The organism is Streptomyces sp. CB01881, from assembly GCF_002953255.1.
Taxonomy (GTDB): Bacteria; Actinomycetota; Actinomycetes; order Streptomycetales; family Streptomycetaceae; genus Kitasatospora.
Window position 1 is genome coordinate 5,904,813 of record NZ_CP026498.1, and the last position, 57,671, is coordinate 5,962,483.

General features: G+C 73.3%; 45 protein-coding genes, 3 tRNA genes and 1 pseudogene (1 of these 49 only partly in view). 14 read left to right on the forward strand and 35 right to left on the reverse strand.

Annotated features, from left to right (window positions below; all coding sequences use genetic code 11):
- From galE to C2142_RS15535, 4 genes and pseudogenes are all read right to left on the reverse strand, one after another.
- Nucleotides 1-745: pseudogene (galE, locus tag C2142_RS15520) on the reverse strand (UDP-glucose 4-epimerase GalE); the annotation flags it as partial.
- 225 nt (nucleotides 746-970) lie between these two features.
- Nucleotides 971-1,639, reverse strand: coding sequence for a response regulator transcription factor (locus tag C2142_RS15525; protein WP_148643190.1), 669 nt, complete (start codon nucleotides 1,637-1,639; stop codon nucleotides 971-973).
- 181 nt (nucleotides 1,640-1,820) lie between these two features.
- Nucleotides 1,821-1,893: transfer RNA gene (locus C2142_RS15530), tRNA-Thr, on the reverse strand.
- Nucleotides 1,894-2,012: 119 nt separating this feature from the next.
- Nucleotides 2,013-2,423, reverse strand: coding sequence for a helix-turn-helix domain-containing protein (locus C2142_RS15535; protein WP_148643191.1), 411 nt, complete (start codon nucleotides 2,421-2,423; stop codon nucleotides 2,013-2,015).
- A gap of 177 nt (nucleotides 2,424-2,600) precedes the next feature.
- Here C2142_RS15535 and C2142_RS15540 point away from each other — a divergent pair, with 177 nt between their 5' ends.
- A complete protein-coding gene (locus tag C2142_RS15540; protein ID WP_148643192.1) occupies nucleotides 2,601-3,197 on the forward strand; it encodes a flavodoxin family protein in 597 nt (198 codons plus the stop codon).
- Between the two features lie 47 nt (nucleotides 3,198-3,244).
- On the opposite strand, the gene C2142_RS15545 is transcribed toward C2142_RS15540, so the two are convergent.
- From C2142_RS15545 to rsmI, 12 genes are all read right to left on the reverse strand, one after another.
- A complete protein-coding gene (locus tag C2142_RS15545; RefSeq protein WP_148643193.1) occupies nucleotides 3,245-4,591 on the reverse strand; it encodes an MFS transporter in 1,347 nt (448 codons plus the stop codon).
- 174 nt (nucleotides 4,592-4,765) lie between these two features.
- Nucleotides 4,766-6,241: a type VII secretion-associated serine protease mycosin gene (gene mycP / locus C2142_RS15550; protein ID WP_148643194.1), complete on the reverse strand. Its 1,476-nt coding sequence runs from the start codon at nucleotides 6,239-6,241 to the stop codon at nucleotides 4,766-4,768.
- A 101-nt stretch (nucleotides 6,242-6,342) separates the two neighbouring features.
- Nucleotides 6,343-7,923 (reverse strand): WXG100 family type VII secretion target, encoded by a 1,581-nt coding sequence (locus tag C2142_RS15555; RefSeq protein ID WP_148643195.1) that lies wholly within the window; start codon nucleotides 7,921-7,923, stop codon nucleotides 6,343-6,345.
- Between the two features lie 70 nt (nucleotides 7,924-7,993).
- Nucleotides 7,994-8,557: a hypothetical protein gene (locus C2142_RS15560; RefSeq protein WP_148643196.1), complete on the reverse strand. Its 564-nt coding sequence runs from the start codon at nucleotides 8,555-8,557 to the stop codon at nucleotides 7,994-7,996.
- A gap of 295 nt (nucleotides 8,558-8,852) precedes the next feature.
- The gene (locus C2142_RS15565; RefSeq protein ID WP_148643197.1) at nucleotides 8,853-10,667 is read right to left on the reverse strand and encodes an ABC-F family ATP-binding cassette domain-containing protein; all 1,815 of its coding nucleotides are present in this window, start codon (nucleotides 10,665-10,667) and stop codon (nucleotides 8,853-8,855) included.
- 215 nt (nucleotides 10,668-10,882) lie between these two features.
- Nucleotides 10,883-11,812 carry a 4-(cytidine 5'-diphospho)-2-C-methyl-D-erythritol kinase gene (locus tag C2142_RS15570; RefSeq protein ID WP_148643198.1) on the reverse strand — a complete coding sequence of 310 codons (930 nt, stop codon included), beginning with the start codon at nucleotides 11,810-11,812 and terminating at the stop codon, nucleotides 10,883-10,885.
- Nucleotides 11,809-12,693, reverse strand: a complete 885-nt coding sequence (gene rsmA / locus C2142_RS15575) for a 16S rRNA (adenine(1518)-N(6)/adenine(1519)-N(6))-dimethyltransferase RsmA (protein WP_148643199.1) — start codon at nucleotides 12,691-12,693, stop codon at nucleotides 11,809-11,811. Before rsmA ends, C2142_RS15570 begins: the two co-directional genes overlap by 4 nt.
- Nucleotides 12,694-12,721: 28 nt before the next feature.
- Nucleotides 12,722-13,321 (reverse strand): Uma2 family endonuclease, encoded by a 600-nt coding sequence (locus C2142_RS15580; RefSeq protein WP_148643200.1) that lies wholly within the window; start codon nucleotides 13,319-13,321, stop codon nucleotides 12,722-12,724.
- A gap of 85 nt (nucleotides 13,322-13,406) precedes the next feature.
- Entirely contained in the window at nucleotides 13,407-14,285 is an 879-nt protein-coding gene (locus tag C2142_RS15585) for a TatD family hydrolase (RefSeq protein ID WP_148643201.1), read from the reverse strand.
- A complete protein-coding gene (metG, locus tag C2142_RS15590; protein ID WP_148643202.1) occupies nucleotides 14,285-15,925 on the reverse strand; it encodes a methionine--tRNA ligase in 1,641 nt (546 codons plus the stop codon). The genes C2142_RS15585 and metG overlap by 1 nt, the downstream gene beginning before the upstream one ends.
- Nucleotides 15,926-16,062: 137 nt before the next feature.
- On the reverse strand, nucleotides 16,063-16,500 hold the full coding sequence (locus C2142_RS15595; RefSeq protein ID WP_241002602.1) for a hypothetical protein: 438 nt from the start codon (nucleotides 16,498-16,500) through the stop codon (nucleotides 16,063-16,065).
- A gap of 236 nt (nucleotides 16,501-16,736) precedes the next feature.
- Nucleotides 16,737-17,594: a 16S rRNA (cytidine(1402)-2'-O)-methyltransferase gene (rsmI, locus tag C2142_RS15600; RefSeq protein WP_148643203.1), complete on the reverse strand. Its 858-nt coding sequence runs from the start codon at nucleotides 17,592-17,594 to the stop codon at nucleotides 16,737-16,739.
- Nucleotides 17,595-17,856: 262 nt separating this feature from the next.
- Between rsmI and C2142_RS15605 the strand changes: the two genes are divergently transcribed.
- Entirely contained in the window at nucleotides 17,857-19,527 is a 1,671-nt protein-coding gene (locus C2142_RS15605; protein WP_241003204.1) for a phospholipid carrier-dependent glycosyltransferase, read from the forward strand.
- A 164-nt stretch (nucleotides 19,528-19,691) separates the two neighbouring features.
- Nucleotides 19,692-21,458 carry a penicillin-binding transpeptidase domain-containing protein gene (locus tag C2142_RS15610; protein WP_148643205.1) on the forward strand — a complete coding sequence of 589 codons (1,767 nt, stop codon included), beginning with the start codon at nucleotides 19,692-19,694 and terminating at the stop codon, nucleotides 21,456-21,458.
- Between the two features lie 80 nt (nucleotides 21,459-21,538).
- On the opposite strand, the gene C2142_RS15615 is transcribed toward C2142_RS15610, so the two are convergent.
- The 5 genes from C2142_RS15615 to C2142_RS15635 form a co-directional block, all read right to left on the reverse strand.
- On the reverse strand, nucleotides 21,539-22,786 hold the full coding sequence (locus tag C2142_RS15615) for a glycosyltransferase 87 family protein (protein ID WP_148643206.1): 1,248 nt from the start codon (nucleotides 22,784-22,786) through the stop codon (nucleotides 21,539-21,541).
- 289 nt (nucleotides 22,787-23,075) lie between these two features.
- Nucleotides 23,076-24,575 carry an amino acid permease gene (locus tag C2142_RS15620; RefSeq protein ID WP_241002603.1) on the reverse strand — a complete coding sequence of 500 codons (1,500 nt, stop codon included), beginning with the start codon at nucleotides 24,573-24,575 and terminating at the stop codon, nucleotides 23,076-23,078.
- A 249-nt stretch (nucleotides 24,576-24,824) separates the two neighbouring features.
- Nucleotides 24,825-26,345, reverse strand: a complete 1,521-nt coding sequence (locus tag C2142_RS15625; RefSeq protein ID WP_148643207.1) for a penicillin-binding transpeptidase domain-containing protein — start codon at nucleotides 26,343-26,345, stop codon at nucleotides 24,825-24,827.
- The gene (locus C2142_RS15630) at nucleotides 26,345-27,694 is read right to left on the reverse strand and encodes an FtsW/RodA/SpoVE family cell cycle protein (protein ID WP_241002604.1); all 1,350 of its coding nucleotides are present in this window, start codon (nucleotides 27,692-27,694) and stop codon (nucleotides 26,345-26,347) included. The genes C2142_RS15625 and C2142_RS15630 overlap by 1 nt, the downstream gene beginning before the upstream one ends.
- A 127-nt stretch (nucleotides 27,695-27,821) precedes the next feature.
- Entirely contained in the window at nucleotides 27,822-28,334 is a 513-nt protein-coding gene (locus tag C2142_RS15635; protein ID WP_148643208.1) for a DUF1269 domain-containing protein, read from the reverse strand.
- Between the two features lie 319 nt (nucleotides 28,335-28,653).
- Between C2142_RS15635 and C2142_RS15640 the strand changes: the two genes are divergently transcribed.
- Together C2142_RS15640 and C2142_RS15645 are read left to right on the forward strand one after the other, a co-directional pair.
- Nucleotides 28,654-29,973 carry a VWA domain-containing protein gene (locus tag C2142_RS15640; RefSeq protein WP_241002605.1) on the forward strand — a complete coding sequence of 440 codons (1,320 nt, stop codon included), beginning with the start codon at nucleotides 28,654-28,656 and terminating at the stop codon, nucleotides 29,971-29,973.
- A 2-nt stretch (nucleotides 29,974-29,975) separates the two neighbouring features.
- On the forward strand, nucleotides 29,976-30,851 hold the full coding sequence (locus C2142_RS15645; protein ID WP_148643210.1) for a peptidase: 876 nt from the start codon (nucleotides 29,976-29,978) through the stop codon (nucleotides 30,849-30,851).
- A 258-nt stretch (nucleotides 30,852-31,109) separates the two neighbouring features.
- On the opposite strand, the gene C2142_RS15650 is transcribed toward C2142_RS15645, so the two are convergent.
- The 8 genes from C2142_RS15650 to C2142_RS15685 all read right to left on the reverse strand — a co-directional run bounded on the left by C2142_RS15650 (nucleotide 31,110) and on the right by C2142_RS15685 (nucleotide 37,429).
- Nucleotides 31,110-31,183: transfer RNA gene (locus C2142_RS15650), tRNA-Ala, on the reverse strand.
- An 82-nt stretch (nucleotides 31,184-31,265) separates the two neighbouring features.
- On the reverse strand, nucleotides 31,266-32,312 hold the full coding sequence (gene glpR, locus C2142_RS15655; RefSeq protein WP_148643211.1) for a gephyrin-like molybdotransferase receptor GlpR: 1,047 nt from the start codon (nucleotides 32,310-32,312) through the stop codon (nucleotides 31,266-31,268).
- Nucleotides 32,313-32,462: 150 nt separating this feature from the next.
- Nucleotides 32,463-33,089, reverse strand: a complete 627-nt coding sequence (locus C2142_RS15660; protein WP_148643212.1) for a GNAT family protein — start codon at nucleotides 33,087-33,089, stop codon at nucleotides 32,463-32,465.
- On the reverse strand, nucleotides 33,086-33,604 hold the full coding sequence (locus tag C2142_RS15665; RefSeq protein WP_148643213.1) for a MogA/MoaB family molybdenum cofactor biosynthesis protein: 519 nt from the start codon (nucleotides 33,602-33,604) through the stop codon (nucleotides 33,086-33,088). Before C2142_RS15665 ends, C2142_RS15660 begins: the two co-directional genes overlap by 4 nt.
- Nucleotides 33,601-34,101 carry a cyclic pyranopterin monophosphate synthase MoaC gene (moaC, locus tag C2142_RS15670; RefSeq protein WP_148643214.1) on the reverse strand — a complete coding sequence of 167 codons (501 nt, stop codon included), beginning with the start codon at nucleotides 34,099-34,101 and terminating at the stop codon, nucleotides 33,601-33,603. Before moaC ends, C2142_RS15665 begins: the two co-directional genes overlap by 4 nt.
- A gap of 107 nt (nucleotides 34,102-34,208) precedes the next feature.
- On the reverse strand, nucleotides 34,209-35,561 hold the full coding sequence (gene glp, locus C2142_RS15675; protein WP_148643215.1) for a gephyrin-like molybdotransferase Glp: 1,353 nt from the start codon (nucleotides 35,559-35,561) through the stop codon (nucleotides 34,209-34,211).
- 25 nt (nucleotides 35,562-35,586) lie between these two features.
- Nucleotides 35,587-36,507: a UTP--glucose-1-phosphate uridylyltransferase GalU gene (gene galU, locus C2142_RS15680; protein ID WP_148643216.1), complete on the reverse strand. Its 921-nt coding sequence runs from the start codon at nucleotides 36,505-36,507 to the stop codon at nucleotides 35,587-35,589.
- Between the two features lie 13 nt (nucleotides 36,508-36,520).
- Nucleotides 36,521-37,429, reverse strand: coding sequence for a GGDEF domain-containing protein (locus tag C2142_RS15685; RefSeq protein ID WP_148643217.1), 909 nt, complete (start codon nucleotides 37,427-37,429; stop codon nucleotides 36,521-36,523).
- A gap of 75 nt (nucleotides 37,430-37,504) precedes the next feature.
- Here C2142_RS15685 and C2142_RS15690 point away from each other — a divergent pair, with 75 nt between their 5' ends.
- Nucleotides 37,505-38,098, forward strand: a complete 594-nt coding sequence (locus C2142_RS15690; RefSeq protein WP_148644811.1) for a 5-formyltetrahydrofolate cyclo-ligase — start codon at nucleotides 37,505-37,507, stop codon at nucleotides 38,096-38,098.
- Between the two features lie 58 nt (nucleotides 38,099-38,156).
- On the opposite strand, the gene C2142_RS15695 is transcribed toward C2142_RS15690, so the two are convergent.
- Nucleotides 38,157-40,877: a penicillin acylase family protein gene (locus C2142_RS15695; protein WP_148643218.1), complete on the reverse strand. Its 2,721-nt coding sequence runs from the start codon at nucleotides 40,875-40,877 to the stop codon at nucleotides 38,157-38,159.
- 322 nt (nucleotides 40,878-41,199) lie between these two features.
- On the opposite strand from C2142_RS15695, the gene C2142_RS15700 reads away from it, so the two are divergent.
- The 4 genes from C2142_RS15700 (at nucleotide 41,200) to mscL (ending at nucleotide 45,947) form a co-directional block, all read left to right on the forward strand.
- Nucleotides 41,200-42,690 (forward strand): potassium/proton antiporter, encoded by a 1,491-nt coding sequence (locus C2142_RS15700; protein WP_148643219.1) that lies wholly within the window; start codon nucleotides 41,200-41,202, stop codon nucleotides 42,688-42,690.
- Nucleotides 42,691-43,096: 406 nt separating this feature from the next.
- Nucleotides 43,097-44,401 (forward strand): MFS transporter, encoded by a 1,305-nt coding sequence (locus C2142_RS15705; protein WP_174315706.1) that lies wholly within the window; start codon nucleotides 43,097-43,099, stop codon nucleotides 44,399-44,401.
- Between the two features lie 147 nt (nucleotides 44,402-44,548).
- Nucleotides 44,549-44,854 carry an FmdB family zinc ribbon protein gene (locus C2142_RS15710; protein ID WP_148643221.1) on the forward strand — a complete coding sequence of 102 codons (306 nt, stop codon included), beginning with the start codon at nucleotides 44,549-44,551 and terminating at the stop codon, nucleotides 44,852-44,854.
- A gap of 673 nt (nucleotides 44,855-45,527) precedes the next feature.
- Nucleotides 45,528-45,947 (forward strand): large conductance mechanosensitive channel protein MscL, encoded by a 420-nt coding sequence (mscL, locus tag C2142_RS15715; RefSeq protein WP_148643222.1) that lies wholly within the window; start codon nucleotides 45,528-45,530, stop codon nucleotides 45,945-45,947.
- Between the two features lie 61 nt (nucleotides 45,948-46,008).
- Here mscL and C2142_RS15720 read toward each other — a convergent pair whose 3' ends face one another.
- Nucleotides 46,009-46,245: a hypothetical protein gene (locus C2142_RS15720; RefSeq protein ID WP_148643223.1), complete on the reverse strand. Its 237-nt coding sequence runs from the start codon at nucleotides 46,243-46,245 to the stop codon at nucleotides 46,009-46,011.
- 181 nt (nucleotides 46,246-46,426) lie between these two features.
- On the reverse strand, nucleotides 46,427-47,398 hold the full coding sequence (locus C2142_RS15725) for a sigma-70 family RNA polymerase sigma factor (RefSeq protein WP_148643224.1): 972 nt from the start codon (nucleotides 47,396-47,398) through the stop codon (nucleotides 46,427-46,429).
- A 491-nt stretch (nucleotides 47,399-47,889) separates the two neighbouring features.
- Between C2142_RS15725 and C2142_RS15730 the strand changes: the two genes are divergently transcribed.
- Nucleotides 47,890-48,699 (forward strand): phosphatase PAP2 family protein, encoded by an 810-nt coding sequence (locus C2142_RS15730; protein WP_162002480.1) that lies wholly within the window; start codon nucleotides 47,890-47,892, stop codon nucleotides 48,697-48,699.
- A gap of 62 nt (nucleotides 48,700-48,761) precedes the next feature.
- Here C2142_RS15730 and C2142_RS41580 read toward each other — a convergent pair whose 3' ends face one another.
- Nucleotides 48,762-51,269 (reverse strand): ABC transporter permease, encoded by a 2,508-nt coding sequence (locus C2142_RS41580; RefSeq protein ID WP_162002481.1) that lies wholly within the window; start codon nucleotides 51,267-51,269, stop codon nucleotides 48,762-48,764.
- 222 nt (nucleotides 51,270-51,491) lie between these two features.
- Nucleotides 51,492-51,564 (reverse strand) — tRNA-Arg (locus tag C2142_RS15740).
- Nucleotides 51,565-51,770: 206 nt separating this feature from the next.
- Between C2142_RS15740 and C2142_RS15745 the strand changes: the two genes are divergently transcribed.
- Both C2142_RS15745 and C2142_RS15750 read left to right on the forward strand, forming a co-directional pair.
- Nucleotides 51,771-53,312: a glycosyltransferase family 39 protein gene (locus C2142_RS15745; protein WP_148643227.1), complete on the forward strand. Its 1,542-nt coding sequence runs from the start codon at nucleotides 51,771-51,773 to the stop codon at nucleotides 53,310-53,312.
- Between the two features lie 152 nt (nucleotides 53,313-53,464).
- Entirely contained in the window at nucleotides 53,465-54,355 is an 891-nt protein-coding gene (locus tag C2142_RS15750; RefSeq protein WP_241002606.1) for a YhjD/YihY/BrkB family envelope integrity protein, read from the forward strand.
- Nucleotides 54,356-54,534: 179 nt separating this feature from the next.
- Here the strand turns inward: C2142_RS15750 and C2142_RS15755 are convergent, their stop codons facing one another.
- On the reverse strand, nucleotides 54,535-56,976 hold the full coding sequence (locus C2142_RS15755; RefSeq protein ID WP_153882783.1) for a D-alanyl-D-alanine carboxypeptidase: 2,442 nt from the start codon (nucleotides 56,974-56,976) through the stop codon (nucleotides 54,535-54,537).
- Nucleotides 56,977-57,274: 298 nt separating this feature from the next.
- Between C2142_RS15755 and C2142_RS15760 the strand changes: the two genes are divergently transcribed.
- Nucleotides 57,275-57,671: the 5' portion of a GPP34 family phosphoprotein gene (locus C2142_RS15760; protein ID WP_148643228.1), read on the forward strand. It continues 356 nt past the right edge of the window; only the first 397 of its 753 coding nucleotides appear in the window; it begins with the start codon at nucleotides 57,275-57,277; its stop codon lies beyond the right edge, outside the window.

Genomic DNA, 57,671 nt, shown 5'->3' on the forward strand with positions numbered 1-57,671 from the left:
GCCGCTGCCGCAGGTTGCAGATCAGGTGCTCGCCCGGCGCGGCCGCGTCCAGCGCCAGCAGGTGCGCCTCGGCCAGGTCCGCCACGTGGATGTAGTCGCGGATGCAGGTGCCGTCCGGGGTCGGGTAGTCGTCGCCGTAGACCGCGATGTGCTCGCGCTGCCCCAGGGCGGCCTGGAAGACCAGCGGGATCAGGTGCGACTCGGGGTCGTGCCGCTCGCCGTAGGCCCCGTACGCGCCCGCCACGTTGAAGTAGCGCAGCGAGACGGCGGCCAGGCCGTGGGCGACGGCCTCGCTGGTGATCAGGTGGTCGACGGCGAGCTTGGTGGCGCCGTAGGTGTTGGTCGGCGCGGTGCGGGCGGTCTCGGCGATCGGCACGGACTCCGGCTCGCCGTAGGTGGCGGCGGTGGAGGAGAAGACCAGCTTGCGCACGCCCGCCGCACGCATCGCGCTGATCAGCTCCAGCGAGCCGGCCACGTTGTTGCGCCAGTACTTCTCCGGGTCCACGACGGACTCGCCGACCTGCGAGGACGCGGCGAAGTGCAGCACCCCGTCGAAGGAGGCGTCCAGCACCGTGCCGGCGTCCTGGATCCGGCCCTGGACGAACTCGGCACCGGCCGGCACGCCCTCCCGGAAACCGGTGGAGAGGTCGTCCAGGACGGTCACCCGGTGCCCGGCCTCCAACAGGTGAGCGGCGACCACGCTGCCGACATATCCGGCGCCACCCGTGACCAGGTACTTACTCATGATGCGACCTCCAGCGGGCGATGGTCCGCCGCCTCGGCGGGCCATCGGTGACGTACGACTGGGGCCTATTCTCCCTGGCCACCGGGAGTGCTCCGGACCGCCGCCCGCCCCGGGCCGGCCGCTCAGTCCCGGGCCCGCCGTTCAGCCCCGTGCCGTTCGCCCCCGCCGCCCCGGGCCCGCCGCTCAGTCCCGGGCCGTTCGGCCCCGCCGCCCCGGGCCCGCCGCTCAGTCCCGGGCCACCCGGTCGAGCAGCCCGGTCCGGGCCGCCACCGCCGCGGCCTCCAGCCGGGTCCGCGCGCCGAGCTTCATCAGCACCCGCTGGACGTGCGTCCGCGCCGTGCTGGCCGCGATCCGCATCCCGGCGGCGATCGCCGCGGTGTCCTCGCCGTCCGCGATCCGGGCCAGCACCTGGACCTCACGGCGGGTCAGCAGCCGCAGCAACCGGACCGCCTCGTCGTCCGCCTCGGCCGCCGGGCAGAGCAGTTGGTCGAAGGCGCCGCGCAGGACGTCCACCGCGACCGCCGCCTCCCCGGCCCGGGCCCGCGCGATGGCCCGCTCGACCACCTCGATCCGCTCGTCGCTGGGCACGTACCCCGCCGCGCCCGCCGCGAACGCGTCCGCCACACCGCGCAGTTCACCGACCGGCCCGAGCACGATGACGGCCACCTCGGGCCGCTCCCGGCGGATCCGGCGCAGCACGTCGAAGGCCCCCGGCTCGCCCGGCCCGGCCACCCCGAGCAGGCACACCTCCGGCCGGCGCCCGGCCACCATGTCGGCCGCGGAGCCGGCCGGTGAGCCGACCGCGAGCACGCGGTGGCCGCGCAGCTGGAGTGCGGTGGCCAGCGCCTCGGCCAGCAGCCGGTGGTCGTCGGCCACCACGAGTCGAACGCCCATGACGCCCTCCCGGTCGGGGTCCGGCCCGCGCCCGCACCCGGTGGGGCGGGCGGCCGATGACGCACCATCACAGCGCATTCCGGGCCCGGCCCGCTAGGCCGCCTCGTCGTCGGCGCCGGCCCGGGCGCACGGACCAGGGCACGAAAAAGACCCTCGCCGTTGGGCGAGGGTCTTTCACTTGAGCCCCCATGCGGAATCGAACCGCAGACCTTCTCCTTACCATGGAGACGCTCTACCGACTGAGCTATAGGGGCCTGTTCCCTGCTGTTCTCGCTTGCTCACTCGCTCGCTCGAACAAGGAAGACATTACACGGCCGACGACCAGGAAGGGAAATCGGCTCCCGGCCCCGCCCCCGGAGCCGGTCCGCCCCTCTCAATCCCCGGCGTGCACACGGTCGAACTCCTCGCGCGCGGCCAGCATGACGGGGGCGTGCTCCTCCGTCCAACGTCCGACGGGCACCACCAGCCCGGCCAGCTGCCGGCCGAGCGGCAGCAGGTCGTAGACCACTCGCGGCGGGATCTCCGGATGGACGGTGCGCCGCACCAGCCCGTTCCGCTCCAGCGAGCGCAACGACTGGGTGAGCATCTTCCGGCTGACCCCGCCCACCGCGCGCTGGAGCTCGGAGAACCGTCGCGGACCGCACTGGTCGAGGCCCATCAGGATCAGCAGCGACCACTTGTCCGCCAGCTCGGCGAACACGTCCCTGCTCGGACAGAGCCGAGCGAAGACGTCGCGCGCCTGGTCCTGCTCGGGCCCGGCCGGCACCTGCTCGTTCGTCGTCATGCCCCCAGGGTAGCCGGAGGTCTCCTATCCATCCTTGGTAACTAATGGAGACCTGGTCTATATTGGAGACCGCGGCGGCCGCACGGCGGCCTCCGCTTCCTGTTACCCCGCCCCACCCCTGCCCGGCCTGCCGCCTTCGGCTCTTTCCGTCCGCCCTTTCCGCGAGGAGCACCCGCCATGACCGCAATCCGCCCGACCGTCGCCATCGCCTACCACTCCGGCTACGGCCACACCGCCGTGATAGCCGAGGCCGTCGCCCGCGGAGCCGCCGCCACCGGAGCCGAGGTCGTCTCCGTCGCCGTCGACACCATCACCGACGAGCAGTGGGCCCGGCTCGACGCCGCGGACGCGATCATCTTCGGCTCGCCCACCTACATGGGCACCGCCTCCGGCGCCTTCCACACCTTCGCCGAGGCCAGCAGCAAGCGCTGGTTCGGCGACGCCTGGCTGGACAAGGTCGCCGCCGGCTTCACCAACTCCGCCTCCAAGAGCGGCGACAAGGCCGGCACCCTCGGCTTCTTCCAGACGCTCGCCGCCCAGCACGGCATGCACTGGGTCAACCTGGGCCTCAAGCCCGGCTGGAACTCCTCCGCCGGCACCGAGGACGACCTCAACCGCCTCGGCTTCTCCGCGGGCGCCGCCGCCTCCACCCCCGCCGACGGCGGCACCGACACCGTGCACAAGGCCGACATCGCCACCGCCGAGCACCTCGGCGGCCGGGTCGCCCAGCACACCGCGACCCTGCTGGCCGGCCGCGCCGCCCAGGCCGCCTGACCCGCTCCCCCCGGAGGCCACGCGGCCCCCGACCCCTCCCCCGCGGGCTACGCCGCCGGATCCGCCCCCAGAACAGGCGCCCGGCGGCGTCCGCCGTCCGCCCCGGCCACCGCGAGGTCCGTACCACTGGTCTCCGGCAGCAGCCGCAGGCAGAACAGCGCCACCACCCCCAGCACCGCCAGGTACCAGCCGACCGGCTCCGCCGTGCCGTACGCCTCCGTCAGCCTCGTCGCGACCAGCGGCGTGGTCGCCCCGCCCACCACCCCGCCCAGGTTGTACGTCAACGCGGCCCCCGTGTACCGCACCCGGGTCGGGAACAGCTCCGGCAGGTACGCCGCCACCGGCCCGAACAGACACCCCAGCACCACCATCGACCCCGCCAGGGCCACGAACATCAGCGGCCGGCGCACCGTCTCCAACAGCGGGAACAGCAAAGGCGACCAGAGCAGCACCAGCCCCGTCGCCACCTGCAACGTCCGCCGCCGCCCCCACCCGTCACTGCCCCGGGCACTCGCCCAGACCGTCCCGCCCATCGCCACGCCGCCCGCCAGCAGCATCGACAGCACCAGCCTGCTCGACACCCCCAGCCCGGTCGTCGCGTACGCCAGCGCAAAGGTCGTGGTCAGGTAGAACATCGCGTACCCCACGGTGATCACCCCGCAACCGACCAGCACCGACCGCCAGTGCCCGCGCAGCACCTCCACCACCGGCGGCCGCTCCGGCACCCGCCCGGCCTCCGCGGCGAACAGCGGCGTCTCCTCCAGCCGCAGCCGCACGAACAGCCCGACCGCCACCATCACCAGCGACGCCAGGAACGGCACCCGCCAGCCCCACCCCTGGAACGCCCGCTCGTCCAGCGCCAGTTGCAGCACCAGGAACACCCCGTTGGCGAGCACGAACCCGATCGTCGGCCCGAGCTGCAGAAACGCCCCGTACCGCCCGCGCCGCCCGGCCGGCGCGTTCTCCGCGATCAGCAGCGCCGCACCGCCCCACTCCCCGCCCAGCCCGACGCCCTGGCACACCCGCAAAACCACCAGCGCCACCGGCGCCCACCACCCCCACACCCCGTAGCCCGGCAGCACCCCCACGGCCGCCGTCGACACCCCCATCAGCAACAGCGACACCACCAACGTCGCCCTCCGCCCCAGCCTGTCCCCGAAGTGCCCGAACACCACCGCCCCCAGCGGCCGTGCCAGGAACGCCACGGCGTACACCGAGAACGACGCCAACAGCGCACCCACCGCGCCCAGTCCGGGGAAGAACACCGGACCGAAGACCAGCGCGGCCGCCGTCCCGTAGATGAAGAAGTCGTAGAACTCGATCGCCGTACCGATCAGCGCCGCCGCCGCGGCCCTCCGCAACTGCGCCGCCCGCCGGGCGTCCTGCGTATCCATACCGCCACCCTGGCGACCGGCCCACCCTCGCAACAGCGCCCACCCGGGTGACACCCGCGCACACCCCGCCCGCGCACGCCGGTCCCCTGCACGGCCTGCGCCGTGCGCCCTGCCCCCGAAACGGAACCGCCCGGCCACCGGGGTGACTCCGGTGACCGGGCGGTCGCAACGTCCCTACCGCGCGTACGGGTTGTCGCTCGGCGGAGCCGGCGGCTCGTACGACGGCGGCTCGTACGACGGCGGCGCGGGCGGCCCGGGCGACACACCCGACCCCGGCGGCACACCCGGCCCGGTCTGCTGAGGCATCTGCGGGACCTCGACCACAGGCTGCCGGGAGCCGACCGCCCGCCGCCGCAGCACGAAGAACACCACCCCCGCCACCAGCACCAGCCCGCCGACCACCGCGGCGACGATCGGCAGGGAGCTGCCCGAGTCGGACGCCTTGTCAGCCTGTGGCTGCGAGGACGGCACACCCGCCGGCGCACTGCCCGCGCTCGGAGCGGCACCGGCACCGGCGCCGGCCGAGGCCGAGCCCGACGGTGCGGCCGACGAGGGGGCACTCGCCGGCGAGGACGCCGCCGCAGACGGGGAAGCGGAAGGGGCCCCGGCCTGCTTCTCCGGGATCGGGTAGACGTCCGCCGGGCCCGGGTCGCCCGGAGTCGTCAGCCCGATCCGCGGGCGAACCGTGCCGTAGCCGACGGCATCGGTGCGCTGCGATCCGTCGGTCGGCTTGCCGGCCGTGTTGATGAGCACCCGCAGGACCTGGTTCGCCGTCCAGTCCTGATGCACGGACCAGAGCAGCGCGGCCGATGCGGACACGATCGCGGTGGCGTCCGACGTTCCGTGTCCCTTGCAGTAGCCCGACCCACCCGGGCAGGCGTCAACCATGTCGATTCCGGGCGCCACGAGATCAACCTGCGGTCCCCGCTCCGACTCGGCCGTGGTCGTGCTGTTCTGGTCCACCGCACCGACCCCGACCACGTAGGGAAGCGCCCCGGGGTACTCCACAGCGTTGTCCGTCTGACCGGAGTTCCCGACGCTGGCGACCACCAACGAGCCCTTGGCCCGCGCTTGCGCAATGGCGGCGTTGGCCTTGGCCACGTCATCGGAGGAAGCGAAATCCGCAGCCTGGCCCTGCGAGATGCTGATGACCTTGGCTCCCTGATCAGCAGCGTACGTAATGGCCTGAGCCATCTGGTCGAAGAACTCGGACGAGCTGACCGAACTCCCGCCGGCACCGGTCTTGATCCTCAGCGGAAGAAGCTTGGCGCCCGGAGCAAGACCATAAGCACCGTTGCCGCCCTTGCCCTTGCCGGACCCCGCAATGAGACTGGCCATCTCGGTGCCGTGCTCGTTGACGAAGCCCCCGACACCGCCGGCAAGGCCGCTGAAGTCCTTGCCCGGCAGGAACTGCCCCGCCAGATCCGGGTGGTCAAGCATGAAACCACTGTCGATCACCGCGACCGTGATGCCCTGGCCCTTGGTGGTCTTCCACATCTCCGGCGCGTGCATGGCATCCAGGTGCCACTGCTGACCACGGATCGAATCCTCCGCGGCCGCCGGCACCACGGCCGGCCCCGCCACCACACCGGCGGCCAAGAGCGCCGCGGCGAACCCCCGACCACGCACCCACATGTCAGTTCGCCGCATCACAGCTCCCTCGTCGCTCTCCCCGTCGGCCGAGGACGGCGCCCCGGACAGGACTGCCCGGCCACCGGGGTGAACCCAGTGGCCGGGCAGCCATTGCAGTCCTACTCAATCACGTTCGGGTTGCTCTGCGGCGTACCGCTGGTCCAGGTCTCCTCGTCCTCGTGCAGGTAGTCGGCCCGGTTGCGGCGTTCCCGCTCGTTCTTGCCCGTGCCGCCGCCCGACATGGGGCCGCCCATCATGCCGTTCTGGCCCGAACGCGACCCGCCCTCGGCACCTGCGGCGCCGGCCCGGTTGCGCAGGCCCGTGCCGCCCGGCGTGAACTCGCCGCTCGCGGTCGGCCCCTTGCGGCCGCCGACCGTACCGCCGCCGGTCGAGGTCAGTCCGCGACCGCGCGAACCGCCGCCGACGGCACCGCCGCCGTGACCGCCGCCGGGGTGCATGCCGCCCCCGCCCGGGCCACCCGGGTTGCCGCCACCGGACCGACCGCCCTGGCCGTCGCGACCGAAGACCGTCCCACCGCTCGGGAGGCCGGGAGTGCCGTTCTTCGACTGCAGGTTGCCCCCGCCGAAGGTGCTCGTCCTGCTCGGGCCCGGGCCGGTGCTCTTGGGCTGGATGGTGCCGCCGGTGTTGAAGGGGACCGGCCCGGGGCCCGGGAAGGCGGGTCCGCCGCCGGGGCCGCCCGGGTAGCCGGGCCCGCCGCCCGGAACGCCCGGCGGCAGGCTGCCCGGGCCGCCCGGCGTGTACGGACCGGTCTGGCCGGGCAGGGTCGGGGCGGGCGGCAGGCTGTTGAGATCGGTCCCGGGGCGGTCCGTCGGGTACGACGGCCCCGGGGACGGGGTGGGCGTGCCCGGGTCCGGCGGCAGCTGCGGACCGCTGTGCGGCGGGGTCGGGTCGACGTGTCCCGGACCGCTCGGCCCCTGCGGGCCGGTCGCGGGCGGACGCGGCGTCACCGAACCACCGCCACCGCCTCCGCCGACGGGCGGGCTGTAGCTGCCACCGCCGCCACCGACGGATCCACCGTGCGGGGTGCGGTAGCTGCCGCCGGATCCGGTCCCACCGCTGTCACCGCCACCAATGTGGTCGGTATCCCCCCGGCCGCGATCACCCGGCGGCTGCAACTCCGCCGGCGTCTCCAGCGCGTTCAGCTTGGTGGTCACCGCGTCGTACGCCTGCGCCAGCTTCACCATCTGGTTGACGGCTTCCTGGTGCTCCTGCTGGACCTTCTTCTCCGCCGCGGCCGCCTCCGCCGCGGTCACCCAGTTGGAGTTGCCCTGCTTCATGACGGAGTCGACGGTGGCACCGACGCCGTACCTGGCCTCGAAGTCCGAGGGGAGGTACGGAACCGTCTGGTTCTTGTGCCGGGCGACCTGGGCGATCTCGGTCTTCGGCAGCTCGGGCACGGCGGTCTTGGCGGTGCTGAGCGCCTCGCCCGCCTGGTGCATCGCGTCGCCGACGCCGGTGGAGTAGTCGGCGAGCTTCGCCGCCGACTTGTGGAAGTTGCTGGCCCACTCCTTGAAGCTCTCGCCGGCCGGTCCGTCCCAGTGAATCCCGTCGACGTGGGACTTGAGCGCCGCGCTGAGGTCCTTCAGAACACGACCGGCCGACTGGAGCTGGGTTCCCCGGCTCAGCACCTTCCCCGGATCGGTGTCCTTGACCATGGCCTTGAGCTGCTCGTGCTCCATGGGCTGAAAGTTCGTTCCGCCTGCCATCACATGCTCCCCGTGTCAGTCGAAGTGTCGCGCCGTACCACCGTCACATCCCGCCGGTCGTCGAACCCGAGCCGCCCGACGACGTGCCAACACCCGCGTTCTTGGCAACCGCCTGCTGGGCGGCGGTCGCCTGCTCCTCGTTGCCCGCGTAGTTGGCCGCGGCCGTCGTGACCGACTTCTGCATCGCCGCGATCTGCTTCACGAAGACCTGGTGCATGTTCACGAGCTCGTTGTGAGCCCGCTGGTACGCCGACGTCAGATCGGTGGACTCCGAGAAGTTCTTGCCGAAGTTGTCCGCGTGCAGCCGCTGTTCCTGGAGGTTGTACGGCGCAGCCGCCGACCCCTCCATCGCCTGGAGCAGCGCCTCGATCTTCTTCGTGAAAGCCGTCAGGGTGTCCAGCTCGACCTGGACGTTCTTGCTGCCGAACGCGGCGACCAGATCCGAGGCGCTTGCGTTCGTCTGGACGGCGCGCACGACGGTGTCGGCCGCGCCGAAGATGGCACCGAAGCCGAACCAGCTGTTGCTGCTGTGGTCGCCACCGAGCGAGAACGGCGTCTCGTCGGGCTTGGCCGTCCCCGTACCGTCGCCTGCAGGCGCGTCTGCCACCGTAATCCACCTCTCCCCCGTGTGCGGGGCGGGCCGGAGGCCGCCGCACCGCAACACACCGTCAACTTCTCGGTCCTACAGTCGTACCCGGCGCACGCCGCCCGCCCTGGGGACGGCAGTCGCCTCAGCCATCGTAGCCACCGCCTCCGTCGGACCGGCAGGGCCCATGGCAGGACTGAGCGCGATCGGTACGAACTTGACACGTACAACGCCCGACCGCGCCCCACGACGCCGCATGGCCCGGCGCGCCGAGGCGCCGGGCCATGCGGGTTGGACGGTCGAGGGCCGGCCGGGATCAGACCTGCTCGGCCAGCTCCAGCCAGCTCAGCTCCAGCCCCTCCTTCTCCTCCCGGACGGCGCGCAGCTGCGTGTCCAGCTCGGCGACCTTGGAGAAGTTGGCGGCGTGCTCAGCGAGTTGGGCGTGCAGCTTGGACTCCTTCTCGTCCAGCTTGGCGATCTGCCGCTCCAGCTTCTGCATCTCCTTCTTCGCGGCCCGCGCGTCCCCGGCCGACAGCCCGGGGGCCGCCGTCTCGGAGGCCGGGACCGAGGCGGCGGCGGAGGCGGCGGCCGCGGCGGCCATCCGGGCGCGCCGCTCCAGGTACTCGTCGACGCCGTTCGGCAGCATCCGCAGCTTCTGGTCGCCGAGCAGCGCGTGCACCACGTCCGTGGTCCGCTCGATGAAGAAGCGGTCGTGGCTGATGACGACCATCGAGCCGGGCCAGCCGTCGAGGAGGTCCTCCAGCTGGTTGAGGGTCTCGATGTCGAGGTCGTTGGTCGGCTCGTCGAGGAAGAGGACGTTCGGCTCGTCCATCAGCAGCCGGAGCAGCTGGAGCCGGCGCCGCTCGCCGCCGGAGAGGTCGCCGACGGGCGTCCACTGCTTGTCCTTGCCGAAGCCGAACTGCTCGCAGAGCTGGCCGGCGCTCATCTCCCGGCCCTTGCCAAGGTCGACGCGCGAGCGCACCTGCTCGATGGCCTGGAGCACCCGGGTGGTCGGGTCCAGCTCGGCGACCTCCTGGGAGAGGTAGGCCAGGCGCACGGTCTTGCCGACCTTGATGACGCCCGACGCGGGCTGCACGTCGCCCTCGGAGGCGTACGCGTCGCGCATGGCGCGCAGCAGCGAGGTCTTGCCGGCGCCGTTGACGCCGAGCAGGCCGATCCGGTCGCCGGGGCCGAGCTGCCAGGTGAGGTTCTCCAGCAGGAGCTTCGGGCCGGCCTTGACCGTGACGTTCTCCAGCTCGAAGACGGTCCGGCCGAGCCGGGCGTTGGCGAACTTCATCAGCTCGCTCTTGTCCCGGACCTCCGGCACGTCGGCGATCAGGGCGTTGGCGGCCTCGATCCGGTAGCGCGGCTTGGAGGTGCGGGCGGGGGCGCCGCGGCGCAGCCAGGCGAGCTCCTTGCGGGCGAGGTTCTGGCGCTTCTGCTCCTCGACGGCCTCGATCCGGGAGCGCTCGGCGCGGGCGAAGACGTAGTCGGAGTAGCCGCCCTCGTACTCGTGCACGGAGCCGTGCTGGACGTCCCACATCCGGGTGCAGACCTGGTCGAGGAACCAGCGGTCGTGGGTGACGCAGACGAGGGCGGAGCGGCGGTTCTGGAGGTGCTGGGCGAGCCAGGCGATGCCCTCGACGTCGAGGTGGTTGGTGGGCTCGTCCAGGACGATGAGGTCGGGCGAGCCGAGGAGCAGCTTGGCGAGGGCGATCCGGCGGCGCTCGCCGCCGGAGAGCGGGCCGATCACGGTGTCCAGGCCGTCGGCGAAGCCGGGCAGGTCGAGGCCGCCGAAGAGGCCTTCGATGATGTCGCGGATGCGGGCGTCGCCGAGCCACTCGTGGTCGGCGCGGTCGGCGATCACCTCGTGCCGGATGGTGGCCTCGGGGTCGAGCGAGTCGTGCTGGGTGAGGACGTCCATCTGGAGCCCGCCGGAGTGGGTGATCCGGCCGCCGTCCGGCTCCTCCAGCTTGGCGAGCATCCGGATCAGGGTGGTCTTGCCGTCGCCGTTGCGTCCGACGACACCGATCCGGTCCCCTTCGCTGACGCCGAGGCTGACCCCGTCCAGGAGGGCCCGGGTGCCGTAGACCTTCGTGACGGACTCGATGGTGGCGAGGTTGACGGCCACGTGTGCTGCGCTCCTGGGATCGGCGGTCTCGGGGCCGCCCCGGTCTCGCGGCGCGCCCCTTTCGGGGAAGGCCCCGATCTCCCCAGCCTAGTCGGCCGCCCCGGGCCCCCTCGCCCGCCGAGCACCGCTGTCGCTGCCCCGCCGTTCACCCGCCGAGCACCGGCACCGCTGTCCCGCGCTTCACCCGCCGAGCACCGGCACCGCTGTCCCGCGCTTCACCCGCCGAGCACCGCCGCTCCCGGCACCGGCCCGTACGTCGCGTGCGCGGTGCGGCAGGTGCCGGACGCCCGCAGCGCCTCGGCGACGGCGGCCGCGGCGTCGGCGTCCTTGGCGAGGAAGGCGCAGGTCGGGCCGGAGCCGGAGACCAGGGCGCCGATCGCGCCGGCCTCGGTGCCGGCTCGCAGGGTGGCGGCGAGCGAGGGGCGCAGCGAGAGGGCGGCCTGCTGGAGGTCGTTGGTGAGCGCGCCGGCGAGGGCGACGGCGTCGCCCTCGGCGAGGGCGGCGAGCAGCGCCGGGTCGGCGTCGGGGGTGGGGATGTCGGTGTCGCGGGAGCCGGTGCCGGCCTCCTCGCGGAGGCGGTCGCACTCGCGGAAGACGGCCGGGGTGGAGAGGCCGCCGTCGGCGACGGCGAAGACCCAGTGGAAGGTGCCGGCGGCGGGCAGCGGGTCGAGGATCTCGCCGCGGCCGCGACCGAGGGCGACGCCGCCGACCAGGGCGAACGGCACGTCGGAGCCGAGCTCGGCGGCCAGCTCCAGCAGGGTGCCGGCCGGGGTGTCGAGGCCCCAGAGCGCGTCGCAGGCGACCAGCGCCGCCGCGCCGTCCGCGCTGCCGCCGGCCATGCCGCCGGCCACCGGGATGGCCTTGGCGATGTGCAGGTGGACGTCGGGGTCGGCGAGGCCGTGGTGGGCGGCGAGCAGCTGGGCGGCGCGGGCGGCCAGGTTGCTGTCGTCGAGCGGGACGACGGCGGCGTCCGGGCCGGAGCAGCTGAGGGTGACGCCGTCGCCGGGCGTGCCGGCGGTGGCCGTCACCTCGTCGCCGAGGGCGACGGCGAAGAAGACGTTGGCCAGGTCGTGGAAGCCGTCGGCGCGCAGGCCGCCGACCCCGAGCTGGACGTTGACCTTGGCGGGGACCCGTACGGTGATCACTCGGACTCCGGCTTCGCGGGCTTGTGTTCGGCGATCGCGGCGAACTGCTCGACGGTCAGCATCTCGCCGCGCAGCTTGTGGTCGATGCCGGCGGCGGCGAGCGCCTGCTCGGCGCCGGCCGGGGAGCCGGCCCAGCCCGCCAGGGCGGCGCGCAGGGTCTTGCGGCGCTGGGCGAAGGCGGCGTCGACGACCGCGAACACCTCGGTGCGGGTGGCGGTGGTCGTGGGCGGCTCGCGGCGGATCAGCGAGACGAGGCCGGAGTCGACGTTCGGCGCGGGCCAGAACACGTTGCGCCCGATGGCGCCGGCCCGCTTCACGTCCGCGTACCAGTTGGCCTTGACCGACGGGACGCCGTACACCTTGTTGCCGGGCTTGGCGGCGAGCCGGTCGGCGACCTCGCTCTGCACCATCACCAGGGTGCGCTCGATGGTGGGGAAGGTCGCCAGCATGTGCAGCAGCACCGGCACGGCGACGTTGTAGGGGAGGTTGGCGACCAGCGCGGTCGGTGCCGGCCCGGGGAGCTCGGTGACCTCCATGGCGTCGCTGAACACCAGGTCGAAGGCATCCGTCTTGCCGGGCATCCGCGCGGCCACGGTGTCCGGGAGGTGCTGTGCCAGCACGGGGTCGATCTCCACCGCCGTGACGTGCTTCGCGACCTCCAGCAGGGCCAGCGTCAGCGATCCGAGCCCGGGCCCGACCTCGACCACGGAGTCCTCGGCCGTCACCCCGCCCGCGCGGACGATCCGCCGCACGGTGTTGCCGTCGATGACGAAGTTCTGCCCGCGCTGCTTGGTCGGCTTCACGCCGAACGCGGCCGCCAGCTCCCGGATGTCGGCGGCGCCCAGCAGGTGGCTGTCAGAGGTGGGATCGGTGGTGCTCACGCGCCAAGGATACGGGCGCGGCGGGTGCTCAGAGTTCGACGACGGCCGCGAGGTCGATCTCGACGGGGTAGGGCACCACGGTCCGCAGTACTCCTTCGTGCTGGGCGACGGGCAGGTAGACGCCCTTCTCCTCGTCCCGGTGGAACTCGTGGACGATCGGGAGGTTGTCCAGGCCGCGCTCGACGCGCCAGTAGGACGGGATCCCCTTCTCGGCGTACTGGCCGGGCTTGCGGAAGCGGTCGTCGCTCCTGGAACCGTGCGAGACGACCTCGACAGCGAGGGCGACGGACTCGATTGGCAGGCACTCCAGCTCGAAGACGTCCAGGCCGGCCTTGTCGAAGACCACGACATCCGGCTTGACGGGGTTGTACTCGTCGACCAGGACGCAACGCTCGGTGATGACGGCGTACGGCGCCACCCGGGCGCCGAAGAGCGCGCGGTCCAACCCGGTGCGCACCTGGTCGTGCCAGAAGTTCGTCTGCCCCCGGACCACAATCACTCCGTCCACCAGATCCCATTCGAACGGCAGGTCGAGTTCCTTGACCTGCTCGTACGTCCAGCCCTGGGACGGCGGATGCATCCAGTCGATCGGCTCAGCGGTCATCGCCACCTCCCTCACTGCACTCATGCTAGCCAGCGTCGCACTACGGCGAGGGTGCCGAATCGTTTCAGCGTGACCCGATATCCGTTCGACCGATGTCCGTTCGGCCGGATCAGTACCCGAACGCCCTCGCCGTGTTCGCCGCGATGGCCGTGGCGAGCTCGTCCTCGTGCAGGCCCAGGGTGTCGGCCATCGACCGCACCGTGACCGGGATCAGGTACGGGGCGTTGGGGCGGCCGCGGTAGGGGTGCGGGGTGAGGAAGGGGGCGTCGGTCTCGACCAGGACGCGGTCGAGCGGGGTGGCGGCGAGGGCGTCGCGCAGCGGCTGGTTGGCCTTGAAGGTGACCGGGCCGGCAAAGGAGAGGTACCAGCCGTGCTCGGCGCAGGTCTTGGCCATCGCGGCGTCGCCGGAGTAGCAGTGGAAGACGGTCCGCTCGGGGGCGCCCTCCTCCAGCAGGACGGCGATGACGTCGTCGTGGGCGTCGCGGTCGTGGATGACCAGGGCCTTGCCGTGCCGCTTGGCCATCTCGATGTGGCGGCGGAACGACTCCTTCTGGATCTCGACGCCCTCGGGGCCGGTGCGGAAGTAGTCGAGGCCGGTCTCGCCGACGGCGCGGACCTGCGGCAGTGCGGCGAGCGCGTCGATCTCGGCGAGGGCGGCGTCCAGTGCGGCGGCGCCGCCAGCCGGGCGCTGCTGCCCGGACCAGCCGTCGGGGTCGCCGAGGTAGATCCGCGGGGCCTCGTTGGGGTGCAGGGCGACGGCCGCGTGCACCTGCTCGAACTGGGCCGCCAGGTCGGCGGCCCAGCGCGAGCCGGGCACGTCGCAGCCCACCTGGACGACGGTGGTGACGCCGACCGACGCCGCGCGCGCCAGGCCCTCGGCGGGGGTGCCGGACTGCATGTCCAGGTGGGTGTGCGAGTCGGCGACCGCCACCGCCAGCGGGGCGGGCAGTGGCGGCGGCGTCGACCGGTTGTCGTCCTTCTTCGGCATCAGGAGGCCGGCTTCTCTTCCAGGCGCGGGAACAGGATCTCGCCCTTGGTGACGGTGGCGCCGGCGGGCAGCCGGCCCCAGTCCGCCACGGTGGCGATGGTCTGCGCGGACAGTGCGCCGAGGCCGGCGGCGTCGGCGCCCAGCGAGTCCCAGAGCTTCTCGGCGGTGGCGGGCATCACCGGGTTGAGCAGGACGGCGGTGGCGCGCAGCGCCTCGGCGGCGGTGTAGAGGATGGTCGCGAGGCGGGCCCGGCCCTCCTCGGAGCCCTCCCCCTCCGACGACGCGGTCTTGGCGACCTTCCAGGGCTCCTGCTCGGTGAGGTAGCCGTTGACCTGCTTGACGAACTCGAAGACCGCGGCGATGCCGCCGGCGAAGTCCAGCTCCTCGCCGATCTTCCGGTCGGCCGTCTCGGCGGCCCTGACCAGCCCGTCGGCGACGGCCTGCTCGGCGTCACCGTGCGCGGCGGAGGCCGGCAGGGTCCCGTCGAAGTACTTGCCGACCATGGCCGCCACCCGGGAGGCCAGGTTGCCGAAGTCGTTGGCCAGCTCGGAGGTGTACCGGGCGGTGAAGTCCTCCCAGGAGAACGAGCCGTCGGTGCCGAACGGGATCGCCCGCAGGAAGTAGTAGCGGTAGGCGTCCACGCCGAAGTGCGAGGTGAGGTCGGTGGGCGCGATGCCGGTCAGGTTGGACTTGGACATCTTCTCGCCGCCGACCATCAGCCAGCCGTTGGCGACGACCCGCTTGGGCAGCGGCAGGCCCGCGGCCATCAGCATGGCCGGCCAGATCACGGCGTGGAACCGCAGGATGTCCTTCCCGACCAGGTGCACGGAGGCCGGCCAGAGCTCGGCGAAGCGCTCCGGGTCGCTGCCGTAGCCGGCGGCGGTGATGTAGTTCTGCAGGGCGTCCACCCACACGTACAGGACGTGCTTGTCGTCCCAGGGCAGCGGCACGCCCCAGTTGAAGGTGGAGCGGGAGATCGAGAGGTCCTGGAGGCCCTGCTCGACGAAGCGGAGCACCTCGTTGCGGGCGGACTCGGGCGCGATGAAGCCGGGGTTGGCGGCGTAGAACTCCAGCAGCTTCGGGCCGTAGGCGGAGAGGCGGAAGAAGTAGTTCTCCTCCTCCAGCCACTCGACCGGCTTCTTGTGGATCGGGCAGAGCTTCTCGCCCTCGGTGGCGCCGTCGAGCAGCTCGGCCGGGAGCTTGTACTCCTCGCAGCCGACGCAGTACGGGCCGGAGTAGCCGCCCTTGTAGATCTCGCCCTTGTCGTACAGGTCCTGGACGAACTCCTGCACCCGGTCGGTGTGCCGCTGCTGGGTGGTGCGGATGAAGTCGTCGTTGGCGATGTCGAGGTGCTGCCAGAGCGGCTTCCACGCCTCCTCGACCAGCTTGTCGCACCACTCCTGCGGGCTGACCCCGTTGGCCTCGGCGGTCCGCAGGATCTTCTGGCCGTGCTCGTCGGTGCCGGTCAGGTACCAGACCTTCTCGCCGCGCTGGCGGTGCCAGCGGGTCAGCACGTCACCCGCCACGGTGGTGTAGGCGTGGCCCAGGTGCGGGCGATCGTTGACGTAGTAGATCGGGGTGGAAACGTAGTACGCCGGGGTCGTGCCCCCGGTGGTGCTGTGCTCTGCAGTGGCCGCCATGGTCGGAAAGCTTAATCGCGTGCGGGGGCCGCCCTCGACCGGGTTTCCCCGGCGTGCGGCCCCGTCACCGGCGGTCCCGCCACCTCCCGGACGGCCCCGCCACCACGGGGGTGGTCAGCCCGTCGCCACCGAGGTGGTCAGCCCGTCAGCCGCGACCAGAGCCGGGCCAGGCGCCCGCGCGGCCGGGGCTCGCCCGCGTCCGCGGGGGCGGCCGCCGGGGCCCCGGCGGGCTCGGCGTGCGCCGAGAAGCCGGGGGCGTGGTGCCAGGGCTGGTCGGCGACGGTCACCCGGCCCTCGCGCATGATCCGGACGGTGTGGCCACCGCACCCCGGGCAGGTCGGCTTGAGCAGCGGGGACGGCACCCGGACACCGTTGGCGTGGTACTCGAACGCGACGTGCCCGTCCCGGGCCACGTGGTGCTCGATGTCGTACGCCTGCTCCCAGCCGTACCCGCAGCTCAGGCACGCGAAGGAGTAGGCCTCCCGGACGGTCTCCACGGGAGAGTGCGGCCGGCCGGTCAGGCCGGGGTCGCTCAGCGCGTTACCACCACGAGGGCTACCGATCGTCTCGCTCATAGCCGTCTCCCAGCGCCCGCCGGACGCTCGCCCGGCTGGGTCTTTCCAAACCAGGAAATGCCCGGAACGCCCCGGCCGATGCCCGTCTTGTGAAGTCTTGGACGCGGATTGGGGATCCCTATACGAAAGGGTGGGTCCGCTCCCCAAACCACGGCCAAAGCTTCAGCTCAAAGGGTGTTTACCCGGGGCCTTCTCTCCAAGGTACGCGTCCTCGCAGACCGCGGCACCCCCGGTGTTCAGGGCTTCGCCACCGCCGCGTTCTTGGCCGCGACCACGGCGTCGAAGACGTCCCGCTTGGGCAGCGCGAGCTCGGCCGCGACGGCCGCGATGGCCTCCTTGCGCCGCTCGCCGGCCTCCTCCCGGACGGCCACCAGGCGGGCCAGCTCGGCCGGGGTCAGCTCCTGCGGGGCGGCCGGCGGGGCGCCCGCGACGACCACGGTGATCTCGCCCTTGACGCCGTCGGCCGCCCAAGCGGCCAGCTCGCCGATCGGGCCGCGCTTGACCTCCTCGTAGGTCTTGGTCAGTTCGCGGCAGACGGCGGCGGGCCGGTCCGCGCCGAACGCCTCGGCCATCGCCGCCAGCGCCTCCGCGATCCGGTGCGGGGCCTCGAAGAAGACCATGGTGCGCGGCTCGGCGGCGACGGTGGCGAGCTGGCGGGCCCGGTCACCGGTCTTGCGTGGCAGGAAGCCCTCGAAGGTGAAGCGGTCCACCGGCAGGCCGGAGAGCGCCAGCGCGGTGAGGACGGCGGACGGCCCGGGCACCGCGGTCACCTTGACGTCGGCGGCGACGGCGGCGGCCACCAGCCGGTAGCCGGGGTCGGAGACCGAGGGCATCCCGGCGTCGGTGACCAGCAGCACCCGGGCTCCGCCGAGCAGCGCCTCGACCAGTTCGGGGGTGCGGCCGACCTCGTTGCCCTCGAAGTAGGAGACGACCCGCCCGGCCGGGGTCACCCCGAGCGCCTGGGTGAGGCGGCGCAGCCGCCGGGTGTCCTCGGCCGCGATCACGTCCGCGGTGGCGAGCTCGTTGAGCAGCCGGGGCGGGGCGTCCGAGACGTCGCCGATGGGGGTGCCTGCCAGTACCAGTACTCCTGTCACGTGCCCCATCCTTCCAGCAACGGCGCCCCCGGTGCTTTTGGTGACGATTCGGGCAGCTTCGGAGGGAGCCGTTCCCCTGGTGGGAACCGCCCCTACGATGTGGCGGATGAACGGCGACACGGCGGCAGAGACGCCTACTGGTACAGACCACAGCACGCAGGGTGGCGTCGGCGTGCCTGTCCTGACGGACCAGCCGTCCCCCGCCGTCCCGTCCCCGCGCGCTCCCCGGCCCGGGCAGCCGCGGTCCGGGCGTCCGGCCTGGCTGTCCGGCCTGTCCCGGTACGGCTACGCGCCGCCGCCGCAGGCCCCGCTCGCCGAGCGGCTGGTGCCGCCGATGCCGGACGGCCCGGGGGTGACGCCGGACCGGGTCGCGCCCTCGCCGCTGCTGCTGCGGCTCGGCATAGCCCTGCCGGAGGCCCTCTGGTCCTGGCTCTGCCGCTGGGCGGGCTGGATCGGCCCGCTCGTGGTGGCGCTGTTCGCCGGGCTCCTGCGGTTCAGCGGCCTCGGGCAGCCGAACGCGGTCATCTTCGACGAGACGTACTACGCCAAGGACGCCTACGCGCTCTGGCACGGCGGCTACGAGATCAGCTGGCCGGACGGCGCCAACGAGCAGATCATCGCGGGCGCGCCGGTGCCCTACCGGCCGGACCCGAGCTACGTGGTCCATCCGCCGGTCGGCAAGTGGATCATCGGCTTCGGCGAGCAGCTGTTCGGCATGAACCCGTTCGGCTGGCGGTTCGCGGTGGCACTGCTCGGCACGCTCTCCGTCCTGATGGTGGCCCGGATCGCCCGCCGGCTGTTCCGCTCGACCCTGCTGGGCTGCGTGGCCGGGCTGCTGCTCTCCGTGGACGGCCTGCACTTCGTGCTCAGCCGGTCGGCCCTGCTGGACCTGGTGGTGATGTTCTGGATCCTCGCCGCCTTCGGCTTCCTGCTGCTGGACCGTGACCGCACCCGGGCCCGGATCGCCGAACGGCTCGTCGGCGTCGCCGACGCGGCGGCCGCCCAGCGGCTGAACCTGGGCTGGCGCCCGTACCGGATCGCGGCCGGCGTCTGCGTCGGCCTGACCTGCGCGACCAAGTGGAGCGGCCTCTACGTGGCGGCCGCGTTCGGCGTGCTGACGGTGCTCTGGGACGCGGGCGCGCGCCGCCTGGCGGGGGCGGGCCGGCCGTACCTGTGGACGCTGGTCCGGGACGTCGTGCCGGCCTTCGTATCGGTCGTCGTGGTCTCCGTGGTCGTCTACGTCACCTCCTGGTGGGGCTGGTTCGCCAGCAGCACGGTCCCCGGCAAGGGCGGCTACGGCCGGGACTGGGCGGTCGGCCGGGACAGCGACTACGGCTGGATACCGGAGGGCCTGCGGGCGCTCTGGCACTACCACTCGACGGTCTACGAGTTCCACACCCACCTGAGCGACCCGCACACCTACCAGTCCAACCCGTGGAGCTGGCTGGTGGTGGGCCGCCCGGTCTCCTTCTTCTACGAGTCCCCCAAGCAGGGCCAGGCCGGCTGCACCGTGAGCGAGTGCGCCCGCGAGGTGCTGGGCATCGGCACCCCGCTGCTCTGGTGGACCGGCGTGGTGGCGCTGGTGTACTGCCTCTGGCGCTGGGCCGCCCGGCGGGACTGGCGGGCCGGCGCCGTGCTCTGCGGCCTGGCCGCGGGCTACCTGCCCTGGTTCGCCTACCAGCAGCGGACGATCTTCCTCTTCTACGCGGTGGCCTTCGTGCCGTTCCTGGTGCTCGCGGTCACCATGCTGGTCGGCGCCCTGATCGGCCCGCCCGGGGCGTCCCGGGACCGCCGGATCATCGGCTCGACGGCGGCCGGCCTCCTGGTGCTGCTGATCGTGTGGAACTTTCTCTTCTTCTACCCCCTGTTCACGGGGGAGACGATTCCGATGGACGACTGGCGCAGGCGGATGTGGTTCAACACCTGGATCTGAGCGCGGGGACCGTGGCGGGGTGGTGCGCAACACGTACCAGATCCGTCACAAGACCCGGGCATTTCGTCGGCGCACGGAAAACCTCTGCCTAGGCTGAGGACCGAACGCGCTTTCCGGCCACCTCCGGCAGCGGCCAGTCGCCAGACCCTTGGGGGAAGAGCACCATGCGCAGTGGCGCGAAGATCGGCATCATCACCGGCGTGTCCCTCGCCGTGCTCGCGGGCGGCGGGTACGGGGCGTACAGCCTCGTCGGCGGCTCGGACTCGGACGCACCGCAGGGCAAGAAGGCCCGCACGGTGGTGGCCGAGCCTCCCAGCGCCGAGCAGGCGACGGCCGGTGCCAAGGACTTCCTGGAGGCCTGGGCCGCCGGTGACCTCGCCAAGGCGGCCGGGCTGACCGACGACCCGGCGGCGGCGACCACCGCGCTGACCGCCTTCAAGGACCAGGTGAAGCCGAGCGGGCTGACCCTCGCGCCGTCCGGCCCGGCCACCGCCGCCGCGTTCGCCTCCGCGACGGGCACCCCCTCGCCCGGTGCCAAGCCCACCGGCTCGCCCTCCGCCGCGGCGACGCCGTCCGCGGCGGGCACCGACTCGCCGTCCGCCTCCGCCCCGGCCTCCCCGGCCCCGGCAGGCGTGCTGATGGGCTTCAAGGCCCGGGCCGAGTTCGAGGGCACCAACCGGGTGTGGGACTACCTCGGCTTCCTGAGTGTCGTGAAGATGAGCGACAACACCCCGGCCGTGCACTGGGCGCCGTCGGTGATCCACCCGCACCTGGGCGCGGGCGAGGTGATCTCCACCCAGCCGGTCTTCGCCCCGCCCGGCAACGTGGTCGACCGCAACGGCAAGGCGCTGCAGGGCGCCTCGCTCACCCCGACGCTGCTCGCCACCCTCCAGGACAACGCCCGCAAGCTCCAGCCGGCCCAGGACCAGAGCGACGCGGGCAGCGGTGTGGTCATCTCCACCGCGGACGGCAAGGGCGCCACCGACAAGCTGTTCACCATCGTCGAGCCCAAGCCGGCCAAGCCGTTCAAGGTGACCATCGACAACGGGCTCCAGGCCGCCGCCGAGAAGGCGATGACCGACCTCGGCGGCAAGCAGGGTTCGATCGTCGCCATCGAGCCGAGCACCGGCCAGGTGCTGGCGTTCGCCAACGCGCCCGCCACCGGCCAGAACCGGGCCTTCCTCGGCCTGCTGGCCCCCGGCTCGACGATGAAGATCGTCACTTCGACGGCCCTGCTGGAGGCGGGCGTCAACCCGGACACCGTGGTCCCGTGCCCGGTGAAGAGCAGCAACCCGAAGGCGATCCCGAACTCCTTCCCGGACGCCTACCCGACCAACACGCTCCAGCAGGACTTCATGATCTCCTGCAACACCGCCTTCATCGACCAGGGCCTGGCCAGCATCAAGCCGGGCGGGCTGACCTCCACCGCCAAGGACATCTACGGCATCGGCCTGGAGTGGAAGACCGGCCTGCCGAACACCGACGGCCGGGTGCCGGACCCGGGCGCCAACAAGGACGAGCAGGCCATGCAGTCCATCGGCCAGGGCAAGATCCAGATGAACCCGCTGGCCATCGCCTCGATCACGGCCACCGTGCAGAGCGGCGAGTTCAAGCAGCCGATCCTGGTCGCCGACCTGCCGCAGCAGAAGGCCGCCCGCACCCTCTCCCCGGACGCCGACGCCAAGCTGAAGGCGATGATGGCGGCCACCGCCAAGGACGGCACCGCCAAGGCCGTGATGAACGGGATCTCGGACAACGCGGGCGCCAAGACCGGCTCGGCGGAGGCCACCGGCGTCGAGACCACCAACAGCTGGTTCACCGCCTACCGGGGCAACCTGGCCATCGCCGCCGAGGTCCAGGGCGGCGGCCACGGCGCCGACGCGGCCGGTCCGGCCGTCGCCTCCGTCATCAAGGCGGCCGGCAACCGCTGACCCCGGCCCCGCCCTGCCCGTCCTGCCTGGTCCGGCTCGGTCCTGCCTGGTCCTGCCCGTCCGGCTTGGTCCTGCCCCGGTCAGCCCCGGGGCAGGACCGGCTCCGGCCGGGCCAGCAGGCAGCCCGCCGGAACGGGCCTGCGCCCGCTCCACCGCCGGGCCGCCAGCCGCGGCCAGATCAGCAGCACCACCGGCAGCGCCAGGTACCCGAACCGCCCGGCCGGCGCCAGCATGAACGCGATCGCCAGCCCCGCGGCCAGCAGGTCGGCGGCGGCTATGGCGGAGACCGGCGGCCGGGCCACCAGCCAGATCGCCACCCCCAGCCCGCCGACCGTCATCAGCACCAGCGAGACGGTGTGCCCCGTCGGCCCGAACCCGGCCAGCACCTTGCCGGGCAGCGGGCTGCCGGCCGGCGTCTGGATAGCGGTCAGCCCCAGCGGGAACCGCACCACCTGCTCGCGCAGCGCGTCCGCCCGGGCCAGCGCGGAGGGCAGGATCACCGCCAGGCCCGTGCCCAGCGCGGTCAGCCCGGCCCGGGCGGCGGGCCGCCGCCCGTACAGCCGCCAGAGCAGCAGCACGGCCACCGGCAGCGCCGGCCAGGCCGTCCACTTCAGGGTGCAGGCCAGCGCCAGGACCAGCCCGGCCCCGATGGTGCGGTCCCGCTCGGCCAGTGCCATCGCCAGGCAACAGACCCCGATCAACGGCAGGTCCACCCCGCCGACCACCAGTGCGAGCGCGATCAGCGGCGAGGCGGTGAGCACGGCCAGCGGCAGCAGCGGGGCGCGGTCCCGGGAGGGCCGCAGCAGCCGCCAGCTGGCCAGCAGACAGGCCAGGAAGGCCAGCGCGAACCAGATCCGGGCGTCCCCGGCCACCTGCGCCACCGGGTTGCCGTTGCCCACCAGGGCGCGCGGCATCCCGAACAGGGTCATGGCCGGCAGGTAGGGGTTGTAGTCGGTGACCACCACCGGGTGCGGCAGGTACGGGCTGCCGGTGGTGAGCAGCAGGTGGGCCGAGCGCTCGACCACCATCACCTCGGACTGGTGGCGGCCCTGCAGGGCCAGCAGCGCGAGGGGCACCAGGACGGCGCCCAGGAGGGCGGCCCCGGCCGCCGCACGGGCCGCGAACCGGCGCGGCAGGACCAGGCAGAACAGCCCGGCGAGGACGTAGGCCGGGGCCGCGACGGTGCCCCACAGCCGCTGGTTGGGCAGGTCGGAGACGAGCGGGAAGGCCGCGGCCCAGCCGGCGGCGATCAGGCAGCCGAGGAACTGGACGCGGCGCAGCGAGGCGAGCCGGGCCGGGTTCAGCCGATCGGGCGGTGGCGGAGGCATGCCGTCACCACGCTGACGGGGGAACGGCGGGGCGGGAAGGCGGCGGCGCGATCGGTCGCGTCCGGTCGGTGGTCCGGCCGCTGCGGGCGGGACGGACGCCCCGCCACGGCCGGTGAAGCGGCCGCGCGGGCGGGTGTGGCCGGGCGTGCGGGTGCTCACCATGGTGGAAGGTTATGGGTGGGGGCCGGGCCCTGTCGCCATGTCCGCGGAGCGAGTGTCCCCAGGGACGAACGGGGCCGCCGGGGTGTCGTCACCGTCCGGCGGCCCCGTCCACGGGTGTCCGCGATGCTCAGCCGGCCTTGGTGTCGGCCGGGGCGTCGGCCACGGCGGGCTGCTCGGCGCGCTCCAGCTTGGAGTGCTTGATGCTGTAGCCGAAATAGACGGCGACGGCGATCGCGAGGGCGACGCCGCCGGCCTCGAAGGTGTCGGCGTGCAGGCCGGTGATCAGGTAGATGCAGAAGGCGACGCTGACCAGCGGGACGACCGGGTAGCCGGGCACCTTGAAGCCGCGCGGCAGGTCGGGCTGGGTGCGGCGCAGGATGATCACGCCGATGGAGACCACCGAGAACGCGATCAGCGTGCCGAGGCTGGTGATGTCGGCCAGCTTCTCCAGCGGGATGAAGGCGGCCAGCGCGCCGACGCCGACGCCGACCACGAGGGTGTTCCAGACCGGGGTGCCGGTGCGCGGCGAGAGCTGGGCGAAGCGCTTGGGCAGCATGCCGTCGCGGCCCATCGAGTACAGGATGCGGGTCTGGCCGTAGATCACCACGAGGGTGATGGAGAAGATCGAGATGATCGCGCCGATCGCGAAGACCATCGCGGGCCAGCTCTGGCCGGTGATGTCCTGCAGGATCTGGGCGAGGCCGGCCTCCTGGCCGTCGAACTTCTGCCAGGGCTGGGCGCCGATGCCGGCCAGGGCGACCAGGATGTACAGCAGGGTGACCACGACCAGCGAGATGATGATCGCCAGCGGCAGGGTCCGGCGCGGGTTCTTGACCTCCTCCCCGGCGGTGGACACGGCGTCCAGGCCGATGAACGAGAAGAAGATGCTGGAGGCCGCGACCTGGACGCCGCCGATGCCGAGCGGCATGAACGGGGTCAGGTTGCCGGAGTGGAAGCCGGTCAGGGCGACGCCGATGAAGAGCAGCAGGATGAGGATCTTGATGCCCACCATGGCCGCGTTGACCTTCACCGACTCGCTCACGCCGCGGATCAGCAGGAAGCAGACCATCGCGACCAGGATCAGCGCCGGCAGGTTGAACCAGTGGGTGCCGTCCGGCGCGCCGGAGAGCGCCTCGGGGATCTTCGCCCCGAAGGCCAGGTCGAGGAACTTGTTCAGGTACTCGGCCCAGCTCACCGCGATCGCGGAGGCGGAGACGCCGTACTCCATCAGCAGGCAGATGCCGACCGCGAACGCGACGCCCTCGCCGAGGGTGGCGTAGGCGTACGAGTACGAGGAGCCGGAGACCGGGATCGCGGACGCCATCTCGGCGTAGCAGAGCGCGGTGAGGCCGGCGGTGACCGCGGCGATCACGAAGGACAGGATCACGGCCGGGCCCGCCGACGGCACCGCGGCGCTGAGGACGAAGAAGATGCCGGTGCCGATGGTGGCGCCGATGCCGATCGAGGACAGCTGCCAGAGGCCGATCGAACGCCGCAGGTGGATGCCGGAGCGTCCGCCCTCCTCGGGCGCACCGGCGGGGAGGGCGTCGTGGCCCTCGCTCTCGGCGATCAGGGTGGAGACGGGCTTGCGTCGCAGCAGACGCGCGCCGAGGGTGTTGCTGGCCAAAACGACGTTCCTTCTAGGCGGGGGAGGGTGTCCTAGCGGCCGGCCACTCGAGACGCCGTGGGGTGACATCAAGGACCAACCGAACAAACATGGGACAGTACCCCGCGAAAGCACCAGTGTCGCAAACGAACAGTCACACCGCGCGCATTGTACGAATCGTCGCATCAGCATGTACAAACCGGACACTTCGCAAACGGCGGATCTTCCACCGGGCGGCTAAGCCGCAGGTCAGGACCGTCTTCCTCGCGCTCAGCGCCCCAGGACGGCCTGCATCACCGAGCGGGCGACCGGGGCGGCCAGGCCGCCGCCCGTGACGTCCGTGGCGTCGCTGTCCGCGATCACCACGGCGACGGCCACCGGCGGTACGGCGTCCGAGCCGGCCGGCCGGGCCCACGAGATGAACCAGGCGTACGGCGTCCCGGAGTTGTCCACCCCGTGCTGGGCGGTGCCGGTCTTGCCGCCGACCTCCGCGCCGCCGATCCGGGCGCTGCGCCCGGTGCCGTTCTCCACCACGTCGGTCATCAGCTTCCGCACCTGCCCGGCCACCGCCGGGCTCATCGCCTGCCGGTAGGCCTCCGGCCGCATCAACTGCACGGTGGTGCCGTCGCTCCTGGTCAGCCTGTCCACAAGCTGTGGATGCATCACGGTGCCGTTGTTGGCGGCCCCGGCCGCGACCATCGCCATCACCAGCGGGGTGGCCGCGGTGTCGAACTGGCCGATCGAGGAGAGCGCCAGCTGGGACGGGTTCATGCTGGTGTCGAAGTTGGAGCGCGCCGGGCGGACGGGGACGTCCAGCCTCGCGTCGTTGAAGCCGAAGGCCTCGGCCGTCGAGACCATCCCCTCCAGCCCGACCTGCACCCCGAGGTAGCCCATGGTGCTGTTGCAGCTGTGGACCATGGCGGTGTCCAGCGACTGCCCGGGCTCGTCGCAGGCCGTCGTGTCGTTGACCAGCGGCGTGGTGGTCCCCGGCATCACGTACGGGTAGGGCGCGTCGGTCGGCGCGTCGATGTCGCTGACCACGCCGTTCTGCAGCGCGGCCGCCGCGGTGACCACCTTGAAGGTCGAACCGGGCGGGTAGGTCTGGCGCAGCGCCCGGTTGAGCATCGGCTGGTCGGGGTCGGCCTGGAGCCTGTTCCAGGCCTCCTGGTCGGCGGCGGAGGAACCGGCGAAGCTCCCCGGGTCGTACGAGGGGGTGCTGGCCAGCGCCAGGATCCGGCCGGTGGCGGGCTCGATCGCGGCGACCGCGCCCTTCTGGTCCCCGAGCCCGCGCACCGCGGCCTGCTGGGCCGCCCGGTCGATGGTGGTGTGGACGTCGCCGCCGGGGTTCTGCTTCCGGGCGATGGCGTCCCAGACGGCCCAGCTCGCCAGCCGGCTGTCGGTGCCGGAGAGCAGGTCGTCCTCGGTCCCCTCCAGCTGGGTGTTGCCGTACGCCTGGGAGGAGTACCCGGTGACGGCCGCGTACAGCGGCCCGTCGGTGTAGGTGCGCTTGTAGTCGTACCGGCCGCCGGTCGGCTCGGAGCCGGTGATGCTGTCGGCGCCGACCCGGATGTTGCCGCGCGGCTGGGAGTAGCGCTCGATGGTGAGCCGCTGGTTGGCCTCGTTGCGGTTCAGCTCCTCGGCCCGGAACACCTGTACCCGGGTGGCCTGGACGCAGAGCGCCACGATCAGCAGCAGGCAGAAGGTGCCCGCCCGGCGCCCGGTGACCGAGATCCCGGGCAGGCCCTGCGGCCCGTTGCCCCTGCCGCGGCCCTCTCCCCCGTTCAGCGCCATCAGGCCTCCCCCGCCACCGGCCGCCGCGCGAGGTCACTCATGCGCACCAGCAGCGCGACGATGATCCAGTTGGTCACCACCGAGGAGCCGCCCTGTGCGACGAACGGCAGCGTCATCCCGGTCAGCGGGATGAGGTCCAGCACCCCTCCGGCCACCACGAACACCTGGAGGCCGACGATCGCGGCCAGCCCGATCGCCAGCAGCCGTCCGAACGGGTCCCGCAGCGCGATGCCGGTCCTGAACCCCCGGGAGACCAGCAGGGCGTACAGCAGGAGGACCGCCGTCAGCCCGGTCAGGCCGAGCTCCTCGCCGATGGTGGCCAGGATGAAGTCGGACTTGGCGGCGAAGCCGATCAGTACGGAGTGCCCGTTGCCGAGTCCGGTGCCCAGCTCACCTCCCCAGGCGAAGGCGAACAACGACTGGGCGATCTGGTTGGCGCCCCGGCCGGCGGCGATCGAGCCGAGCGGGTCCAGCCAGTCGCCGACCCGGCTGTGCACGTGCGGCGAGAGCCGGCCGACCCCGACCGCCGCCACTGCGGCCAGGAACAGCCCGATCGCGATCCAGCCGCTGCGCGCGGTGGCCACATAGAGCATCACCACGAAGAGGCCGAAGAAGAGCAGCGAGGTGCCGAGGTCGGTCTCCAGGACGAGGACGCCGACGAAGGCCGCCCAGATCAGCAGCACCGGTCCGAGCACCCGCCCGCGCGGCAGCTGGAACCGGAGGACCCGGCGGCCGGTCAGCGCCAGCGCGTCCCGGTGCACCGCCAGGTAGGCGGCGAAGAAGACCGCCAGCAGGATCTTGGCGAACTCCCCCGGCTGGAAGGAGAGCGGCCCGATCGTGATCCAGATCCGCGACCCGTACACCGGCGGGAAGAAGACCGGCAGCACCAGCAGCACCAGGGCCACCAGCGCGCCGATGTACGCGTAGCGCTGCAGCCGCTTGTGGTCGCGCAGCAGCAGGACGACGGCGATGAACAGGCCCACCCCGAGAGTGGACCAGAGCAGCTGGGTGGGCGCCGCGCCGCCGCCCCCCGTGGCCCGGTCCAGGCGGTAGATGACGACCAGGCCGATCCCGTTGAGCAGCACGCCGATCGGCAGCAGCAGCGGGTCGGCGTACGGCGCCTTCCAGCGGACCGCGGCGTGTGCCAGCAGTGCGAGCACGCCGAGCGCGCCACCGTACTCGGCCGCGTCGGCGGGCACCGTGCCGTCGATGTTGACGCCGACCTCGGCGTAGCCGTAGACGGCGGTCAGCACGGCGGCCAGGACCAGCACGAGCTCGGTGTTGCGCCGGGTCGGCACCGTCCGGCGCAGCCGGCCGGAGCCTCTCGTCACGGCGGAGGATGTCGCCACGGACCGTCCTGGTGTCCCTGCTGCGGTGGTGGTGCGGGGGCGGGGCCGTCGGAGGACGGCGATCGGGGCGGACGGGCGGCAGCGCCCGTCCGCCCCGACGTGAGCGGCTGGTCAGGAGGCCGGCGGCTCAGGCGGAGACCGGAGCGGGCTGTGGCCGGGACGCCTCGACGGTCGCCTTCAGCTCGGCCTCCGCCGCGGCGGAGAGCGAGGTCTGGATGATCTTCCCCCCGTAACGGGCCAGTGCCGGGAGGACCTTGTCCGCAGTGGCCTTGCGGACCAGCAGGAAGACGGCGGCGGTGCCCGGCTGGAGGTGCTCGCCGACCTCGCGCATGAAGTTGTCGTCCACCCCGATGTCGGTGGAGGCGCCCACCGCGGCGCCCGTGGCACCGCCGACCGCCGCGCCGAGGAACGGCATGAAGAACAGCAGGCCGATCACCCCGCCCCAGAGCGCCCCGGAGGCGGCTCCCGCGCCCGTGGTGCTGACCTGCTGGTGCAGCTTGATCCGGCCGTCCTCGCGGCGCTCGACGACGACCGCGTCCTCCAGGTCGATCAGCTTCCGCTTCTGCAGTCCGACCGCCTCGTTGCGCACCGCCCGGGCGGTGGCCAGATCCGGGTAGGCGATCGCGAAGAGGTTGCTCACGTGCTGGTCCTTCCAATCAGTCGGACGTACCGGCCGGGAGGGCGCACCGTCACGGAAGCACCCATGACCCGTTCGTCACCCTAACGAGCACTATCCATATGTATTGGCTCTTCCACCCGGTGTGTTCCGGATTACCCGTAGATCTCCCCGAGCCCGCCCGGAAACGGCCCCCGCACGCCGCCGCCACCCCACCGGGCGCACCAGCCCGCGCCCGGCGTCCGATCACCCACCGGCGCCCGGGAGTTCACGCCGGTTCCCGGCCGGCCGCGCACCGGACCTCGTTGGCCACGGCGAACTGATGATCCCTAGGATCTGCCGGGTGACTACCGGACGACGACCGAAGGCCAGGCTCGGCAGCCTGCTGGCCGCCCTGGCGATAACAGGCGGTGCGCTGCTCAGCGGCCTGCCCGCCCATGCCGACGAACCATCAGCCGGCGCCGCCGCCGGCAAGGAAGCCCCCCGGGTCGACCTCGTCCTGGACGTCAGTGGCTCCATGCGGGCCACCGACATCCAGGGCAAGAGCCGCATCGCGGTGGCCCAGCAATCCCTCAACGAGGTGATCGACGCCCTTCCCGCGGAAACCGAGTTCGGCATCCGCACCCTGGGCGCCAACTATCCCGGCGACGACAAGGCCCAGGGCTGCCAGGACACCAAGCAGCTGTTCCCGGTCGGCAAGACCAACAAGGTCGAGGCCAAGACCGCCGTCGCGACCCTGCGCCCGACCGGCTGGACCCCGATCGGCCTCGCCCTGCGCGGCGCCGCCCAGGACCTCGGCAAGGGCGAGACCACCCGACGGGTGGTGCTGATCACCGACGGCGAGGACTCCTGCGCCCCGCCGGACCCGTGCGACGTGGCCCGCGAGCTGGCCGCCCAGGGCATCCACCTGGTGGTCGACACCCTGGGCCTGGCGCACGACGACAAGACCCGCCAGCAGCTGCTCTGCATCGCCAACGCGACCGGCGGCACCTACACCGACGTGCGCACCCAGGAGCAGCTCACCGACAAGGTGAAGCAGCTGGTCGACCGCTCCAACGACACCTACACCGTGACGCCGGTCAAGACCGCGGGCACCGACAAGTGCGAGAGCGCCCCCGTCCTGACCCCCGGCGTCTACAGCGACCGGGAGAAGTTCTCCGAGCACCGCGTCTACCGCGTCCCGGTCAAGGCCGGACAGGAGCTGCGCGCCTCCGTCAGCGTCTCCGTGGACCGGGCCGTGGCCCGCGACTACGGCGTCCTGCTCCAGGCCACCAGCGCCACCGGCCAGGAGCTGGTCCGCGGCACCGACGCCGGCAGCGGCCGGACCGACGTGGTCTCCGCCGGCCTGCGCTGGTCCACCGGCGACTCCAAGGGCTACGCGTCGGCGACGCCGTCCGCCTCGCCCAGCGGCAAGCCGGAGACGACCGTCTGCCTGGTCGTCAGCAACTCGCTGGCCGCCCAGCCCGGCGTCCAGGCGGAGCCCGGCCTGCCGCTGGAGCTGACGGTCGACCTGGCCGCCGCCTCGCCCGCCCCGGACGGCCCGGCGATGGGTCTCGGCCGCGGCTGGATCCTGCTGCTGGTGCTCACCCTGGCCGGCCTGCTCACCGGCCTGATCTTCGGCTGGATCGCACGCTGGCGGATCGCTGTCTGGCGGGAGAACTGACCATGCGCACCTCTTTCCGTACCGCCCTGGCCGGTCTCGCCCTGCTCCCGGCCCTCGTGGTCGCGGCCCCGGCTGCCTCCGCCGCCTCGCCGTCCCCGACGGCGGGCGCGAGCGGCACCCCGGCACCGGTCACCAAGGCCGGGACGTCCTTCCTGACCGCCATCAACCTCGCCGCCGGCCAGGACGCCAACGTCTCCGCCTCCACCGGCGACTACCTGTACTGGGCGTTCGGCGCCTCCGAGGGCCAGACGCCGACGGTCGGCCTGACCGTCAACCTGGCGCCCTCGGCCGACCGCCACGGCCCGCAGAGCTGGAGCGTCGAGGTGTTCGACGGGCTGCGCCGCCGCCAGTCCTGCACCGCCGGCACCCAGAACGCGACCGCCGAGCCCGCCGCGGCCTCGCTCGCGCTGAGCTGCACCCTGCGCGAGGTCCGGTCCTGGGCCGAGCCGTGGTCCGGCGACCCGCTGCCCGGCACCTACTACGTCCGCCTGTCGGTCTCCGACGTCCCGCAGCCCGACCTCGGCCTCGCCGCCTCCGTCCAGCTGCACGTCGCCGCCAAGGGCGACGCGGACAACGCCCAGCCGGAGGGCGGCAACCTCAAGGCCCCGCTCGTCCCGCCGGCGGGAGGCGGCGCCGCGACCGCCAAGGCGGCCACACCCGAGGAGCCCGAGGAGCACTGGTACACCGGCTGGTTCTCCGGCTGGAACACCCGCTGGTTCTGGACCCTGGCCGGCGGCGCCCTGGCCGCCCTGGCAGGCGTCGCGGGCTACACCCTCACCCGCCACCCGCGCGGCCACCGTCCGGCCCGCTACGGCAGCGTGCCGCCGCAGGCCGGGGCCCCGCAGCCGGGCCCGTACGCGGGCTCCGGCCAGCCCTGACGGACCCCGCCCCACCCCCCGGGGGCCGGCCGGAGCACCCGCCCCGGCCGGCCCCCGGCCGTTTCGCCGCCGAGGGCGCCACCGGCCACGACTGCGTCCACCACGCACCCTGCGCGGCGGCCGGCATACCCGAGTGATCATCGTCACACCGCCCAACCGGAGCCCCGCCGAAGTCGCCTGAGCCCTCGTCCGGCATCCTTTCCCCCACAACGCAGAAGTCCCGCCCGATCTGATGATCGGGCGGGACTTCCTGTTGGGTGGAGCTGAGGGGATTCGAACCCCTGACCCCCTCGATGCGAACGAGGTGCGCTACCGGACTGCGCCACAGCCCCAACGAGAAGAAACTTTAGCACCTTTCCGAGGGGGCTCGTGACCACCCCCCGGGACGCCGTCCCGGCCGGCGTCCCGGCGCGGTCATTCGTTGGCCGCGCGGGGGCGGGTCTCGGGGGCCTGCGCTTCGGCGTACTGGTCGAAGAGCGGCGTGGTGCGGGCCTCGGTGGGGCGGCCGGCCGTCCAGGTTCCCGGGGCCGACAGGTCGAGGCCGCGGGTGACCCGGGGGGCCACCGGGGCGGTGACGTAGGTCGGCAGCGGGACGGGGACGGGCTCCCAGGAGTCCGGGCCGGCCGCACCGCGCTCGCGCATGCCGTCGACCCACTCCTCGTGCTCGGTCGCCTCCGCCACGGCCGAGGCCGAGGCCGCACCGGTGGTGGCGGCCGGCGCGGGGTCGGCCTGGTCCGGGTCGGTGGCGAGCCGCAGGTGGGGGCGGGCGCGGACGGGCTCCTCGGGGGCGTCCGGCAGCGGCTCCTCGGCCGGCCGGGCCTCGGCGCGCCGCTGCTCGCGCTTGCGCAGCCGCTCGGCGGCCTGGGCCGCCCGGGCGCGGTCGAGCTTCACCTCGTACCGCAGGCGCTCCAGCCTCCGCAGGTGGCCGATGTAGAGGGTGAGGAAGACGGCCGGCACGGCCGGGACCCAGAGGAAGGCCAGACCTGCCACCGCCGCGACGACCGCGCCGAACGCGAACGCCAGGAAGAGGACGCTGACCATCCGGCGCCGCCGGGCCAGCAGCCGGGCCCGGCGCTCGGCCCCGGCCCGCCGCTCGGCGGTCTCCTCGGCGGTCCGCTCGGCCGTGTGCCCCGCGGGGGGCTCCACGGGGTGTTCGGCCGGGCCGTCCGCCGGGGCTCCCGCCTCGCCGTCCGCCGGGGTGTTCCCGGGGTCGCCGGAGGCGGCCTCGTCCCGTCCGGGAGGGCCGTCCTTGCTCTGCTCGTCGTCACGCGGTTCGTCGCCCAGGGCCCGGGATGCCCGCCGCTCCAGCGCCGAACGCCCGGCCAGCAGGCGGATGGCGGTGCTGAAGCGTTCCGTCGGGCGCGCCTCGTTGAGCTCGTCCTGCCTGCGGAGCCACATCGGCACGAGATAGGCGGCCCAGGCCCCTACGATGACGGCGTAGATAAGGCCGCTACTGCTCACGTTTCACACCGTACGGGCGCCGGGGAAGGCCTGGCAGCAATTTGGCACGGCGTGTCGTGTGATCAAGCTGATTCTCCGACTATTTTGCCGGTATTTGTGCCCGTCCGTCGCCACGCCGATGCCATATCGATATTTCTTTCGAACATATATTCAATTACCCGGACGCCTGCCGGAACTGATCGCCCGCCAGCGCTCCAGCATCCCCTCGGGGACCTCCTCGGCGGTGAGCGCGTACACCAGGTGGTCCCGCCAGTCGCCGTCGATGTGCAGATAGCGGGGCCGCATTCCCTCCGAGCGGAAACCGAGCTTTTCCACCACGCGCCGGCTCGGGCCGTTCTCGGGACGGATGCAGACCTCGATCCGGTGGAGCCCGAGGGTGCGGAAACAGTGGTCCACCGAAAGCGCCACCGCGGCCGGCATGATGCCCCGGCCGGCCACCGCCTCGTCGATCCAGTAGCCGACGTTGGCCGAGCACATCGAGCCCCAGGTGATCCCGCCCACGGTCAGCTGGCCGACCAGCTGCCCCTTGTAGAGCACGACGAAGGGCAGCATCCGGCCGGCCGAGGCCTCGCCGCGCAGGAACCGGACCATCTGCCGGTAGGTCGGCCGAGGGCCGGCGCCCTGGTCGGCCGGGCCGGGCGGCACGGTGGCCTCCCAGCGGCGCAGCCAGTCCCGGTTGCGCCGGCTGACCTCCTGCCACTCGCGCTGGTCGCGGGCCCGGATCGGGCGCAGCACGACCTCCCCCTCGTGGAGCTCTACCGGCCAGCCGGCGTTCAGTGCGCTCTCCCGGAGTCAGGTGCGTCGGGCCGGGGGTGGTCCCCGCCGCCGAGCTGGTCGACGGCGTGGGCGAGCAGCGGCTCCAGGACGGCCAGGCCGTCCTTGACGCCGCCGGTCGAGCCCGGCAGGTTGACGATCAGGGTACGTCCGGCGAGGCCGGCCAGTCCGCGGGAGAGCGCGGAGGTCGGGACCTTCACGCGGCCCTGGGCCCGGATGGCCTCGGCGATGCCGGGGACCTGCCGGTCGATGACACGGGCGGTCATCTCGGGAGTGAGGTCCATCGGGGAGATGCCGGTGCCGCCGGTGGTCAGCACCACGTCGTAGCCGGCCGCGACGGCCTCCCGCAGGGCCGCCTCGACCGGTTCGCCGTCCGGGACGACCCGGGGGCCGTCGGCGGTGAAGCCCATCGCGCGCAGGCCGGCCACCAGCAGCGGGCCGCCCTTGTCCTCGTAGACGCCGGCCGAGGCCCGGTTGGAGACGGTGACGGCGAGCGCCCGCCCGGCCGACGCGCTCACGCGCCCGCCTCCGGGGTGAACCAGTCGCCGCTCTTGCCACCGGTCTTGCTGAGCACCCGGACGGCCTCGATGGTGGCGCTCTTGTCGACGGCCTTGACCATGTCGATCACGGTGAGGCCGGCCACCGCGACGGCGGTGAGCGCTTCCATCTCGACGCCGGTGCGGTCGGCGGTCTTCACGGTCGCGGTGATCTCGACCGCGTCGTCGGCGACGGAGAGGTCCACCGTGACCCCGGAGACCGCGATCGGGTGGCAGAGCGGAATGAGGTCCGGGGTCTTCTTGGCGCCCATGATCCCGGCGATCCGGGCGACGGCAAGGGCGTCGCCCTTGGGCACGCCCTCGCCGCGCAGCAGCTCGACCACGCGCGGGGAGACCCGGACCCGGCCGGCCGCGACGGCGGTGCGCGCGGTGGTGGCCTTCTCCGAGACGTCGACCATCCGGGCCGCGCCCTGGTCGTCGACGTGGGTGAGGCGGTCGCCGGGGGGTGAGGTGCTCACGGGTGCTCCAGGGGGCGCGCAGGTCGAATACCGCGCTACCGTACCCCCCGTCCCGGCCGGGGCGTGGGACGGGCCGTGTCCGCGGGACGGCCCGCCGCGCCGGCCGGTCAGCCGCCGAGCAGGACGACGTCCACCTCGCTGCCGGCGGGCAGCTCGGTGACGTCCTCGGGGACGGTGATCAGGCAGTCCGCCCGGGCCAGCGCGCCGACCAGGTGGGACCCGGCCCCGCCCACCGGCTCGACCACGCCGGCCGCGGCGTCGTACCGGCCGCGCAGGAACTGCCGACGGCCGGCGGGCGAGCGCAGCGCCGACCGGCAGAGCGCCCGGACCACCGGGCGGTGGACGTCGGCGGCGCCGAGCATGGTGCGGATCACCGGGCGGACGAACAGCTCGAAGGAGATGTAGGCGCTGACCGGGTTGCCGGGCAGGGCCATCAGCGGCACGCCGGAGCCGTCGGCCCCGGCGCCGATCCGGCCGAAGCCCTGCGGCTTGCCGGGCTGCATCCGCAGCCGGCGGAAGTCCACCCCGCCGTAGGACTCGAAGACCTCCTTGACCACGTCGTACGCGCCGACGCTGACGCCGCCGCTGGTGACGATCAGGTCGGCCCGGCCGAGCTGGTCCTCCAGGACGGCGCGCAGCCGCGCCGCGTCGTCGGGCACGCCGCCGACGCGGTAGGCGATGGCGCCGGCGTCCCGCGCCGCGGCGGTGAGGGTGAAGCTGTTGGAGTCGGAGATCTGGCCGGGGCCGACCGGCTCGCCGGGCTGGACCAGCTCGCTGCCGGTGGAGAGGACCACCACGCGCGGGCGCGGACGGACCTTCACGGTGGCCCGGCCGATCGCGGCGAGCAGGCCGAGCTGGGCGGGGCCGAGCCGGGTGCCTGCCTCCAGTACCCGCGAGCCGGCGGCGACGTCGCTGCCGCGGCGGCGGATGTGGGCGCCCTCGGAGACCGGGCGCAGCACCCGGACCTCCTCGTCCTCGACGGCGGCGGCCATCGCGTCGGCGGCCTGCCCGCTGCCGCTGCCGCCGTCGGTCCACTCGGCCGGGGCGACGGCCTGGGCGCCGGGCGGGACGGGGGCGCCGGTCATGATGCGGGCGGCCTGGCCCGGGCCGACCTTCGGCAGGTCGCCGGCGCCGGCGGCGATGTCCCCGACCACGGCGAGGGCCGAGGGGTACTCGGCGGTGGCGCCGGCGGTGTCGGCGGTGCGGAGCGCGTAGCCGTCCATCGAGCTGTTGTCGAAGGGCGGCAGGTCGCCGTCGGCCAGGACGTCCTCGTCGAGCCGGCAGCCCTGGGCGTCGAGCAGCTGGAGCTCGATCGCGGGCAGCGGGCCGACGGCGGCCAGGACGTCGGCGAGGTGCTCGTCGACCGTCCAGAGCCCACCGGAGCGAGCGGCCGGTGCCGGGTCCGCGGGTCCCCCGCAGCAGGCGGCGGGGGTGGTGTTGCCCTCCGTGGACCCGGTCATCGGCTCACTCGCTCTCTGTCGTCGGTCAGTCCTGGAGCTCGGAGGCGACGAACTCCCGGAGCCAGGAGCGGAACTCCGGGCCGAGGTCCTCGCGCTCGGAGGCCAGTCGGACGATAGCGCGCAGGTAGTCCGAGCGGTCACCGGTGTCGTAGCGGCGGCCCTTGAAGAGGACGCCGTACACCTGGCCGCCGGTCTCCGGGGCGCGGGTGGTCAGCTCGCGCAGGGCGTCGGTGAGCTGGATCTCACCGCCGCGGCCGGGCGGGGTCTCGCGCAGCACGTCGAAGACCGAGGGGTCGAGGACGTAGCGGCCGATGACGGCGTAGTTCGAGGGGGCCTCGGCGGTCTCGGGCTTCTCGACCAGGTCGGTCACCTGGAAGACGTCCTCGCCGAAGCCGTTGGCCTTGACGGCGGCGCAGCCGTAGAGGTGGATCTGGGAGGGGTCGACCTCCATCAGCGCGACGACCGAGCCGCCGAGCTCCTGCTGGACCTCGATCATGCGGGCGAGCAGCGGGTCGCGCGGGTCGATCAGGTCGTCACCGAGCAGGACGGCGAAGGGCTGGCCGGCGACGTGCTGCTCGGCGACCGAGACGGCGTGGCCGAGGCCCTTGGGGTCGCCCTGGCGGACGTAGTGCATGTTGGCCAGGTCGACGGACTCGCGGACCCGGCGCAGGCGGTCCTGGTCGCCCTTGCGGGCGAGCAGCTCCTCCAGCTCGTAGGCGCGGTCGAAGTGGTCCTCGAGGGCGCGCTTGTTGCGGCCGGTGACCATCAGTATGTCGGACAGCCCGGCGGCGGCGGCCTCCTCGACGACGTACTGGATCGCCGGCTTGTCGACGACCGGCAGCATCTCCTTCGGAGTGGCCTTGGTCGCCGGGAGGAAGCGGGTACCCAGTCCGGCGGCGGGGACCACGGCCTTGGTTACCGGCGGTCGAGAGCTGGTCGTCGTCATGCGATTTACCTTACTAAGGCATGTTTACGCCTGGCCGAGCGCGGTGGACCGGTGGTGACAGCACGTTGCTGGGCCCGGCCACGATGGCAGGCAGAGGTGGGGTGACGGGAGAGGCGAGGGTGTCCCCACCGGCACAGGCCGACAGACTACCCGCCTTTCCCGAACGCTCGTGCTCGGCGGTGGGACGGCCGTGCGACCGCGGGGAGAGCGTTCCGCGCCAGCAGTCCCCACCGGCCGCCCGGGCCTCGGCCAGGGCCCGGTCGGCGGCCCGGAGCAGCACGGCGGCGTGCGTGCCGTCCTCCGGCAGCACCGCGACGCCGACGGCGGCGGTCAGCCCGTTGCCGTGCGGGCGGCGGTCCTCGCGCGGGCCGGAGGACCAGTCCAGCAGCAGGTGGCGGCGGACCGACCAGACCAGCCGCTCGGCGACCTGCGCGGCACCCTGCGCGCCGGTGTCCGGCAGCACGACCATGAACTCCTCGCCGCTGTACCGGCCGAACGTGTCCGAGCGGCGGATCTCCATGCCGAGCCGCTGGGCGAGGTCGCGCAGCACGGCGTTGGCCCGGGCCCGGCCGTGCTCGGCGACGACCGCCTCGAAGCCCGCGATCTCCAGCAGCAGCAGGGCCACCGGGCGCGGCCCGTCCTGCTGCTCGGCCTGCTCGGCGCGGCGGGCCCGCTCGATCTCCCCGTCCAGGGTGAGCTGGAGGTGCCGGTAGTTCCAGACGCCGGTGAGCGGGTCGCAGGAGGCGGTGCGCTCCAGCTCGGCGCAGCGGGCCTCCAGTCCGGCGACGCGCTCGCGCAGCCCGGCCTCGCGGGCGGCCGCGCCCCGGTCGCGGCGGCGCTGTCGCAGTCCGAGCGCGGTGGCGCCGGCCAGCGCGGGGGCACTCAGCGCGGCCAGGGCCTGGACCAGCAGCGGGGTGGACATCGGGGTGCCTTCCGCGTGTCAGGCTCTGGGCGTCGCCCGCACAGAGCTGGGGAGGATCGAGCCGTGGAGGATCCCATGCACAACGAGAAGAGCGCGCTGAGGACACGGCTGTTGTCGCAGCGGCGCGCACTGGCACCGGAGGTCCGCGAGGCGGCCGCGAAGGAGCTGGCCGGGCACGCCGGGGAGCTGGCCGCGCCGGGTGCCACGGTGGCCGCCTACGTCTCGGTCGGCGCCGAGCCGGGCACCCGGCCGCTGCTGGACGCGCTGCTGGCGCGCGGGGTGCGGGTGCTGCTGCCGGTGCTGCTGGCCGACAACGACCTGGACTGGGCCGCGTACGAGGGCCCCGGGGCGCTGGCCCCGGCCGGGCGCGGGCTGCTGGAGCCGGTCGGCGGCCGGCTCGGGCCGGAGGCGGTGACCGGGGCGGAGCTGGTGCTGCTGCCGGGCCTGGCGGTGGACCGGCAGGGGCTGCGGCTGGGCCGGGGCGGCGGCTCGTACGACCGGGTGCTGGCCCGGCTGGGGCGGGCCGGCGTACGGCCGCTGCTGGCGGTGCTGCTGTACGAGCACGAGCTGCTGGCGAGCGTGCCGGCCGAGCCGCACGACCTGCCGGTGGACGTGGCGCTCACGCCGTCGGGGCTGCACCGCCTCGGCGCGGGCGCGCCGGGCCGGTAACGGCCGCGGCCCCGCCCTCCCCGGTGCGGGGTGGGCGGGGCCGCGGTCCTGCGGCGGGTCAGCCGGTGGTCAGCACCAGCTTGTTCTTGGCCGACTTCTCGACCGCGTCCGGCGAGAAGGCCCAGGTCAGCAGCTTGCCGTCGAGCCAGAGGTCGGTCTGGTCGTTGTAGTTGGGGTGGAAGGCGTGCCCGGAGGCGCCGCCGACGTTGATCCAGCGCGAGGCGTCGAGGTCGCTCATGTCGACCACCATCCGCATCGACGGGATCCAGTCCACCTCGTACCCGGCGGCCGCGTTCCAGCCGGCCGCGTCGACCGCCGCCGTACCGCCCGAGAGGCGGTACGGGCCGCGGTTGAGCAGCTTGTGGACGATGCCGGAGGCGATCGACGAGTCGTCGGTCCCCATGGTCTGCTCGCGCAGCGTCAGCTTGTGCAGGCGGCCCCAGCTCCAGGTGGAGACGTCCTTGCTGAGCAGCGAGGTGAGGTCCTGACGGGCGTTCTTCATCGCCTCGGCGAGCAGGTTGTCCAGGCCCTTCTGCTCCTTGTGCTCCGAGTCGATGTACGTCCACCAGCCGCTGTCGGGCTTGTCCAGCTGCTGGCGCACCACCTCGGTCCAGCGGTCGCCGCCGTCCGGCTGGGCCTTGCCCGGGTCGCGGGTGCCGCACTCGGTGACGATCTGGGTGCTGCTGTCCGGCTTGGTCGGGTCGGTCTGCCGGCGGACCAGCAGGCAGTTGTCCTTGGCCCGCAGGTCGGCCGGGAACTTCTGGCCGAAGGAGAGGCTGAGCAGCTGGCGCCAGACGCCGTTGTAGTAGGCGGCGGCGGCGGAGTCGGCGTCCTGGTGGTAGTTCCAGTCCTTCAGGAGGTCCTGCGCCTCGCGCACGTACGGGTCGTCGATCTGCACCTTGAGCAGCAGCGGGACCAGCTTCTTCGCGAGGATGCCGGTGTTGTCGAGCTGCATCTCCTGCATGTCGTCCGGCGAGATCCTGCCGTTGTTCTTGAGCTTGGCCTCGATCTGGTCGGTGATCTCCTTGGCCCGGGTGCCGTACTCCCAGTCCTTGGTCAGCAGGTACTTGTACGAGGGGTCGACCACGGCCTGGTTGGCGGTGACGATGTAGCCGGCCGGGGGGTTGTAGCTGTACGGCAGGGCGGTGAAGGGGATGGAGCCCTTCCACTGGTAGGCGGAGTCCCAGCCGGGGGCCGGGTAGGTGCCGTCGCCCTTGCCGCGCACGGGGATGTCGCCGGGGGCCTGGTAGCCGATGACCTTGGAGTCGGCGTAGATCAGGTTCTGCGCGGGGACGGCGAAGTCCTTGGCGGCGGCCCGGAAGTCGTCCCAGCCCTTGGCGCGGTCCAGCTCGAAGACGGCGTCCATGGTCTTGCCGGGACTGAGCGCCGTCCACTGCAGGGCGACGCCGTAGCCGCCGGTGCCGCGGTCGGGGGCGGCCGTGCCGTTCGGCGCGTACTTGCCGACGTTCTGCTGCTCGGTGCTCTGGTCGGAGATCAGCGGTGCGCCGGTCTGCGTGGTGCGGACGGTGATGGTGCGGTCCTCGCCGCCGGCGACCTTGATGGTCTCCTTGCGCAGCGCGAACTTCGCCTCCTTGCCGTCCACCAGGTACGTCTCCGGGCCGGTGACCTTCTCCAGGAAGAGGTCGGTGACGTCGGCGCCGAGGTTGGTGAAGCCCCAGGCGATGTCCTTGTTGTGGCCGATCACCACGCCCGGCATGCCGGCGAAGGTGAAGCCCGAGACGTCGTACTGGCAGGCGGCCGAGACGGTCCGGCAGTGCAGGCCCATCTGGTACCAGACCGAGGGCAGGCCGGGGCCGAGGTGCGGGTCGTTGGCCAGCAGCGGCTTGCCGGTCGTGGTGTGCGAACCGGCGACCGCCCAGGAGTTGGATCCGATGCCCTGGCCCTGACGGCCGAGCAGCTGCGGCATCGCGTCGATCCGGTCGGTGACGTCCTTCAGCATCGCCTTGGTGGCGGCGGCGCCCTGGGCGGCGGAACCGGTGCCGGGCGCGCCGGCGGCCGGGGCGGCGCCGTCGGCGGGGCGGTAGGTGTCGCCGCTGACGGTGCCGGTCCTCACGATCGTGCCGTTGCTCGCGTACGGGTACTCCGGGTACAGCTCGGCGATCTTCTCCGGGCTGAAGTCCTGGGCGAGCAGCGAGCGGTCGATCTCCTCCTGGAGGTTCCCGGAGAGGTTCCAGGCCATCGCCTTCAGCCAGGACACCGAGTCGACGGGCGTCCACTGCTCGGGCTTGTAGCCGCCGTTGACGACGCCGAGCAGCGTGTACTCCAGCGAGGCGCTCTGGCCGCCGGGGTGTTCGCCGAGCCAGGCGTTGACGCCGTCCGCGTAGGCCTGGAGGTACTTCTTGGTCTCCGGCGCGAGCTTCTCGTCGAACTCCTTCTGCGCCACCTGGCGCCAGCCCATGGTGCGGATGAAGGAGTCGGTCTCGACCTGGCCGTCGCCGAACATCTCGGAGAGGCGGCCGGCGGTGATGTGCCGCCGGACGTCCATCTCCCAGAACCGGTCCTGGGCCTGGACGTAGCCCTGGGCCCGGAAGAGGTCCTCGCCGGTGTCGGCGTAGAGCTGGGGGATGCCGTTGGCGTCCCGCTTGACGTCGACCGGCGCGCTCAGGCCCGCCACCTTGACGCTGCCGTCGACCTCCGGGAACGACGCGCGGACCGCGGCCACCCCCCGGTAGCCGCCGTAGCCGGTGCCGGCCACCAGCAGCACGACCAGCACGATCACGATCAGACGGGCGCGCCGGAACTTCTTCGAGCGGGGCATCTGGGTCCTTGCGGTCCTCGACTGGGGAGCAGGTGGGCATGTCCAGGGCACTCGGCCATGACAGGGCACCACATTAGGCCGACTCGGCTGGCGGGCGTGCACGGGGGACGCCCACGGTGGGATCCGGGGAGGTCAGAGAACCGCAGGCGGGAGGCCGGTGTGAAAGGTGAAGCTAAAGATATGGCAAAATGTTAGACTGAGTAACGATCCGCAAGGGGAGCAATCGGCGTTCGCCGGCCCGCCCCCTTCCGGCCGTCGACTCCTCCGGCCTCACCGCCGTCAGACACCCCGCCCGCCCCCAGCCTGCCCGAGGTGCCCCTGCGTGAACGTCGACCACCTGAACCAGCTGCTCCTCGAGTTCTCCGTGATCCTGCTGGTCGCGGTGGTCGCCGTGCGCATCTCGACCCGGTCGGGACTGCCCAGCCTGCTGATCTACCTCGGCATCGGCGTCGCCCTCGGCCAGAACGGCCTCGGCGTCTCCTTCAACAACGCCGCCCTCACCCAGGTGCTCGGCTACGCCGCCCTGGTGGTGATCCTGGCCGAGGGCGGTCTCAAGACCAGCTGGCGCGAGGTCAGACCGGTGATGCCCGCCGCCACCGTGCTCGCCACCGTCGGCGTCGGGGTCAGCGTCTTCGTCACCGCCGCCGGCGCCCACTGGCTGGTCGGCCTCGACTGGCGGACCTCCATGCTGCTCGGCGCGATCGTCTCCTCGACCGACGCCGCGGCCGTCTTCTCCGTCCTGCGGATGGTGCCGCTGCCGCACCGGCTGACCGGCCTGCTGGAGGCGGAGTCCGGCTTCAACGACGCGCCCGTGGTCATCCTGGTCGTGGCCTTCGCCACCGCGGGCGAGATGGACTCCTGGTACGTGCTGGTCGGCACGATCGTCGCCGAGCTGGCGATCGGCGCGGCCGTCGGCTTCGCGATCGGCAGGATCGGCGCGTTCGGGATCAAGCACGTCGCGCTGCCGTCCTCCGGCCTCTACCCGATCGCGGTCATGGCGCTCACCGTGCTCGCCTACGCGGGCGGCGCCCTGCTGCACGGCTCCGGCTTCCTCGCCGTCTACATCAGCGCCGTCATCCTCGGCAACGCCAAGCTGCCGCACGGACCGGCCGTCCGCGGCTTCGCCGACGGGCTGGCCTGGATCGGGCAGATCGGCATGTTCGTGCTGCTCGGCCTGCTCTGCACCCCCGAGTCGATGGGCTCGGCCGTGGTGCCCGCGCTGGTGATCGGCGCGGTGCTGGTCTTCCTGGCGCGGCCGCTCTCGGTGGTGCTGACCCTCACGCCGTTCAGGCTCCCCGTGCGCGAACAGGCGCTGCTGAGCTGGGCCGGGCTGCGCGGGGCGGTGCCCATCGTGCTGGCCACCATCCCGATGGTGTCGGGCGCCCCGATGGCCCAGGAAGTCTTCAACATCGTCTTCATCCTGGTCGTGGTGTTCACCCTGCTCCAGGGCCCCACCCTGCCCCTGGTGGCCAAGTGGCTGCGGATCGGCGAGGGCTCGATGGGACAGGACCTCGGCATCGAGTCCGCCCCGCTGGAGAAGCTGCACGGGCACCTGCTGTCGGTGGCACTGTCACCGGACTCGAAGATGTCCGGCGTGGAGGTCAGCGAGCTGCGACTGCCGGCCGGGGCAGCGGTCACCCTGATCGTCCGCGAGGGGAGCAGCTTCGTACCGGACAAGGCGACCGTGCTGCGCGGCGGCGACGAGCTGCTGGTGGTCACCACCGACGAGGTGGGCGAGGCCGCGGAGCGGCGGCTGCGGGCCGTGGACAAGGGCGGCAAGCTCGCCGGGTGGCTGAACGGGCGGGGGGCCTGAGGGGGCCGGGCGGGGGCCCGGGAGTGACCGGGCAGCGGGACCCGAAGTGGCTGAACGGGCGCTCCGGCCTGCGACTTGAGGGGTTCGCCCGCCGTTCACCTTCAATTGGCAGGACGGGTTTGGACAGACCCTGTATTGTGGAGGCAAGCGCGACATCTACGCGCGTATAAGTATGATGGATGAAACACCCCAGCATCTGCCTGACGCAGAGTTGGCGCGACCGCTCGGCGGCTGCGGCCTGACCCCCGGCAACCACGCCGGGCCGGCCCGGTAACTACCCCGGTCGACGCGCGAGAGGACGACTCTCGGCGCCGTCGGGGCCACCCCATGCCCCTTCCGCGCTACCAGGCAGCAGGAAGGACCGACCGTGACGGCCCGCCGAACGGTCGACAACAGCGGCGTCCCCGTGGACGCCCCCTCCGACGCCGAGGCGCCCGCCCGCATCGGCTACGGCGCGCTGCTGCGCACCCCGGGCGCCTGGACGTTCCTGGCGCCCGCGTTCGCCGCGCGGCTCCCGTACGCCATGCTGAGCCTGGGCATCCTGCTGCTCGTCTTCGACACCCACGGCTCGTACGGCACCGCCGGCACCGTCGCGGCCGTCTCGGCCGTCGCCCAGGCCCTCGTCGGGCCGCAGACCGGCCGGCTGGCCGACCGGTACGGCCAGGCGGCCGTCCTGGTGCCGAGCGTGATCGTGCACGCCGTCTCGGTCGGCGTGCTGATCGCGCTGGCCCTCGGCCACGCCCCCGTCTGGGCCCTGCTGCTGGCCGCCGCCCCGGCGGGTGCCAGCGTGCCGCAGATCGGCGCGATGGTCCGCTCCCGCTGGGTCGCCAAGCTCTCCACCGAGGGCGCGCCCGCGGCCAAGCTGAACACCGCGTTCGCCTTCGAGTCGGTGACGGACGAGTTCACCTTCGTGATCGGCCCCGTGCTGGCCAGCGCCATCGCCACCTCGGTGAACCCCTCGGCCGGGCTGATCGCCGAGGCCGCGCTGACCGTCGCCGGCGGGCTCGCCTTCGCCGCCCAGCGCCGCACCGCCCCGGCCCGCCACCCGCACCAGCCGGGCGCCCGCCGGGTCTCCGCGCTGTCCTCGCCCGGCGTCCGGCTGCTGGCCGGCGCGTTCCTGGGCGTCGGCACCGTCTTCGGCGGGATGCAGGTCTCCGTCACCGCCTTCACCGAGTCCGTCGGCCAGCCCGGCGCCAACGGCACGGTCTACGGGATCTTCGCCGGCGGCTCGATGCTGGCCGGCGTGCTCTACGGCATGATCGCCTGGCGCCGCGCCGCCCGGCATCGGATGCTGGCCAGCTACGCGCTGCTGGTGCTGGGCTGCTCGACGCTCTGGGCGATGCCCAACCTGGTCGCGCTGTCCGTCGCCGGCCTGGTCTGCGGCCTGGCCATCGCGCCGACCCTGATCACCGGGTACACCCTGGTCGAGACGCTGGTCGCGGACGGCGCCAAGACCGAGGCCTTCACCTGGCTGACCGGCGCCATCGGCCTCGGCCTGGCGACCGGTTCCACGGTGGCCGGGCGGCTGATCGACGGCCACGGGCCGTCGGCCGGGTTCCTGGTGCCGGTGGCCGGCGCCGGGCTGGGCCTGGTCGCACTGGTCGCACTGCGGCACCTGCTGGTCGCGCCGGGGGCGGCGAGCACCCCGGTGGTCGTCGCCGGTGGCGAGCGGTCCGTGGCGCGGCAGCTGGTCGGTGCGGCCGAGCGCTGAGCAGAGCGCGTACAACACGCGTGCGGGGGGCGCCAGGCGGCGCCCCCCGTCTCATCTCACATTCGAGTCGCTGGACTGATCCAGCGGAATGCCGCATCATTGACCATCGTTAGCACTCATCAGGCGAGAGTGCCAGGAGGAAGACAAGTGCCCACGTACCAGTACCAGTGCACCGAGTGCGGCAACGGCCTGGAGGCGGTGCAGAAGTTCACCGACGAGGCGCTGACCACGTGCCCCGAATGCCAGGGACGGCTCCGCAAGGTCTTCTCGGCCGTGGGTGTGGTCTTCAAGGGTTCCGGCTTCTACCGGACCGACAGCCGCTCGTCCTCCAGCAGCTCGGTGGGCGCGGGTTCGTCCTCGTCGTCCTCGTCGGCAGCCCCGGCCTCGTCCTCGGGCGGCTCCGCCCCCGCGGCGAGCCCCGCCCCGGCGGCCGCGGCGAAGCCGGCCGGCTGATCCCAGGCTTTCGAAGGGCCCGTTGACCCCGCTCCGGCGGGGTCGGCGGGCCCTTCGTCGTGCTGGGCCCGGAAGTGGTTTCCGTGCGGGGCCCGGGACGGGTTCCTGTACGGGCGGGGCGGGTATCCGTGCGGGGCCCGGGGTGGGTTCCCGTGCGGGGCCCGGGGTGGGTTTCCGCATGGGCCTGGGATCGCATTCCCGGGGTCGCTGAATTCACCCGTGCGGGTGACGGAGGTTATCCACAACCCCGGGTTTTCCACAGGCCTGGGGAAAGGACTTCCGCCGGGCTCGCGGGCGGCCCAGAGTGTGCGTCACGAGAAGCCGGTCCGCAGCGGGCCGGCGCCCTGCGACCACCGGCGGTGCCCATGACGACCACGAGCCTCCCCCTTCCGTTCCCGCTCCCCGCGCCCGCCGTCCCGCCCCGCCGGGAGGTGCCGTCGTTCCCGCCGATCCGGCGCGGGTCCGGCCGCCTCCACCGGCTCCGGCAGGCCGTCCGGTACCGGCCCGGGCCGCCGGCCCTGCTCCTGCTCGCCGTGGCGGCGGCGCTGGCGTTCGGGCCCGCGCGGGCGGGCCTGTCGCCGCCGGGCGCCGAGCCCGTCCACCAAACGGGTTGTCAATCGGGGGCCGCCGAAGATCACCCGTAACCGGACAACGACTTCGTCGTTCACGCGGCATGAAAGGCTTCAAGGAATTCCTGCTGCGCGGAAATGTCGTCGACCTCGCCGTCGCCGTGGTCATCGGCGCGGCTTTCACCAACATCGTCAACGCCTTCGTCAAGGGCGTGATCAATCCGCTCGTCGGCGTGTTCGGGGCCAAGGACCTGGCCTCCTACAGCTCCTGCCTCAAGGGCCCCTGCGAGGTGAGCGCGACCGGGGAGGTGACGTCCGGCATCTTCATCCTCTGGGGCTCGGTGCTGAGCGCGATCCTGCAGTTCCTGATCACTGCGGCCGTCGTCTACTTCTGCCTGATCCTGCCCATGACCAGGTTCACCGCCAAGCGGAAGACCCTTGCCGAGCTCCAGGCGGAGGCGGAGGCCAAGGAGGTCACCCTGCTCACCGAGATCCGCGACGCGCTGGTCGCGCCCCAGCGCTGAGCCCCGGCCGCCCGGGTCGGCGGCCGCCCGGAGGCGCCCTGCGCGGTGCGGCACGCCCCGGTCAGTCGCCGTGGTGCGGCGGGCGCTGGCTCAGGTACCAGTCCAGCCCCCGCCCACTGCTCTCCCCCGCTGCCGGGCGGTCGCCCCAGCCGCTGTCGGTGTCGTCCCGGGACTGCTGGTCCAGCGGGTCGCGGAAGACCAGGCGGGCCTTCGGCGCCGCTTGGTCGGCGGCGCCGGAGCCGTTCCCCGCGGCCGTCGTGGGGTCCGTGCCGTCCTGCACGGGCTTCTGCTCGGTCACCGGTCGGCCTCCGTCTTGCACGTTGTCCACTCCTCCAGCCTAGAAGCTCCCGGCACCGGGCCGGGCCCCGGAGCCGGCCCCGGGCCCGCGGCCGGGCCGCCGTCCGGGCGCACGTGGGCCCCGGCGCGGAACGCTCCGCACCGGGGCCGACGGCGGCGGCCGAGGCCGCCGGGAGACCCCGTCAGGCAGCCTCGAAGCCCGCGTGGTCGGCGATCTTCTTCAGCTCGGCCAGCGCGTGCTTCTCGATCTGGCGGATCCGCTCGCGGGTCAGCCCGTGCTGCTTGCCGACCTCGGTCAGCGTCCGCTCGCGGCCGTCCTCCATCCCGTACCGGGACCGGATGATCGACGCCGTGCGGTCGTCCAGCCGCCCGATCAGGTCGTCCAGTTCCTCGCGGCGGAGCATGACCATCACGGCGTCCTCCGGGGACGTCGCCCCGGTGTCCTCTACGAGGTCGCCGAACTGGGTCTCGCCCTCGTCGTCGACCGACATGTTCAGGCTCACCGGGTCGCGCGCCCAGTCCAGCACGTCCTTGATGCGCGCCTCGGTGGTGTCCAGCTCGGCCGCGATCTCGGCCGGATCGGCCTCGCGGCCCAGCTCCTTGGACTTCTCGCGCTGCACCCGCCGGATCCGGCCGAGCTCCTCGACCAGGTGGACGGGCAGCCGGATCGTCCGCGACTGGTCGGCGATCGACCGGGTGATCGCCTGCCGGATCCACCACGTCGCGTAGGTGGAGAACTTGAAGCCCTTCGCGTAGTCGAACTTCTCGACCGCCCGGACCAGGCCCGCATTGCCCTCCTGGATGAGGTCCAGGAGCGGGAGGCCGCTGCGCGGGTAACGCCGGGCGACGGCCACCACCAGACGGAGGTTGGAGCGGATGAAGACGTCCTTGGCGCGTTCCGCGTCCTCGGCTATCGCCTCCAGCTCCTCACGCTTCACACCCTTGGGCGGCTCTCCCTCCTCCAGCAGGTGCTGGGCGTACACGCCGGCCTCGATCCGCAGCGAGAGCTCGACCTCCTCGGCGGCATCGAGCAGGGGCGTCCTGGCGATCTCGTCGAGGTACATACCGACCAGGTCACGGTCGGCCTCAAGGTTGGTCGGGCGGGCCGCGCGAGTCCGGTCGGCCCTGTCGCGAACGACGGCACGGGTGGCCATGCTTGCTCCCTTTGCTGGTGCTGCCGAGGTCTGCCCACCTGCCCCGTCGGGGCGGGAAGGGCAAGAAGTGCGGGCCCCTCGGGGCTCACACGTAACGATCCAACGAACAGATTCCGGACAACATTCCCAAGTCGCTCAGATTCTTCCAGCGATGCAGTATCCTGCCGGTTTTCACCCCGGCAATGGACGGAGGGTGACCACTCCGGTACATCCGGTGCCAGCGGGGCGACCGGTTCGGAACGGTGCGCCCCCCGGGGCCCGGGCGGGGCGCCGCCGGGGTCGACCCCGGAGCAAGTACACGACTCCTCCGCGAACCCTCCACGCACCCCGCCCTCTCCCTCGTGAACCGCCGCAGCACCGCCCGCGTTCCCGCACTACCGTGGATCCCCCCGCATCCACACCCCGGCGCACGCAGGTTCTCCGCACAAAAGATGCCAAATCGCTATCGGTCCAGCGCCCGCTCGGCACATCACACTGGGAAGGTGTCAGCCATGCACCTGACCAACAGCGCGCCGCCCGTCACCCCGCGTAGCCGCCACTTCCCCCGGTACGTGGCGCTGACGGCCGGTTGCGCCCTGCTGTTCGGCGTCCTGGCGGCCCTGGTGCAGACCGGCTGGGAGCCGCTCGCCCGGCTCGACCACGCGTGGATCGACGGCATGCACCGCTACGCCCGGGAGAGCACCGTCTGGACGGCCTCGGTGCAGACGCTCTCCGACATCGGCGGCACGATCACCATGCGGACGCTGCTCGGCCTCACCGCGGTCTGGCTCTGGCTGATCGGCGCCCGGGTGCTGGCCGGCTGGGTGGTGGCGCAGACCCTGGTCGGCTGGGGTGCGCAGTGGGCGCTGAAGCTCTCCTTCGACCGTCAGCGGCCGTCCTTCCCGGACCCGGTCTCGCACGCCGGCGGCCCGGCCTTCCCCTCCGGGCACGCGATGGCCTCCACCATCACCTGCGCCGTCCTGGCCTGGCTGCTCTGGTCGCAGACCCGGCGCGGCGGGCGGACCGCCGCCTGCACCGTCGCCGTGCTGACGGTGCTCACGATCGGCTGGACGAGGATCGCCCTCGGGGTGCACTGGCCGAGCGACGTGCTGGGCGGGTGGCTGGCCTCCGGGTTCGTGCTGGGCGCGGTCACCGTCGCCGTCGAGCTCTGGCGGCCCGGCGCCCTCGCCCGGGACGTCCGGCGGGTCAACTGGCGGACCAGGCCGAGGGTCCAGCGCGTCCTGGTCTCCCCGCCCCGTCCCGCCCCCTACGACCCGTCCTTCGACGACTCCGCCGAGCGCCCGGACGGCGCGGCCGGCTAGCACCGGCGCGGTCCCGCGCCGGCCGTGCACAGCCGCCCGGGCCCCGGGGGCGCCCGGCCCCGTCACGGCGCGTGCAGCGCGTCGACCACCGTCATCCGCCCCACCCGGCGGGCCGGCAGGACGGCCGCGGCGAGGCCGGTCAGCACGGTGAGCGCCAGGGCCGCGAGCACCAGGAGGACCGGCGGGCCGCCCACCGTGCCCAGGGTCGAGGTGACGGACCTGGCGGCCGCCCAGCCGTAGCCCAGGCCCAGGCCCGTACCGACCAGGGCGCCGGCCAGCGCCAGCAGGAGCGCCTCCAGGGTGAGCATCCGGCGCAGCTGCTGCCGGGACATCCCGATCGCCCGCAGCATGCCGATCTCCCGGGCGCGCTCGTCGACGCCGAGCATCAGGGTGGCCGCGACGCCGAGCCCGGCGATCGCCACCGAGAAGGCGAGCAGGGCCATGCTGATCAGCATCATCCGGTCCAGCAGCGAGCGCAGGGTCTCGGCCTGCGCGGCCGTGTCGGTGACGGTGACCTGCGGCTGACCGTCCAGGGCCCGGTCCATCGCCTGCCGGGCGGCGAACCGGTCGGTGCCGGCGGCGGGGCTGATCCAGAGCGTGGTGACGGCCGCCGCCGGGGCGAGCCGGTCCAGGGTGGCCGGGGTGACGAAGAGGACGGCCCCGTTCTGCAGCGTGAACGGCAGCCGGCTGCGGCCGGACTCGATCCGCAGGGTGGTGCCCGGTGCTCCCGCCGTGCCGGCGACCCGGTGAGCGCCGTGCTCGCCGGGGCCGGCCGGACCGTCGTCGCCGAAGCCGCTGAGGGCGGAGCCGTCCGCCAGCGCCCGGGCCTGGCCGGCCCCGTCGGTGGACGGGCTGAGCAGCGCCGGGTCGGCCGCGGCCACCAGCGTGCTGCGGCCGTCGATCTCCAGTGCGGCCGAGCGGACGGGCGTGACGCCGAGCGTCCGCTCCCGCCCGAGCGCGGCGAGCGCCCCGGCCGGCAGCGGGGCGCCGCCGGGGGCGGTCACCGAGAAGACGCCCGGCTGGCGGGCCGAGACCGCCGGGACCAGGGAGTTGGAGGTGATCTCCAGCGCGGTGACCGCGCTCACCATCACCGTCACCCCGAGCAGCAGCGCGGATCCGGTGGCGCCGGTGCGCCCCGGGTTGAGCCGGAGCTGCCGGGTGGCGAGCCCGCCCGCCGTTCCGCAGAACCGCCGCACCGGGACGCCCAGCCCTGCGACGACGGCCGGGAGCAGCCGGTGGCAGAGCCGCAGGACGCCGAAGAAGCTGCTGATCGCCCCCAGGGTGACCGCGAGCAGCGACAACGGCGGCCCGGTCGTCACCCCGGCCGCCAGCAGCCCGGCGCCCGCCGTCAGCAGCAGTACGGACAGCACCGTCGCGCGCACCCTGGCGCCGCCGGTGGGGCCGGCGACGCCGCCGAGCGCCGCGACCGGCGGCACCGCCGAGGCCGCCTTCGCCGGGCCGCGCACGGCGAGCACGGTGAGCAGCACGCCGAACAGCCAGGCCAGGACGCAGGTCACCGGGGACGGCACGAGCGAGAGGTGCACCGGCCCGAGGTCGGCGGTGCCGGCCAGCACGGTGCCGACGCCGCAGAGCCCCGCCCCGAGCAGTACCCCGGCGGCCGACGCGCCCGCCCCGAGCAGCAGCCCCTGGCGGCGGATGAGCCGCCGGACCTGGGCCCGGTCGGCGCCCACGCAGCGCAGCAGGGCGAGCCGGCGGGTCCGCTGGGCGAGCACGACGGAGAAGGTGTTGCCGACGACCATGCGGGCGACAGCGAGGGCGATCAGCACGAACGACAGCGCCGCGATCAGCACCACCCCGTAGAGCGTCCGGCTCTGCCGGGTCGCCTCGGCGACGGAGGCGTCGTGGGTGCGGACCTCGACCCCGCCGCCGAGGGCCTGCCGCAGCGCCTCGGCGGTCCGCGCGTGCGAGGCGCCCGGGGCGAGGCGCAGGTCGAGCGAGGTGGTGGCGACCCCGGTCGCGTACTGCGCCACCGAGCCGTCCGGCACCGCGACGACCGGTCGTCCGGCGAAGCCGGGCGCGCCCCGGCCGTCCAGCGTCCCGGCCAGCCGGACGGTGCCGGTGGTGCCGTCCGCCCGGGTGAGCCGGACGTCCGAGCCGGGCCGGGCGTCGACCCGGCGGGCGGTGTCGGCGTCGAGCAGTACCTCGCCGGGGCCGGCCGGCCACCGCCCGTCCTTGAGCAGCTGCCAGCGCAGCGCCGGGTCGGCCGCGACCGAGCTGATCACGGCCGCCTCGTCCAGCGGGCGCCCGGCGGGGGTCAGCACCCCGCCCCGGCCGGCCAGCCGCGCGGACACCGCGGCCACCCCGGCCACCTGCCGGGCCCGGTCGGCCACCCCCGGCTCCAGCGGGCCCCGCGCCTCCGGCGCCGTCACCTGGACGTCGGCGGGGCCGACCTCGGAGGCGGCGCTCTGACTGAAGGAGTCGACCAACGCCCCGCTGCCGCTGACCGAGGCGATCAGGAAGGCCACCCCCAGCGCGATCGCCGCTCCGGTGAGGGCCAGTTGCCGCAACTGCCCGCGAAACTCGGCCAGGGTGTATCGGTACGTCGTCATGGCCCCTCGGATCAACCGCCTGACCAGCCGTGATGCTCCGTCAGGATCATGATCGAGCCTAGGTCCGCCCCGCCCCCGCCCCTGTCGGCATGACGTCGCGTTCCCGGTCACCCCGGGAGCTGACGCCGCCCACCGCCGTCTCCTCCTCCAGAGGTACGCGACCCTGACGAAAAAGCCCCGGACCATGGCGGTCCGGGGCTTTCCCTCGGGTCGTTCCTTCTGTGCCCCAGGCAGGATTCGAACCTGCGACACCGGCTTTAGGAGAGCCGTGCTCTATCCCCTGAGCTACTGAGGCGCACTCGGTGGACAGCGTACCGGATCCGCGGTGGGGCGGGTGTTGGGGTTTCCGCGGTGCGCGGGCGGGTCCTGCGCCGGGTCGGCGCCCGGGACGGGGGGGGGAGCGGGGGTGGCGCCCTGAGGGGCGACTGCCGACTGGGTGTCAGACGGCGTCCAGTAGCCTGCGAGGGACTGCCCGCACCCGTCCGATCACGAAGGCCCCCGATGAGACCAGCTGCCGCCCCGCACCCGGCTCTCCGCCTGCTCGGGCAGGTCTGGTTGTGGCCGGCGCTGGCCATGCTCTGCATCGGCGGGTACCGGCTCGGCACTCCGGAGCTCTGGCGGGACGAGGTGTCGACGTGGACCGCCTCCACCCGGCCGCTCGGCGACCTCTTCCGGCTGCTCCAGCACATCGACGCCAGCAACGGCGCCTACTACGTGCTGATGCACGGCTGGACCGCGGTGGCCGGCGACTCCATGATCGCGCTGCGGCTGCCGTCGGTGCTGGCGATGGCCGGCGCGGCGGCGTTCGTGGCGCTCACCGCGCAGCGGCTGTTCGGCGGCCGCGTGGCGGCGGTCAGCGGCGGGCTGCTGTTCGCCGTGGTGCCGATGATCTCCCGGTACGCCCAGGAGGCCCGCTCGTACGCGCTGGTGACCTGCGCGATCGCCGCGGCGACCTGGCTGCTGCTGCGCGCGCTGGAGCGACCGACCTGGAGGCGCTGGGCGCCGTACTGCGTGGCGATGGCGGTGGCCGGGGCGGGCCACGTGATCTCGTTCAGCACCCTCGCCGGGCAGCTGGCGGTGGTGGTGGCGCACCTGTGGCAGGCCCGCGGCGCGGTGCGGCGGCGGCTGCTCTGGCAGTACCCGCTGGCGGTGGCCGTGGCGACGCTGCCGGTGCTGCCGGTGCTGCTGCTGGGCAGCCGGCAGTCCGGGCGGCAGCTGGGCTGGATAGGCCGGCCGGGCCTGACCACCCTGCGGCACTTCGGCGAGGCGCTGTTCGGCTCGGCCGGGGTGTTCCACGTCTTCGCCCTGCTCGCCCTGCTGGTGCTGGTGCTGCCCGGGCGGCGGCTCCCCGCGGTGCAGCTGCTGCTGCTCGCGGTGCTGCCGGTGGCCTCCGTCTGGCTGGTGTCGCAGGGCAGCACCTCGTACTTCATCGACCGGTACCTGCTGTTCACGGTGCCGGCCTGGGCGGCGCTGGCCGGCGGCGGGGTGCGCGCGGTGTACACGACGGTGGCCGCGGCCGCACGGCGCAGCCGGACGCCGGGACAGGTCCGGGCCGCCGGGGTGCTGCTGGCGGTCGGGCTGCTGGCGGTGCCCGCGGTGGAGGCGCTGCCCACGCAGTCCGAGGTGCGGGACCCGGGCTCGCACTCCCTCTCCGAGGCGCCGTACCGGGCGGCCGCCGAGCTGATCGCGGCCGGCTACCGGCCCGGGGACGGCCTGGCGGCCCCGCTCGGCAACCAGAGCTGGGCGATGGTCGGACCGGGCGTCGCCTACTACCTGCCGGAGGGCGTCCACCCCTACCCCGTCTTCGTCGAGCGCAGCGCGGAGCAGGCAGAGGACCTCTTCCCCTCCGCCTGTCCGCGGCCGGCCGAGTGCGTGGGGCAGGCGCAGCGGATATGGCTGTTGGTGCTCGGGGACACCGCCGAGCCGCTGGCCGCGATGCCCGACGACCAGGCGCAGGCGCTCAAGGCCCGGTACGGCACACCGAGCCGGGTGACCCCCCTCGGCGGCGTGACGCTCGCCCTGCTGGACCGTTCCGCCCGCTGACCTGCCGCCTCACCGGCCGCGCGCCCGCGCCCCGCCCGGGGCCGCCCGGATGCGGGCGCGCGGGGGCCGGGTGACCATGGAGCACGGCGTTCAGGGCGCGCCCCTGCCCGCCCGCCCGTCCACGGCCGCGACTGCACCAGGAGGACGAGCCCGTGAGCGAGCAGCCGCCCGGGCGGATGGCCCGGTTGAAGGGCCGCTCGGCGGCGCTGGCCCGGCACGCCCGCGCGCTGCCCGAACAGGTGCCACTGGTCGGCCGGGCACTCGGCCAGCTGCTGCGGCTGAACCTGCTGGACAACGCCACCCGGTTGGCCGCCCAGGCCTTCCTGAGCGCGCTGCCGGCGCTCTTCGTGCTGGCGGTGTTCGCCCCGGCCGCGATCCGGGACGGCGTGGTGCACACGCTCCGCCAGGAGCTGGGGATCCAGGGATCGGCCCAGCAGTCGGTGCAGGCGCTGCTGGAGAGCAGCAAGGACCAGGAGTCCGGTTACGGGGTGATCGGTGTCCTGATGACGCTGCTGTCGGCGACCGCGCTGAGCCGGGCGATGCAGCGGGTCTGCGAGCGCTGCTGGGAGATGCCCAAGTCCGGGACGCGGCTGGCGGCCTGGCGGTGGCTGGTCTGGCTGCTGGTCTGGCTGATCGCCCTGGTGCTCCAGAGTCCGATCCGGAGCGGTTTCGGCCTGGGCCTGTGGCTCGGGATCCCGCTGACCTTCCTCACCGCGAGCGGCATGTGGTGGTGGACGCAGCACCTGCTGCTGGTGGGCCGGGTGCGCTGGCTGCCGCTGCTGCCGGGATCGCTGCTCTGCGGGGTGGCGGTGGTCGGCCTCGGGGTCGCGTCGCGGATCTACCTGCCGGGGGCGATGTCGCGCAGTGTGAGCCAGTTCGGGCCCTACGGGGTGGTCTTCACCGGGCTCTCCTGGCTGATCGTGATGTTCACCGCGCTGACGCTGGCGATCGCGCTGGGGCGGGTGGTGTCCGAGGAACCGCAGTTCACCGAGTGGCTGGGCACCCGCACCGAGCCGGGCCGCTGGGGCGGTGTCCGGCTGTAGGCCCCGCTCCGGGCGGGCGACCCCGGGTGACTTCGAGCGGTGGCCCGGGTGATTCCGAGCGGGCGGCCCCGGGCGGGTGACTTCGGGCGCACACCGGGCCAGACATGAGGACGGAGTGGGAAGTCGGACCGGCCGACTTCCCACTCCGTGCGTGCTGTCCCTTCCGGCGACGCCTCCGGTCAGAGCATCCGGGTCAGCCTGGAGAGGATGGACGGCGGGGCCAGGTCGGACTGGAGCAGGACCGGGACCTCCGTCTTGTCGTCACCCGCGCCCAGGCTCAGCGTGCCGACCTGGGTACCGGCCTTGGCCTGGTGGCCGAGCTTCACCGGGTCCAGGGTGAGGGTGCCGGTGATGCCGGGGAACCCTGCCGCGACGAGCTCCTTGCCCGCGACGACCGGGACCGTGCCACCGAGGCCGTCCTCGACCCGGGCGACCACGTCGCCCTGCTTGGCGATGGTCTGCCCGGTCACCGCGTTCTGCGCCGCCTGGATCTGCTTGCCGCTGACCTTCAGCACCGTCGGGAGGATCCCGTCGGAGGTCGCGGGGGAGGTGGCCTGCTGGCCCAGGGTGACGCCGAGGATCAGCCGCTTCACGCCGCCGACCTCCTTGTAGGCGGCCCACATCAGGCAGCCGCCGGCCGGGGTGCTGGAACCGGTCTTGACGCCGATGACCCCGTTCTTCGCGTTGATCAGGGTGTTGGTGTTGAAGATCTTCTGCCCGTTGAAGTTGGTGTCCGGGGTGGAGACGATCTGCCGGAAGATCTCGTTCTGCATCACCTGCTCGGCCAGCTTCAGCTGGTCCTTCGCGGTGCTCTTGGTGTCCGGGCTGTAACCGGCCGGGTCGGCGTAGACGGTGTTGTTCATGCCGAACTTGGCGGCGGTGTCGTTCATCTTCTTGACGAACGCGTCCTCCGAGCCGACGTCCCAGCGGGCCAGCAGCCGGGCCACGTTGTTGGCCGACGGCAGCATCAGCATCTCCAGCGCCTGGTACTGGGTGAGCTGCTGGCCCTCCGCCAGGGTGACCCTGGACTCGTCGCCGTTGCCGGACTCCTGGGCGGCCTGCTTGTCGACGGTGATCTTCGGGCCGCTCTCCCCCTTCTTCAGCGGGTGCGACTGGAGGATCAGGTAGGCGTTCATGACCTTGGTGACGCTGGCGATCGAGGCCGGCGTCTCCGGACCGGAGCTGCCGAGGCTGCCGACGCCGACCACCTCGGCGGCCGACTGGCCCTTGGCCGGCCAGGCGAGGTCCACCTGGTCGCCACCGAAGGTGAAGCTGCCCGCGGCGGTCAGCTTCACCTTCGAGTCCGGCAGCGGGCGGAGCAGCTGGGCGACCACGACCGCGCCGAGTACGACGGCGAGGAAGACGGTCCAGATGGTGATCCGCTTGAGCGCGCGGCGCAGCGGCGAGACCGGGCGGGCGTTGAGCGCCGCCAGCACCTCCATCGCCTCGGCCGTCGTCGCCGGTCCGAGCATCGGCTCGGTGATGCGCAGCGGATCAACCGGAAGGGCTTCGGTGATGGCCGCCTCCGGGACGGCCGGCGGTACGGGGACGGGCAGCGGCTCCGGCTGCGGCAGCGGCGGGGCCGGCGGCACCGGCTGCGGGTCCGGGACGGGGAGCGGGGCGGGAGCGGGCGCCGGCCCGGGCTTCGGGGCGGGCGTGGGCTTCGGCAGCGGTTCCGGCCCGGGAGTCGGCTCCGGCTCGGGGACGGGCGCGGGCTCCGGGTGGGGCTCGGGCCCCGGCTCGGGGACGGGGGCCGGCTCGGGCGTCGGCTCCGGCTCGGGGGGCTCGGGAACGGTGCCCGAGCCGGGGGCGGCGGGCTGCACGGGAGTCGCGGGAAGCGCGGCGGCAGCGGGAAGCGCGGCGGCGGCCTTCGCGGGGAGGGGCTTCTCCAGCTTCTCGGCCTTCGCCGGCTCCGGCTTCCCGGACTGCTTGTCCGCCGACTCCTGGGCGGCCTTCACTGCAGGCTTCTCTGTCGGCTTCTCCGCCGGCATCTCCACCGGCTTCTTCGCCGACTCGTCCAGCGCCTTCGCGGGTGCCTTCTCCGCTGCCTTCTCCACTGCCTTCGCGGCCGGCTTCTCCGCTGCCTTCTCCGTCGGCTTCGCAGCCGACGCGGCGGTCCGAAGGGCGAGACGCGGATCGTTCCCGGCCGGCCGGCCGGAGACCCCGCCGGATGCGCCACCCTTCACGGGGGCATCGCCGTCGGCACCGGCGGACCCTCCGTCAGCTGCGGACTCGTCACTCTTCGGGGCGGGTGACGTCAGCTCCGGGGGGAGCCGCAGGGCGGTGGTCGCGTTGTCGACGGGCAGCCGGAGCATCGTGGTCACCGTGTCCACATCCCGGACCCGGAGCTGCACGGTGGAGCCGGCCCTCGCCGTCCCGGACGGCGCCTCGGCCGACCCGCCGTCAGCAGCGTCCGCCGCATCCACGGCGCCCGCGACGTCCGAGGCGTCCGAGACGTCGGCGCCGCCGGAGACATCGGCGGCACCGGCGGCACCGGCGGCGGCATCGGCCGTACCGGCTGCCTCCTGGACGCCGTCACCGTCCGCCGGGCGCACCCGTTCCCCACCCCGATCGCTCGCCCGCTCGCCGTCCCGCAGCACCCTGTCGGGGGACTCGCCCACGTAACCCAGCCTCCTCAACGCCCGGCGGGGCACCGGCAGACCCGATTTCGGGAAGCCGACGCCCCGCCCCGTGTACCTGTACAGTCTCCGCCACCGACGGAGGTTCCGGCCGCCCACACCCCGCCCGACCGGCGGTTATTGCCGCCGCACGGCCGCACCGCGGCCCGTTCACCCGTCAGACGCCGGGCCTGGCGCCGCCGGTTCCCCGCCTCGTACGCAAGGTCACGATTCGGAGGCGTACTCGACAAGCCCGTGTGAGAGGCGTCACGCTGTTTCCCATCCACGCGGGGAGGCTTGGATGGGCAAGAGCCGCAGAACTATTCCCGAGGAACTCTTGCTGCTCGCCTTGGACCCGACCACGGGTACCACGGCGCAGCCGCAGACCCTCGACCTCGGACTTGCCGGGGCGCAGCTCGTCGAGCTGTCCCTGGCCGGACGGATCGTCCCGGAGGGCGACCGGATCGCCGTCGTGCTGCCAAGGCCGACCGGCGACCCGACACTGGACCACGCACTGGAGTTGCTGCGCCGACGCGGCAGTCCGGTCCGTGCCGCGCACTGGATCGGCGGGCCCCGGCTGGGGCTGCGGCAGACCTATCTGGCGCACCTGGAGAGGTGCGGCATGGTCACGGCCGTGCCGGGCCAGGTGTGCGGGGTACTGCCGACGACGCGCTACCAGGCGTCCGACGACTGCACCA

What these genes read in the sequence shown, in the direction of transcription:
- galU (WP_148643216.1), bottom strand. Translation starts at nt 36,507, where the DNA reads ATGACGACGACCAGCTCTCGACCGCCGGTAACCAAGGCCGTGGTCCCC.
- C2142_RS15625 (WP_148643207.1), bottom strand. Translation starts at nt 26,345, where the DNA reads ATGGCGCTGAACGGGGGAGAGGGCCGCGGCAGGGGCAACGGGCCGCAG.
- C2142_RS15540 (WP_148643192.1), top strand. Translation starts at nt 2,601, where the DNA reads ATGACCGCAATCCGCCCGACCGTCGCCATCGCCTACCACTCCGGCTAC.
- C2142_RS15745 (WP_148643227.1), top strand. Translation starts at nt 51,771, where the DNA reads ATGAGACCAGCTGCCGCCCCGCACCCGGCTCTCCGCCTGCTCGGGCAG.
- C2142_RS15685 (WP_148643217.1), bottom strand. Translation starts at nt 37,429, where the DNA reads ATGTCCACCCCGCTGCTGGTCCAGGCCCTGGCCGCGCTGAGTGCCCCC.
- metG (WP_148643202.1), bottom strand. Translation starts at nt 15,925, where the DNA reads ATGGCGGCCACTGCAGAGCACAGCACCACCGGGGGCACGACCCCGGCG.
- C2142_RS15525 (WP_148643190.1), bottom strand. Translation starts at nt 1,639, where the DNA reads ATGGGCGTTCGACTCGTGGTGGCCGACGACCACCGGCTGCTGGCCGAG.
- C2142_RS15615 (WP_148643206.1), bottom strand. Translation starts at nt 22,786, where the DNA reads ATGCCTCCGCCACCGCCCGATCGGCTGAACCCGGCCCGGCTCGCCTCG.
- C2142_RS41580 (WP_162002481.1), bottom strand. Translation starts at nt 51,269, where the DNA reads ATGACGACGTACCGATACACCCTGGCCGAGTTTCGCGGGCAGTTGCGG.
- C2142_RS15545 (WP_148643193.1), bottom strand. Translation starts at nt 4,591, where the DNA reads ATGGATACGCAGGACGCCCGGCGGGCGGCGCAGTTGCGGAGGGCCGCG.
- C2142_RS15585 (WP_148643201.1), bottom strand. Translation starts at nt 14,285, where the DNA reads ATGCCGAAGAAGGACGACAACCGGTCGACGCCGCCGCCACTGCCCGCC.
- glp (WP_148643215.1), bottom strand. Translation starts at nt 35,561, where the DNA reads ATGACCGGGTCCACGGAGGGCAACACCACCCCCGCCGCCTGCTGCGGG.
- C2142_RS15610 (WP_148643205.1), top strand. Translation starts at nt 19,692, where the DNA reads ATGCGCAGTGGCGCGAAGATCGGCATCATCACCGGCGTGTCCCTCGCC.
- mscL (WP_148643222.1), top strand. Translation starts at nt 45,528, where the DNA reads ATGAAAGGCTTCAAGGAATTCCTGCTGCGCGGAAATGTCGTCGACCTC.
- C2142_RS15555 (WP_148643195.1), bottom strand. Translation starts at nt 7,923, where the DNA reads ATGGAGCACGAGCAGCTCAAGGCCATGGTCAAGGACACCGATCCGGGG.
- C2142_RS15580 (WP_148643200.1), bottom strand. Translation starts at nt 13,321, where the DNA reads ATGAGTGCAGTGAGGGAGGTGGCGATGACCGCTGAGCCGATCGACTGG.
- C2142_RS15535 (WP_148643191.1), bottom strand. Translation starts at nt 2,423, where the DNA reads ATGACGACGAACGAGCAGGTGCCGGCCGGGCCCGAGCAGGACCAGGCG.
- mycP (WP_148643194.1), bottom strand. Translation starts at nt 6,241, where the DNA reads ATGCGGCGAACTGACATGTGGGTGCGTGGTCGGGGGTTCGCCGCGGCG.
- C2142_RS15690 (WP_148644811.1), top strand. Translation starts at nt 37,505, where the DNA reads ATGCACAACGAGAAGAGCGCGCTGAGGACACGGCTGTTGTCGCAGCGG.
- C2142_RS15695 (WP_148643218.1), bottom strand. Translation starts at nt 40,877, where the DNA reads ATGCCCCGCTCGAAGAAGTTCCGGCGCGCCCGTCTGATCGTGATCGTG.
- C2142_RS15645 (WP_148643210.1), top strand. Translation starts at nt 29,976, where the DNA reads ATGCGCACCTCTTTCCGTACCGCCCTGGCCGGTCTCGCCCTGCTCCCG.
- C2142_RS15730 (WP_162002480.1), top strand. Translation starts at nt 47,890, where the DNA reads ATGCACCTGACCAACAGCGCGCCGCCCGTCACCCCGCGTAGCCGCCAC.
- C2142_RS15725 (WP_148643224.1), bottom strand. Translation starts at nt 47,398, where the DNA reads ATGGCCACCCGTGCCGTCGTTCGCGACAGGGCCGACCGGACTCGCGCG.
- C2142_RS15595 (WP_241002602.1), bottom strand. Translation starts at nt 16,500, where the DNA reads ATGAGCGAGACGATCGGTAGCCCTCGTGGTGGTAACGCGCTGAGCGAC.